Origin of the sequence: Actinomadura sp. (genome assembly GCF_044508335.1) — a bacterium.
Taxonomy (GTDB): Bacteria; Actinomycetota; Actinomycetes; order Streptosporangiales; family Streptosporangiaceae; genus Spirillospora.
This window is the reverse complement of record NZ_JBIQHY010000021.1, coordinates 21,680-79,350: the sequence shown is the minus strand read 5'-3', so window position 1 is coordinate 79,350 and position 57,671 is coordinate 21,680. Positions and strand designations below refer to the sequence as shown.

The window sequence follows — 57,671 nt, the reverse complement described above, 5'->3', positions numbered from 1 at the left end:
CTGTAGTAGTACGTGCGGCCCGGTTCCAGCCCGGTCAGCTCGACGTAGTGGTACGGGGTCCCCGGCGGCCCGTGCGCCACGGACGTCAGCCGGGAAGGGTGCGTGCCGTAGAGCACCTCGGCGTCGGACGGGGCGGGCACCATGCGGCCCAGCCCGTCGTCCGTCCCCGGCACGCCCGTGTACCAGGTCAGGACGGCGGTCGTCTCGGTGACGGTGACCAGTTCGAGGTTCACCGGTTGGACGTTCGCCGCGGCGTCGGCGGAAGCGGCCTCCGCCGCGGGAAGGGCCGCGGGAAGGAACGACCCGCCCGCGACGATGGCGCTCCAGCGCAGGAGGGCTCGGCGGCTCGGCCGGCAGCAGATCATGATCGCCACGGTGGCACCGCGGCGGCCGTCCGAACAGGCCCAAAGTGGCCCGCCGGCGGCTCAGCCGACGACGGCCTTCAGGCGCTCCTCGCGGAGGCGGCCGGCCCAGGAGTCGTCCAGCGGCTGCAGCTCGCTCCCGACCGCCCAGCGCAGCAGCAGGTCGGCGAGGCCCGGGTTGCGGACCAGCGCGGGCCCGTGCATGTAGGTGCCGAGGACGCGCCCGCTGTAGGCGCCCTCGAACCCGTCGCCGTTGCCGATGCCGTGCACGACCTTCGCGAACGGGCGCGCGTTCGGGCCGAGCCGCGTCACGCCCTGGTGGTTCTCGAAGCCGGTGATCCGGGGCACGTTCAGCTCGGCCGCCACGTCGCCGACGATCTCGCCGACGGCGCGCTGCTCGCCGCGTCCGGAGGTGATGTCGAGCAGGCCGAGGCCCGCGACCGGCTGGCCCTCCTCGCCGCCGAACTCGTGGCCGAGCAGCTGGTAGCCGGCGCAGACCGCGAACACGACCGCGCCCGACTGGACGGCGCGGGCGAGGCCCCCGTCGCCCCGCAGCCGCTGCGCCGCGAGGATCTGCGGCCGGTCCTCGCCGCCGCCGAGCAGGTAGATGTCGCCGTCGGCGGGGACGGGCTCGTCCGAGCGCAGGTGCACGGTCTCGGTCGGGATGCCGCGCAGCGACGCCCGCCGCTCCAGGACGATCGTGTTGCCCTGGTCGCCGTAGGTGCTGAGCAGGTCCGGGTAGATCCAGACGATCTTGATTCGGTCAGACGACACGGCCGTACCTCGTTCGGATGTTCTGGAAGGCGGTGTAGTTGGCGATCACGTCGAGGTGCCCGGGCGGGACGGCCATGACCGCCTGGTCGATGTCGTCCACGACGGTGAAGGTCACCTCGGCGGCCTCCAGCCGGGCCGCGAGGTCGATGCGGCGCTCGCCGGTCACCCAGACGGGGCGGCCCCGCAGGATGCGGTAGTCGACGTCCCACAGCCAGGACGTGTCGCGGCCGTCCGGCCCCTGCGCGTTGATCGACAGCGCGACCGGGCCCGGCGCGGGCCGCAGGACGTCGAACGCCTCCAGCCAGCCGGCCGGGTTCTTCGACAGCAGCAGCCGGATCGAGCGCCCCTCGTGCTCGACCGTCGTGTACCGGCCGGCCACGGACGTGACCTGCGACAGCAGCGGGAGGGCCTGCTCGGGCGGGACGCCGAACTGCGCGACGACCGCCAGCGCGATGAGCGCGTTCGAGCGGTTCGCGCGGCCCGGCAGGGACAGCCCGGTGAGCGGGAACGTCCGGCCGTCGGGGGCGGTGACCACCTCGCCCTTCAGCGTCCAGTCGGGGCGGGGGCGGCGGAAGTGGCACTGGCGGCAGGCCCAGTCGCTGTCCTCGTCGGTGTCCTGCCGGTCGAGGGGGCCGCCGCACTCGGGGCAGCACCAGGAGTCCTCGCGCCAGTGCTGCCCGGCGGCGACCCACGTGACGCTCTTGGCGGTGGACGCGCCCCAGGTGACGAGGGGGTCGTCGCAGTTGGCGACGACGTGGCTGGTGGGGGACGCCTCCAGGGCGCGGCGCCACTTGCCGGCCAGCAGCCAGATCTCGGCGGCGCGGTCCATCTGGTCGCGGCTCAGGTTCATCAGCGCGACGACGTTCGCCCCGGTCTCCTTCAGGACCATCGGGACGTACTTCTCGTCGCACTCCAGCACGCCGTAGCGGGCGGACGGCGCCGACGCGAGCGCGGACACGTGCCCGGTCGGCATGTTCGCGCCGAACGCGTTCGTGGCGACCTCCCCGAGCGGCGTCATCGCCGAGGTGATCAGCCGGGTCGTCGTCGTCTTGCCGTTGGTGGCGCTGACGAGGACGAGCTTGCGGTCCTTGGCGAGCCTGGTCAGCAGCTCGGGATCGAGCCGGAGGCCGACCCGCCCGCCGATCACCGAGCCGTCCCCGCGGCCCGCCATTCGGGACATCTTGGCGGCCGTACGACCGAGCGCGACGGCCAGCTGCGAACGCAGCGGAAGATCGCTCATGGACTCCGTCTTCTCTGGATGCGCCGGGAAACCGCTCCGAGCCTAGCCGCTGAGGGCACCGCTCCGGGCGCGTTGCGGGGCGCACCGGCGGGTTCGGGGACGTACCCGGCCGCGAGGGTGCACAATGTGAGCATCATCACAGCCGGTCAGGTAAACCGCCCGCGGCAATCTTGACCTGTACCGACATGTCGTGATTCGGTGCGACCTCCGACTGCGGTGTGCCAGATTTCCGTCCACGCATCCGAGAACGGCGGCACCCACTACTTTTGTCGGGAGCCCTGCTGGTTCGCGGGGAGGCGGTGCCCGTCCCGGCCGGCGGGCCAGGACCGCAAGGCGTGGCAAAGCGGCGATAAGGCGAGGTCTGAGCGATGCAGTGTCCGACGTGCGGTAATGACACGCCCGGGACGCTGGGCAAGTGTTCGCACTGCGCGGCGCCCATCGACGTGTACTCGGTCGGGCCCTCCGTCCCGCTGGCGGCGCCCGTCGCCGACTCCTCCCCGGGCTCCTCCCCGGGCACGGGGACCGCCGACGCCCTCGGCGACCGGACGATGATGGTGCCGCCGCCCACGCCCTCCTGGGCCTCGGGCGCGCAGCAGCCCGCGGCGCCGGACCTCGCGATGCCGCCCCGGCAGCCGGCGTCCCCGACCGCGCCCCAGCCGCCGGCGCAGGGCCCCTCGTCCACGGCGCCCGAGCCCCCGGCGCAGCCGCCGCTGCAGCTGTCGGCCGAGCCGCAGGCGGCGACGCCGGCGTCCCCGCTGCGGCCCGTCGACCCCGAGGACACCGCGGCCTGGACGTTCAACCCGGACGAGGACTCGGGCGCCTACGGCACCGTCCCGCCGCCGCCCGCCTGGGGCAACGCGCAGCCCGCGGACGAGAAGCCCGCGCTGCCCGCCGCCGGGGACGCCCCGGCCAACCCGTTCGGCCTCGCCGAGCAGCCCGCGCCGGCGGAGTCGATCGTCCCGGAGTCGTGGTTCGCGCAGCCGCGCAAGCCGGAGGGCGCGGACGCGGACGCCACCCAGGTGTGGGGGCAGCAGGGCGGCGCCGCCCAGCCGCCCGCCGTGCAGGGCGGGATGCCGCCGGCGCTGCCCGCCGCCGCGTCCGACATGGACGCGACGCAGCTCGCCCCCGGCCCGATGAACCCCGGTGCCCAGGGATTCGGCGGCGGTGCCCAGGGATTCGGCGGCGACTTCGACCAGACGCGCATGGACCCCGGCTCCCCCATGGGCGCCCCGCCGATGGGCACGCCGATGGGCACGCCGATGGGCGCGCCGATGGGGCAGCCCGGCATGGCGGCCCCCATGGGCGCGATGGGGCCCGGCGGCCCCGGGTACGGCGGCTTCCCGCCGCCGCAGCAGGGCCCGAAGGGCGGCGGGACGAGCAAGCCGCTCGTCGCCGCGGTCACCGCGCTCGTCACCGTCGCCGTCGGCGCCGTGGTGTTCGTCGCGTGGCCGTCCGGTGACGACTCGTCGGCTGGCACGCAGCCGACCGCGACGCCGTCCAGCAAGCAGGTCGCGCAGAAGAACGCGATCCCGCCGGAGACCAAGCAGCAGGCCGAGGTCCTGAACAAGATCCTCGACGACAGCGTCGACACCCGCCGGATCCTCGCCGGGGCGCTCGGCCGGGCCGGCAAGTGCAAGACGCTGCCGAAGGCGATCCAGGGGTTCCAGACGGTCGCGCAGCGCCGCCAGAACCAGCTGCGCCGCACCAAGGAGCTCAAGGTCGACAAGCTCGCGAAGGGCGAGCAGCTGCGCGGCACGCTGTCCGAGGCGCTGACGGCGTCGCTGCAGGTCGACATGGTGCTGCTGCGGTGGGCGCAGGCGAACCAGCGCAACTGCCACGGCAAGCCGAAGCCGAGCGCCGCCCAGGTGCCGGGCCGCGCGGCGCAGGAGCGGCGGGCGACGTCGGCGAAGAAGCAGTTCGTCGTCCTGTGGAACCCCGTCGCGAAGAAGACCGACCAGCCGCAGCGCAGCTGGAAGCGGGTGTAGCGGCGGGAGCAGAAGCGGGGGTGAAGGCCGAATACGGCCGGGTTTCCACCCTTGCGCACCACCCGTAGCCGCGCGGTCGCGCGTTATGTTGTGACCGTTCGAACTCACGGGGGCAGGGGGCCGTCATGCGGTGTCCGAACTGCGGGACCGACACGTCGTCGTCCTCGCCCGCATGCATGCGGTGCAACGCGCCGCTGCCGCCGGACGGCGACGCGACGGCCCGCGACCCGCAAGGCGCGGACGTGCCCGTCCCCCGCGAACCGCTGCCGCCGCCCTGGGCCGGGCAGGCCCCCACCCCGTGGGAGCCGGCGGCCGACTACACGACGCCGATGCCGCCGTCGGAGGAGAGGTCGATCCCGCTCTCCCCCGAGCCGTGGGCGGAGCCGGCGATCTGGCAGCCTCCGGCGCCGCCGCGCAAGAGCAGGCTCCCGTACTTCCTGGCCGCGGCCGGCGCCGTCCTGCTCATCGGGGTGGCGCTCGGGATCGTGTTCTGGCCGAGCGGGTCGGGAAGCCCGGAGGCGTCGCCGGCGGCGGTGCAGCCGTCCGCGGCGCCGAGCGGTGCGATGTCCGAGACCGGGGGCACCGAGGAGACCGGGGACACCGGCGACTTCGACGCGCAGGCCGGGGCGGTGAACACGCTGCTGGACGAGATGGGCGGCACCCGTTCGGCCCTCGGCGGGGTCGTCGAGGAGGGCTGCCCGGTCGACGGCCTGCAGCGCATCCTGGACCAGCGCCGCGGCCAGCTGGAGAAGGCGCGCGAGCTGGACGTGAGCGCGCTCGACAACGGCGCCGAGATGAAGGACGCGCTCGTCCGCGCGCTGGAGGCGTCGACCGAGTCGAACCAGCGCTACCTGGACGTCGCGCCCGGCTGCCCGTCCGACGAGGAGGTCTCGGACGTCAACTCGCGCGCCAGCAACGCCAAGGGCGAGTTCATCGGCTACTGGACGCCGATCGCCGAGCGGGCCGGCCTGCCGTCCCGCACCGAGAGCGACATCTGACGGCTCACCCGACCCCGAGGGCCGCGCCGAGCGCCCGGACGGCCTCGGCCAGCACCGCCACACCGGCGACGCGGCGGCCGAGCCGCGCGAGCGCGCCCTCCATGCGCTCGGTGTCGGGGTCGTCGGAGCCGGCCTCCTCGCGGACGTCGGCGAGGTCGCGGCGCGCCCGCGCGGGCTCGTCGAGGTCGCCGGCATGCGCCTCCAGCAGCCGCTCCAGACGGGCGAGGGCGTCCGCGACGTCACTCGGCGGCCCGGCGTCGATCTGCTGGTTCTGCGTCACGTTGTCGCCCGTCGCGATCTGCCCGGAGACGTTGGCGTTGCCGCCGATCCTGATGCCCCGGTCACCGTGCCCGCTCATTCGCGCCTCCGGATGGGTCATGGGTTGATGCGGCGTGAACCGCCCTGCTGCCGCTGCTCGACGCGCCGCCCCCCGGCGACCTGCCCGTTGACGGTGCCGCCGGTCATGATGACGCCCTCGTTCATGATGACGCCGGCCTGGGACCGGTACGCCGACACGTCCAGCCCGCACTCGTCGCCCAGGTAGTCGAGCAGCGCCTCGTTGACGCGCCACTCGATCAGCCGCGTGTACTTGTCGGCGTCCATCTCCTGGACGTAGGTGTCGAACTCGTCGGCGGCGCACAGCTCCCGGATGCTGATCCGCGCGCCGTAGTCGTGCACCAGCCGCTGCGCGGAGGTGTGCGCGGCCGCCGCCGCGAACAGGCTGCGCAGCACCGCCCAGCCGGTCGCGACCACCCGGACCTGCGGCAGCACCATGGCGCGCAGCAGGCCGCGCCGGCCGTGGACGAACGCGCGGAGTACCTGGCCTCCGGTGCCCCAGGTGGGCGCCAAGTCCACGACGCGGAACTCCCGCCGGACCGGCGGCAGGACGGTCGCGGCGAAGTGCCCGTACAGCATCCGGCCCTCGACCGCCAGGTACACGAAGGCGGTGAGGGAGATGTCCTGCTCCTCGGCGGGCGCGACGATCCGCCCGTCCCGTCCGATGGCGGCCCGGCCGTGGGCGCCGACGGTGACGCGCTGGAAGCAGCGGATGTGCGACTGCGGGTGCCGGATGAGCGCCTCGGCGGCGTCCGGGGAGGCCATGGAGAAGGGGTATCCGGTCGCCGGGTCGATCAGCGGGTGCGGCGGCATCGTGACGGCGTCCGCGGGGCCGGGCGGGCGGGTCCGCCGGACGCTCTCCCCGCGCGCGGCGATGTGCATGCCGGTGAGGAGCGCGGTGATCCGCTCGTTCGGCGGCAGCGGGTCGGCGGCGGGCTCGCCGGGCGGCCGCTCGTCCCGCATGGCGTGCAGCCGGTCGCGCACCCGAAGGTGCATCACCATCGGGTCGACCGAGGGCGGTTCGGCGTCGCCGCCCTTGCGGAGGTCGGCCGGCCCGGCGGCGGGACGGTCGAGTTCCAGCACGATCGACCAGGCGCGCGCCCAGGGGGAGGAGAGGTCGCCCGCGCCGATGAACGGGTTCGTCCCCGAGTGCAGGGTCACGTTGCCGCGCTGCGCGGACCGGATCCGGGCGAGCACCCGCGTCACGCGGTCGCTGAACGTGCGCGGCGGCGGCCCGGCGGCACCGGGCGCGAGGTCGCGCGCCAGGACGCCGTGGACGACGGCGAGGTGGGCGACGACCGTCAGCCCCAGCGCCATGGTGAGCAGGATGAGGCTGGGGAAGGCGAGGTCCGTCTGGAGCATCTCCAGCGGCCCCTTGCTCTCCTCCTGCTCGTAGGGGGTGTAGCCGGAGCTGTCGATCACCTGCGCGGTCCTGGTCGCGTACACGACGCCGAAGACCATCCAGGCGAACAGGACGGCCCCGGCCGACCCGGCGACCAGCCGCCACCCCCAGGTGAGCTGCCGCCACGGGACCGCGGTGAAGCCGGCCAGCACCGCCAGGAGGTAGAAGTAGGCGATGGTGAGGGCCGGCAGGAAAATGAGCGAACCCAGCCAGACGCCGCAGAGCACCAGGTCGCGGACGAGCCGGTAGCGGCGCGCCCGCAGCGCGTGCAGCAGCACCGGCTCCACGTCGAACCCGTAGGACGGGGCGACGGCGCGGTTCTCGTCGTCGAGGAACTCGGCGATGACGCGGTCGCCGATGCGCTTGTCCAGGTACACGGCGGCGCACAGGTACCGGGTGGTGTTCTGCATCGGCTGCCGGGACGTCTCGGCGACCGGCTGCGCGTGGTAGAAGAACGGCGCGGCGCCGGTCGTCGCCTGCTCCACGGTCATGGCGACGAAATTATCCTGATCATGTCGCCATTACGTGAATTAGCGCCGATCCGTGGCCGTATGGCCACAGCCGGTCACGTCACTCGGGGTCGCCGGGCCGGCCGAGGAAGGGGAGTCCCTTGGACGGGTCCTCGAAGGGTTCGACGAAGCGGTCGAACCAGCTCAGGACGGGTTCGAGCCATTCGGTGACGCGCATCGTCGCGGCGACGTGGTCGATCTGCTCGTCCTCCTCGAAGCCGAGCGCGACGACGGCGAGGTCCTGGTAGAAGCCGGACTGGTCGTCGTCGCCGTAGAGGGCGGTGAGCGCGATGGGGCGGTTGCGGGCCAGTTCCATCGACAGCGGGTGGCGGCGCAGGGCGCGCAGGCGGTGGCCGAGCTTGGCGTCCGGCGGCTGCTTGAGGCCGGGCAGCGGGTAGTCGAGCGGCGGCGCGACCGTGTGCTTGTCGGGGACGCCGCCGCCGTAGGGGAACAGGCGGTCGAGCTCGTGCAGCCATTTGACCTGCGGGATCATCCACTGCGGGCCGGGCGCGCCGCCGGGCGCCGCGCCGCCGAGCAGGCGCCCGGCGACGTCCGCGACCGCGGCGGTCAGGTCGGACGGCGGGTACGCGGCGCGCAGCGACCGGGACCGCCGCGTCACGGCCCGTTCGAGGACGGTCGCGAGCGCGCACTCGCGGAGCCGCGGCGCCAGCCGCGACCAGGCCCGCGCCAGCTCGGGCGGCACGGCGGGCAGCGGCCGGTTCACGACGTGCGCCAGGACCAGCGTGTCGGCCCACAGCCGCAGCCACGCCCAGTCGGGGCCGCCGGCGATGAGGTCGGCCTCGCGCAGCTCGAACAGCGTGCACGCGCGTCCCGACCGGCATTCGCAGCCGCAGGCGGCGGACCGGCGCCCGTCCACGGGCGGCGGCGGGCCGGGCAGCTCCGCCTCGCGCCCCTCCCCCAGCGGCACCCGGACCCGCAGCGGCCGGTCCATGCCGTCCGCGAACACGGCCGCGACGCCGGGGCGCAGCGACACCACCTCGCGGGACTGGTCGTCGTCCAGGTTCATCGCCGCGCCGACCTGGTGCCGGTCGTCGTAGGCGGGCAGCCGGTGCACGACCTTCAGCGCGGTGTTCTTGATGACGTCCGGGACGAGTTTCGTCGGGATCTGCTCGGCGACGATGATGCCCTCGCCGTACGCGCGGATCTCCGCGAGCAGCCCGGCGAACAGCTCGACCGCGTGCGAACTGCCGCGTTCGGGGCCGCGGTTGCGGAGCAGCCGGTGCGCCTCCTCGATGACGATGACGTGCCGCAGCGCGGACCCCGCCGCCCGGTCGCGCTTACGCTCGCGCATCCGCAGATGCTCGACGACGCGGATGATGAGCGTCCCCATGAGGAACGCCTTGTCCTCGTCGTTGGCGACGTCCTCGATGGCGAGCACGATGTTGTCGCGGAGCATCCCGCCGATGTCGGCCGGGTGCCCACCCTCGAAGAACCGTCCCGCGGACCCGATGCGCAGCGACCGCAGCCGGACGTCGACGAACCCTTGCACGTCGGCCATCAGCTCGCGCCCGTACCCGACGTCCTGGATGACTTGGAGCGCCGCGTTCTGGAGCTGCTCCAGCGTCGGAACCGCGGGCTCGATCAGCGACCCGGGCACGCCCGCGCCCGTCACCACGTCCCACCCGTTGTTCTCGTAGACCCGCTGGAGGGCCTGCGCCATGATCTGCGGGAACGGCTCCTCGGCGTCGAACGCGGCCTGGAACAGCGCCCGCACCATGTCGATATGCGCCTGCACCGGGTACCCGGGCTCGGGCGCCAGCGGATTCACCGACAGCGGCACCGAATCCGGATCAGACGGGTTCACCACAGTCACCGGGCCGCCCAGATCCCGGATGCGCCCCGCCATCGCCGCGTACTCCGACTTGGCGGGCTCGATCGCCAGCCACGGGATGCCCGCGCGGGTCAGCTGCTCCAGCAGATGCCGGACGGTCTGCGACTTGCCGGCGCCCGTCGCCCCGGTGACGAACACGTGCCGGTTGATGGTCGAGCGGGGCACGGTGAACCGCCCGACCTCCCGGTCCTGCCCGTCGAGGATGGCGCCCAGCTCGATCTGCGGTTCACCCGTCTGCGGTGTGGTCTCGGAGGTGACGTCGAAGTACCCGGCCTCCAGCACGCGCAGCCCCGGCACCTCTCTGCGCGGCAGCCCGGCCAGCGCCGCGAGCGCCCCCGCCGTCGCGACGAACGGGAACCGCTGCTCCGACTCCCCCATCGGCCGTACCGGCGCCGGCTCCGCCCCGGGGCTGAGCATCTCGCTGAACGACCCGCTCCCCTGCCCCGACCGCAGCCGATACGGATGGTGCCCCAGCTCCATCGACCCGACGAGCACAGGAGCGATCTGCCCAAGCTCATCCTGCGAGGCGGCACCGGCGACAACCCGGACCTGCCAAAGCCCCGCCTCACGGAACGCGTCCAACTCGGCAAGCCGCTGATCCGCCCGGGAGACGGCCAGCCTCGACTGCTCGTCCTCCCCCCGCCGCAGCATCCGAAGCTCGTGCTGCAGTTCCCGCACCTCGTCATCGATCAGCCGCTCATCACACGGATCCGCGACCACGAACCACCCGAAGGGCCGCTCCATCAACGTGACGAGCGTGGCCTCGAACAGCCCTGGCCCACCTCCGGCCCCCTGCGGCGCCAACCGCCCGGGACACCGCGTCCACACCATTCGCTCGGCGTGCCGCAACCACCCGTCCCCAATCGGCACCCCACGCCCACCACTGGGAAACAGCAACCCATGTGTCTCGGCGTTCGCCTCCGGCGTCCCGATGGGCCCAGCATTGGTGATCAGCTGCAGCGGCGCGCCGGAGCCCGCCGACAACCACCCCACAACGAACGGCCGCCGCAATCGCGCCGCCGACAACGCCGCAGGCAGCACGCTCACGAAGTCCCACTCGGCGGACGCCTCCCGCTGCGGCGCCGGCACGGCCTGGATCCGATACCAGGGCCCCGGCAGCACGAACCGCTCCCCACCACGGCCGACCCCTGGCGGAAACCCGGTCCCCCCTCGATAGGGCGGCACAGCAGGCGACGACGAACCAGGCGGCAAAGTCACCCCAGCATCCTGACGCGCCCCCGCGCCCCGCGCCAATGCACCGTCAAGAAGAGGCCGAAGTATCGACCGCGCGGCGGGGACGGGTGGCCGCCCCGGCCGCGCGGCGGTTTGAGGGTCAGCGACGGAAGCGGGCCTTGAAGATGGTCTGGATGAGGGTTTCCGGGTCGGGGCGTTGACGATCCTCCACCGCGTCCCGCCGGGGATGAGTGGCCCACCACTTCTCGGTGTGGGTGCCCCACCAGCAGATGACTCCGGAGCGGTCCTGCAAGTCGGCGACCGTCGCCGCGTAGGGCTGGTCGGGGTGAGGCCGGGGCGCGGGACGCGGTTCGCCCGCCGTCTCCCGCTGGTGGCTCTGCGCCGCAAGGGCGGCCGTCACGTACGGAACAAGAATGCGGGTGATCCGCTCGGCCGCGCGCATGGGCTTGGTGTGCGGAGCCAGGTCCTCGCCGGTGCTCGACCAGTACCACCAGATGTCGGACGTCGTTCCGGGGACGAGAGTGATGCTCTCACCGAAGTCCGGGACGGCCGGGTCGAACACGCGCAGAAGCGGGCACGAGCCGTCGTAGCGCGGGACGGCCTTCCAGCCTTCCCGGATGACTTCCTGCGCAAGTCGGTCAAGATGGACCGAAACGGAAGAAGTCGGGGCGCCGGCATTCAGATTCTTCGGTTCGAGCCACCGCATTACCAACGCACCCACTTTCGCGTTCTCGGCGGCCAAGCCCGCGCCAGAGCGATCGGCTCCTCACGCGACAACTCCTCCAGCCCCGACACACCAAGATCACATCATGATAAACAACCATGATCAAAGTGACGAACCGTCACTAACACCGACCCACCGCCACGCCCTGCGCCAGAGCTGAATGCCCACTCACACCTGATTCTCGGCTGTCTTACGCAAAGGCGTCGACAGCTACGAATACGATGATGCCAATTATCAGGACGGCCTGCCCGATGAAGCATCCCAGGAGTACACGCTGCGGCGCATCAGGCTCATCCATGAAAAGTGTTGAGAGCAGGATGCCGGGCCTTCCCGTGCCACATACGATCACCCGCATGAACAGTGCCGCAGTGGACCAGAGAGTCTTCTCGGCCGACCAGCCCTACCATTTGAGCTTGATCAGCAATACCACTGGGGCCGCCACCCACATCATGACGGCGGCGCCCGTACCGCCGGGGCCGAGCAGCTGGTTGTCCCTCAGCGTGAGGGCGATGACCAAGAACGTGAAAACCAGCCATTTCCATCACACGGCCCCATTGTAGGTCGCGTGAACAACGTCTAGAACAGCGAGCTTCAAAGCGGGAAATCGCACTTCCATGGCGCATCCAAATCGTCGGGATCGACACCCGAGCGCCTTACCGAGTCGTCAATATCGTCGATGGACGAGAGGATCTCGTCATGCACGATGGACATGTCGTCGTCATAAAAGCAGGCGTCGGCTTCTATGACGTCACGCCCCACCTCAAAGGCTCGGACCCGGAATCCGCCGGCCGGAAGTGGGATCACCCACACCCAGGAAAGGGCGTCACGCGAACTCGCTACCCTGCTGGCAGCGATGTCTGATTTCGACATCAGTAGCCTGTTCCTAGCCTGAATCCGCACGTCACGGCCTCCAGAATATTCTTACAATCGGACCCTCAAGCGTGTGGATTTGAATGTGTGGGAGGTCGCCGTGTCGGTTCCCTGCACCGTGTCCGGCCACGCGCCCGTCAGGCCCGATACTATCATCCCAGTGGTATGTTCCACGCTTCCCTTGCTCATACTCCCTTCTCACAGTGGCGCCACTCATTCCTGACGTGTTCCTATAACCGGCCCCCTGATACGTCCGGAGGAACAACTCTTCTGCCTCAGAGCGATTCTTCACTGTGATACTTGTAGCACCTCCGGCCAACTCCTTAGAAGCGCGCGCAAGCGCACCGCTGGACCACGGAATGCATCCGCCCGCATTGTGCACCAACGTGGGCGCACCGCCCGCGATCACATAATACGTGTGGGGGTTGGCAATGGTCAGATTGTGGACGCGCTGATGGTCGACGGGCTGGTGTTCTGCGGTGGTTACCTGGACGTAGGTGCCAGCGCTGGTGCGGAGCCACATTCCGGGCTTGAGGTCGGTGGCATCAACCCAGGCGTTGATGCCACCGGCGACCCAGAAGGGGTGGTTGCCGGTGGTGATGAGCAGCCCGCTCTTGGCTTTCTTGGGGTTGAGGAGCTTGAGGGCGCCGAGCTTGGGCTTTCCGCTGGTTATCCAGCCGAAGGCAGGCGCGTCGGTGTCCACGGTGATCCGGACCAGGTTCTTGTCGCCCTTGCTGGTGATCGTGCCAAGGACAGGTTGGACCTGGGTTTCACCTGTCTCAGGATCTGTGACGAGAACCTCGTCGCCGACCTCGATATCTTGGATTTGCTTCTTTGTTCCGTCTGCCATGAGCACTTCGGTGCCGGGCACGAAGCTGCTACACCTTGCGAGCGCCCGCGCTGCCTCAAGTGCCCTCGCTCCCTTGACTCCGACCTTTCCTGCTCCGGCGATGTCTCCAAGAACCGGTATCACGGATAGCAGAGAGAAGGATGCTTCACCTGGCTTGCCTTCTACTCCGTAGTAAATGGCGTTTACACCGTCTGCGGCCGGCCCTATGTACGGAGCCAGGCCGAAGATGTCCAGGAGGGTGTGCCAACTAGGGCTGTCCATCTCACCGCATATGCTGTCGGTCACGAACTCGGCGCAGAAGGCGTTCTTAGCCTGGTTATAGCGTTGGAGTTCGGGAACGGTTCGCGCTACGGGCAGCATTCGACTGATAACGGCGCGCAGTGCGATCTGCCGCTCGTCTCGTGGCATCCGTGCAGGCGGGAGCTTCATACCTGACGGATAGTCCGGGGTGCTGGTCCCGTAGCGGGTCAGCACACCCCACGGACTCGTCGAGGCGACCCATCGGCCCTTGCGGTCGTAGACGGAGTAGCCGTGTTTGGTGGGTCGACGATCCACTCCATCACCGTTGAAGCACTCTGTGTGCCTGTCGATGCGGCGACACATTTTCCCGTCTGAGTCGCTGTTGGTGATGGGGCTGTTGTTGGCGTAGGTGTAGCCGTTCATCTGCTGCGGGTCGGCCTGGTCCATGAGCGGATCGACGGAGATGAAGCGGCCTGTGTCGGGGTCATATTCGCGGGCGCCCAAGTGGGTCAGACCGGTGGGGTCTTGGGTGCCACCGACGAAGCCCTTGTCGTTCGGCCAAGTGGCGTCGTCGTCAAAGCCACGGATCGATCCGAAGGGGGTGAAGCGACGGATTGTGGCTGCTTGTGTGGAGGCATTGATGGCGACCTGGCCGCTTCCGGCATGGTCGGCGGTCAGGTACGTGATGGTGCCATCGGACGTGCGCATCGCGACGGTCTGGCCGGCGAAGGTGTAGTAGCGGGTGCCGGTGGCGGTGGATGCGCCGCCCAAGGCGCGTAGTTCGGTGCCGCCAGGCAGGTAGAGGGTTGAGCCGGCCGGGTCCTTGCGGATGAGGCGGTTGCCGTCGGCCGCCACGGGCCCTACGCCGGTCCGCGTCACATGCGACCATTGCCCCGCTGCCGACGCCGCTCGCCTTTACGCCCGTCCGGCTCCAGCCGCCGTGCACTGCGCCAGCCCTGCGATCCGCGCGGCCCCCCATTCCCGCGAGCGCCCCTGCCCCACCGCCCGTCCTGCCCCTCCACTCCTACGCACGAACGGATCGGACTCGCCGAAACCTGCACCGGACAATCGTCTTTGCCGGCACCGTGGTCAAAGTGAAAGTCGAACAACATATTTCCCGTTCGCTCCTCGAGCCCCGCCACATCCAACTCGAAGAAACGAGACCCAGCTACCTCGTCCAGCCCGGGGGTGATTGCTTCGCCGGCCATCACCGTTGCAAGTTCCGCGGCCGCCATCGGATGGCCTAGCGCGATGAACCCCGTGCTCATACCCGCGGCCATCGACAACCACCAGATCAGGCATCGAATTGGTGGCCAACAGCACCTTCAGCGCATCACGCTCGGCTTCCAGCACCTGGGCCAACGCGACTGGTTTCACGAACAGTTGCGATGAGATCCACAGACACAAGATCAGCCGAGACTGCAGCCGCGTCACACCAACCCGGCCTGCTTGACACATCAGATCAGGTTCCACACAAACGGCGGAAAGCCGGCAAGCAACTGCCGCCAGGCGCGACCGGGGCGCACCACAAACAGCACCGCGTCTACGATCCCGCGCCGCGAGTGCTCCAGCCCCCACTGCTGGCCGGGGGCAACGGCGGTTCCACCAGCGCGCACTCATCGTCGGGCAGCCAGAGGGACAGCACGATGTCCGAGCCACCGCGCCACCTACACGAAGCGGCACACGACATCGCACATACGCACCGACCGAGATCAACTTTCAAACACGCACTCAGTAGGACCGGACGGACTTCACCCGTAGAGTCGGCGGATTAGGTCGTCGACGTCAGAAGCAACTTGTACCCATGCGAAACCATCCGAGCTGGCGAGGTAAAGCACCCGCGGTACCATATCCGACTCCCGATAGTCCAAGACGAACGGCATGTCGGTTCCCAGGACGCCGATTAGAACCGAACGCCGGAGGTCGATACCGAGGCTACCACCTTCTTCCGGTTTCCAGAATATGTCAAATGGTTCGAGCTCCCGCCAAAGCTCGTTACAGCGCAGCAGTTCGGAAAGATCGAAAAAATGAACATCCTCAGGCCGTTCCCCGAAGATCTCCAAGAATACCTGATCACCCGCCGGAGGAATCCACCTATCCTCCCTGAGCAGCACCTCCAGCGCAGGCGGAATCCGAAGACCAAGAACTTGCAGGCCACCCGTTTTCATCACACAGGCCCATCGTAGGTCACGTGAACAACGTCTAGAACAGGAAGCTTCAAACCGGGAAACCGCACTTCCATGGCGCATCCAAATCGTCCGGATCTACACCCGAGCGCCTTATCGAGTCATCAATATCGTCGATGGACGGGATGATCTCGTCATGCACGATGGACATGTCATCGTCATAGAAGCAGGCGTCGGCGTCTATCAGATCACGCCCTACCTCAAAGGCCCGGACCCGGAACCCTCCAGCCGGAAGCGGGATCACCCACACCCAGGAAAGGGCGTCATGCGAACCCGCCACCCTGCTGGCAGCGATGTCCGATTTCGACATCAGTAACCTGTTCCTGGCCGGAACCCGCACGTCACCGCCTCCAGAATATTTTTACAACCCGACCCTCAGGCGTGTGGATCTGAATACGCGGGAGGTCTCCCGTGCCGGTTCCCTGCACCATGCCCGGAGAAGGCGGCCTCCTTGAAGTCTGCGATCGCCGTTTTGAACGACGCACCGGATGCGTGATCGCCCTGGCCCACTCATTACACCTCATCATTCAGCGTACGTGTGAGGTCAATTAGCGTGTCCCGCCCGTACGGACGCGATGCCGCCGACTCGACCGCCTCCGCGCGCCTGGACGACCTTGCCGCCGTCCCCAAGAAGCCGACCGCCCTTCCCTGGTTACCCCGCATTCCACTCGCGGGCATTCGCGGTGCGCATGAGCGGAACCACTTGGTCCGACTCGGGTGGAGAGGGGCGATGATGGCCACTGGCGCCTGATTCGCGTCCGATAGCGGGGTCCTGTCGTGTGCGCCGAAGGAGTCTCGACTTGAGTAGGGATGCGTTCGCCGGTGTAGTGCAGGCATTCGCTGATGAGGTCGTCGGGGCGTTTCGCACAGCCCTTGGCCCTCGAATACTTCAACTCGCGCTGATACCCGATCCGACACTATACAGTGGGGCATCCGGGTCGGTAAGGAGGCGAAATTGCCCCCAACCTCACCCAGATCATCCAGCCCCGACACACAAAGATCACATCATGGCGAACAACAATGATTAAAGTGACGAACCGTCGCTAACACCGACCCGCCGCCACGCCCTGCGCCAGAGCTGAAGGCCTACTCTCACATCTACGCAAAGGCGTCGACAGCTACGAATACGATGATGCCAATTATCAGGACGGCCTGCCCGATGAAGGATCTCAGGAGTACATTCTGCGGCACATCAGGCTCATCCATGAAGAGCGTTGAGAGCAAGATGCCGGGCCTTCCCGTGCCACATACGATCACCCACATGAGCAGTGCCGCAGTGGACCAGAGAGTCTTCTCGGCCGACCAGCCGTACCACTTGAGCTTGATCAGCAATGCCATCGGGGCCGCCACCCACATCATGACGGCGGCAGCCGTGCCGCCGTGGCCGAGCAGCTTGCGATCCCTCAGCGTGAGCGCGATGACGAGCGCGAGGGCCGAGATCGCCGCGATCAGTGCCATGCCGCCTCCAGTCCCGCGGGATCATACACCTTTCATGAAGTCGCCGCCATTCCCAATGCGGTGCCGGACCACTGGATTTTGGCTCCCCAGTATATTTGGAACGCCTTGCCTCGCCCGGCCCCTCGCGCGGCCTTCTGGAAACTGCCGACCGCACCTCCGTGATTCAGCATGGTCCGGCCGTATCCGTACGCGCGGCGGATCTTTGACGGCGACGACATGTACTTGTGCATCCTTCCGAACTTCCCGAAAGTTCGTATCATGCCAAGGCCGGTGCCGCCGGCGACCAATCCGATCGCGGTCGATCCTAGCTGTTTCGCGGCCATTCCCCAGTCACCGGTCACTGCGTACAACCCCGCCGAGGCGAGCCCGAGCCCGACCGAGACCGCCTGGCACGCCGTGCACAATGGAATGGCTCCGGCTATCGTGCTGACGACGCCGAGGACGCCGGCGGCCTTTTGGAATCCGCATTTCCAGCCATGACAGGAGTTTTGTTGTGCGCGCAGTGCGGCGGCCCTTGCCGCAAGCCGCTTGTGGATTTCCTTTTGCCAGGCGATTCGCTCAGCCATGCGTTGGGCGGAGAGCTGTTGGGCGAGTCTCGGGTGGCGTTTGAGGTAGTTCTGAGCTCGGTTATAATTCCGCCGGTCGTACCGGCCGTTCTGCCCGCTGTAAGGGTTGTTATCGGGGTCGGCCCACGCCGGTCCGTTGTAAGGTTCGCCCCTCTGGTGGCAGTTATGTGTTTCGCAGAAATTGGGCCCGTGGACGTTCTGCCAGGGGGTGGGGCAGGCGCCCACGTCGCATCTGGTCAGTCCATCGGGATCGCTGAAGGTGACCGGTGATCCCCCGGCGTAGCCGTATCCGTTCCACGATTGCGGGTCGGCGAAGTCGAAGACGGGATCGACGGTGAGGAACCGGCCGGTGTCGGGGTCGTATTCACGGGCGCCGAGGTGGGTGAGGCCCGTGGTGTCCTGAGTGCCGCCGACGAAGCCCTTGTCGTTCGGCCAGGTCGCGTTTTCGTCGAAGCCGCGGATCGCGCCGAACGGGGTGAAGCGGCGGGTCGTGCTCGCCATGGTGGCGGAGTTCACGGCGACTTGACCGGTGCCCTGGTGGTCGCTGGTCAGGTACGTGACGGGGCCGTTCGAGGCGCGCATTGCGACGGTCTTGCCGGCGAAGCTGTAGTAGCGGGTGCCGGTGGTGGTGGAGGCGCCGTTGAGGGCGCGCAGTTCGGTACCGTCCGGCAGATAGAGGGTGGCACCGGCGGGGTCCTTGCGGATCAGGCGGTTGCCGTCGGCGTCGTAGATGTAGGTTTCGTCGCTGCCGTTCTCGGTGACCTTGGTCAGTTCCCCTTCGGTGTCCCACTCGAAGGTCTGCGTCGAGGTGGTGGGGCTGCCGTCGGCGGTCTGGACGGCGGTGGTGTTGCCGATTGCGTCGTAGGCGTAGCTGTCGGTGCGCTGCCCGGCGGGTCCCGTCTGGCTGGTCTGCTGGAGGCGGTTGCCCTGCCCGGCGGGGGCGTAGGTGTAGGTGCGGGTGGTGTCGGCGGCGCCGTCGAGGCCATGGCGGGTTTCGCCGGTGCGGTTGCCGGCCTTGTCGTAGGTGAAGCTCTGCCAGTACGGCGCCGGGCCGCCGATCAGCGTGTCGGTGGGTTCGGCCGCGCAGGCGCTGGTGGTGCCCTGCGTCCATGCTTGGGTGAGGCGCTGCAGGTGGTCGTAGGTGAAGCACTGGTTGTCGACGCCGTCACGGGAATCATCAGTGATGGAGGTGATGGTGCCGGAATCGGTGTAATGGTAGGTGGCGTACCGATCGTTCCCGTTGATGCCTTCCCGCAGGGTTTTCGCGGTGGCCAGGCGCTGGGTGCCGTACTGGTAGGCGAAGGTCTCCCAGACGCGTCTGGGTTCGTCACCGAGTTCGAGGATGAGTGGCTTGCCGGTGGCGGTGTAGACGGTGTCGTTGACGTAGGTGCCCTTGGTGCTGGCCATGCGGATGGGCCGCTGCCAGGTGTCGTAGGTGTGAGCGACGGTCTCGTAGGGCAGTCCTCCGGCGACGACGGGAGTCTCGCTCTGGACGGTGCCGTCCAGGTTGTAGGCCTTCGTGTACAGGTAGGTGCCCGCCAGCACGCCCTGCTGCGCGGGGATGGTGACGCTGGCCGCCTCGACACGTCCGAGCTCGTCGTAGCCGCGCACCTGGTTGATGTACTGCGCGCCGTCGTGGTGGCGGATCGACTTGGCCAGCTCGCCCTTGCCGCCGACCGCGGTGTCGTAGGTGAACGACGTCAGCAGCGGTCCGTCGGCCGTCCCTTCGTGGGTGGCGGTCTCGCGGCCCAGCCCGTCGTAGTCGGTGAAGACCTTCTTGCCGCGGGCGTCGGTGGTGGAGGTGACCTGGTCCAGGTCGTTGTAGGTGAAGGTGGTGGTGCCCTTGTCGGGGTCGGTGGTCCTGGTCTTGCGTCCGCGGAGGTCGTAGGTGGTGGTGAAGGTGTTGCCGGACGGGTCGGTGACCGAGGCGATCTCCCCGGCCGGGGTGTAGGTGTAGGTCGCGGCGTCATAGTCGCCGGTGGGGGTGGCAGCCTTGTACTGGCGGCGTTCGATCACCTGCCCCCGGGCGTTGGTGATCTCGGCGGTGGGGGTGCCGCCGTCGGGCGGGGTGACCGAGACGCGGTTACCGCCGCCATAGGAATAGGTGGTACGCCACAGCTCCTGCTCGGGCTGCGACCCATTGCCCTTGGTGAGCTTCTCGACGGTCTTGCGGCCCAGCCCGTCGTACTCGGTGCGGGTCTGGGTCTCGACATTGCCGGGGGTGCCGACCCCGAACAGGGTGGTCTCCGGATCACCGGCCGCGGAGTAGGGGGCATAGGACTTGACGACCTGGCCGCGCTCGTCGTAGAAGGTGTCGCTGATCAGTCGGCCGTCCGGGCCCGGCGCCTGGGTCTGCCGTGGCCGCAGCCACCCGTCCAGCAGTTCGATCTTGGCGATCCGCTGCCCGCCGGTCGCGGTGACGGTCTTGGTGGTGACCGCGGCGATCTGGCCCCCGGCCACCTGGTACTCGAGCTCGTAGTTGGGGTGCGGGTTGCTGCCCTTGGATCGGTTGGGCAGCCACACCTGGGTCAGCCGGCCCAGCCCGTCATAGACCAGGTCGGTGTGCCGCCCGTTGGCGTCGGTGATGCGGGTCGGCACCCCCCAGGCCGGGTCCAGTACCTGGACGGTGGTCAGTGCCGTGGACGCGTCGCCCGGTGTGGCCGGCGGCGTGGTCGTCTGCGTGCCGGTGGTCAGGCCGCGGGTGTCGGTGTAGGCGGTCGTGGTGGCCTGCCCCAGCGCGTCCTCCACCCGCGTCTCTCGTCCGACGGAGTCGTAGGTGGTCTTGGACTTCGTCACGTACGTCGGGGTGCCGCCGTCGTACCCGGCCGCCTCTTCGAGCTTGGTGGCGCGGCCCATGGACGGGGCGTCCCCGAAGCCGCCGTTGTCGTAATAGGTGCGCAGGTCGGAGACGACCTGGGCGGGACGGTCGGGCGTCGCGGTGCAGGCGACCGAGACGGTCTCCACCCGGGACGGGAAGGCCACCATCCACTTGCCGGTGTTGTCGGCATAGGTGGTGCGGGTGCACTTGTCATCGGCCGCCGTGGCGACATCGCCCAGGTCGTTGACGGAAGTGACCCGCCCGACGCCCGCACCGGAACCGGCGTAGTCGGTGTCGGTCTTGGTCTCCGTCAAGCCGCCACCGTCCTTGGCCGTCCAGGTGCGGGACGTGTCGGTCCGGACGACGTTGGCAGTGGTGGTCCCCCACGAGCGGGTGCGTGAGGCGGTCTGCACCCGCCACGGGGTGTTGACGGTCTTGCTGTGGACGCTACCGCCGGGCGCGGTGTACTGGACGGTTTTGAGTGTGAACCCGGCCAGGGCGTCATGGTCGGTGTAGGTGCCGCCCTCGCCGTCGGAGACGGTGACGCTCTTCTCTCCACCGGACGTGGTCTTCCGGTCCCCGTCCATGCCCCGCATGTAGTAGGTGTCGGTCTGGGTGGCCGGATTATCGAAGTCGCCGGTGCGGGTGCGGACGTGGCCATAACCGCGCCACTGCGACCAGGTCTTCTCCTTCTCCTTGGTCAACCCGTCATCGTCGTCGAAATGCCAGGCCGCGCCGCCCAGGTACTCGTACCTGGTGGCCATGTCCGGCGCCAGCCCGGTGCGGTCGGTCTGGATCACGCTGGTGACCACGTACTTGTGGAACCAGTCGGTGATCGGGTCCTCGCGTCCAGGCGGCGTCCAGATCACCGGCATGCACCGGGTCGTGTTCGTCTCGGGCGTCGGCAGATCGCTCAGCGAGCAGTCGGGGTCGGAGTAGGAGATGTCGATCTGGCCGCCGGACTCGTCGTAGATGGCGCCGAGCCGGTAGCGGACGTAGGACAGGATGTCGTCGCCGGTCTTGTCCAGCCGGTTCGGCAACTGGATGTGGTTGAACGTGACCTTCGGCAGCGTCACCGGGTCGCTTCCGTCGGTCGAAGCCTGACCGGTGTGGGAGATCTCCTTCAGGACCAGGTCACGCTCGACGTCGGCCAGCTTCCACTCGTGGTCCAGCGACCACGAATCCACCGGACGGTAGCCCGAGCCATCGGGCTTGAGGATCTGCGTAGTGACGTTGGTCAGGCGCTTGCGGGACCAGAAGGTCGGCGACAGGGTGCCGTGGGTGTCCTTGCACTCCTGGCCGGAGTCGCAGTGCAGGTCCCACGGGACGTCCCACCACTTGTCGGGGTTGTCGCCGATCTTGGCCGGGTCGCAGTCGAAGGTCGCGTCCGGGATGCAGCGCTCGGAGGTGGTGAAGGTGACCTGGGCGGGCGGCTTGGCGAACAGCGCGTCCTTACGGAGCCCGTAGGAGATGGTCTTCAGATACCCGCCGCGCACGTAGGGGGTCTCGTCCTCGGCCTTGAGGTTGCGGCCGTAGTGGTTGATCTCCTGGCCGTAGGTGTAGTTGATCGCGTTGCCGGACGGGTCGACGACATAGTCCAGGTTCCAGCGGTACGCCTGCTGGCACCAGGAGGCGGCGAAGGTCGACTTGTGGCAGGGCTCCCCGGAGTCGTCGCCGAACACCGGGGACGTCCAGGTCGAGCCGGTTTCCGGTTTGCCGCTGGTCCAGCCTGGAAGGCGGTTCAATCCGAAGTAGTACTGGGTGCCGTCGCTGGTGGTGGCCCGCCAGTACTCGCCGTTGTCGTCACCGTTGCCATTGGACGAGTCGGTGAGCCTCTCGAACTTGGTGCCGTCGTCGTTCTTCGTCCGCCAAGAGCCGTCGGCGGTCTTGATCAGCTCTCCGCCCTTGCCGCCCCAGGTGACGGTGGCGTTGTCGTAGCCCCAGCACTGATCTGCCGGCGAGTTCCCCCACTCGTCCTCGGGTGCCCCGTCGTCCTCACACGCCTTGTAGCGCCGCTCGATATAGCCGGGCCACAGGGAGAACCCCTCACCGACCCACGACGGCTGACCATTGGTGTTGGCGGTCTTGCCGTCCACACTCGCCGAGGAGTAGGAGATCGCTACCTTCGGCGTCAACTCGCCGGGAACGGGCGGAACGCGCATCGGATACGACCAGGTGAAATCACCAGAGTCACCACCGGTCTTCCAGGTGGCCGACGCCTTCAGGGAGGTGGCCTTGTAGTCGCCCTGGGAACTGTCGGATTCGGCGGAGGCGACCAGCAATGTCGCATTTTGCCCGGCCGCCGCCGTCCGCGCACTGGCGGTGGCGGCCGGGGCTGCCTCCACCTCGGCGGTCAGAGTCTTGGCGGCCGCGTTGTTGTCGGTGGTCACCGGCTCGCCGGTACGGCATTCCGGCTTGTCCGGTGTGGTCAGGGCGCATTGCGGCAACTGCGTGAGGCGTAGCCGCGCGCCGTAGGCGCCGCCGAACGCCTGCGCGAACTTGGAATAGTCGAGCCGTACCTTCGCCCGGCCCGGTGTGGTGGCGTCGGTGCGTGCCACCGTGAAGGCCAGGCCGTCCACCCCGAGTCGCTGGGTAGTCTGCCGGTCAAGGAGCTGCACCCGCACCCGGCCCGCTGCGGGCACCGCTCGCGCCGCGCGCAGTGGCTTGCCGGGCGGCAGCACCTGAATCGGAAGCTTGCCCGCACGTGTCCCGTCGTTCTTGCCGCCGGAGGGGACGTCGACCTCGGCGGTACCGGGGCTCGGCCATGCCGCCTTGGCCGCGGGCGCCGGTTGTGCCGGATCCTTCTTGCGAGGCCGGACCTTCAGGTCATGGCCCGGCACCGGCTTCTCATGGGAGGCGACCTTGGGACGGTCGGAGTTGGGCGGGTCGGCGAGCGCCGGCGACGCCGACAGCAGCCCGGCCGTCAGCACCACCGCCGTCGCGGCGGCGACCGTGGTCACCGTCCGGTGCGATCCCAGCACCAGCCTCTTGCGGCCTGCGTTCACGACGTCCTCCATCGCCACCGCCCCCGCCGGGACGGGAAGCGCACGATCAGCAGAAGAGAAATCGGCAAAGGGGTCGGTTTGGTCCGCTGCCCCACGCGCGTGGGGCAGCGGACCTGAGCGATTGCTAGGGGCCGTCCTCGGTGGGCAGTTCGATACCGCCGGCCAGCATCTGCACCTGTTCGGTGGTCAGCGCACCCTGGTAGGCCCACAGATCATCGACCGCATCGGACCAGTACTCGGTGCCGTTGCCGTCGGTCGCGCCGAACTTGGTGCGGCCCACCTGGAGACCGCCGTGGTCCTTCGCTTCGAAGGCCACGACTCCCTTTTCCTGCGACACGCCGTCGGCGGTCTGCTCCAGCTGCCCGTCGACGTACAGGCTGACCCGGTCGCGCAGCGCGTCGTAGACCACCGCAACATGCGACCAGTCCTGCGGGGTGAACCCGGAATGCGACGCCGTGAACGCCGGAGCGCCGGCGTCGTCGGAGTTGTGCATCACGACCTGCCAGCCGCCCTGCTCCTCCGGATCCTCGCCCGGCACGTAACGCAGCGCGAAGGCGTTCGTGGCGGCGCCCGGCTGGGAGAACACGGTGGCCGGCTGCGGCGGCCGCCCGGCGTTGCGGACCCAACCGGCGATCGTGAAGCTCTCGTCCGTCTCCACCACCGGGTCGGTGGTTTCGGCGAACGCCTTCTGCGCCGGATCCAGCTTCAACCCGGCGACCGACCCCCATTCCTTGAATCCCGCCGTGGGGTCGATGAACGCGCCGTTGTGCAGCACGAGCGCGGGCGCCGCACCGTTCTTGGTCTCACCTGAACCGTCCGTGTTCAAGAGCCACCGAGCCTTGAGGACGGGATGCTGGGTGACCATCGCCTCGGATTCCTGGTCACTCACGATCCGGTCGTAGACCCTGACGTCGTCGATCTGGCCCGCCCAGTGGTCGACCGGATTGCCGCCCCACTGACCACGTCCGATCTCCAGTCCGCCAGTGGCGAGCCAGCGTGAGGACACCTCTGCGCTGTCGGTGCCCCGCTCACCGTTGACGTAGATCCGCAGCCGTTTGGAGATGTCGTCGTACACGCCGACCAGGTGCGTCCACTCATCGGTTTGCGCGGGATCCTTGGAGGTGGCCTGGTACCAGCCCGGGTCATCGCTGTCCTCTGCCGTCCGGGCGAACACCCATCGGCCGGTCGCCTCGACGTACTTGAGGTAGAAGCCGCTCTTGGACGCACCGCGCACGGACACGGCGGTGAAGTTCCTCGTGGGGGACGTCGCCGTCCCGTCCGCTCTCACCCACGCGGACACCGCGAAACTGCGCAGGGTGTTGATCACAGGCCGTTCGGTCGCCGCATATTGCTGGGAGGTGTTGTCCAGCTGCAGTGCCGTATTCACCTGCCCCGGCGCTCCGAGGGCGGCTCCATTGTGGAGGGTCGCCTTCCATGGCGCGACCGGGCTGAACACCCCGGGGTTGCCCGCGGGTTCGTCCATGTTCCAGTCCGCCACCAGGCCCGCTCCCGTGGGGATTGTTCCCCCTGCAAGCTGCTGGGCCTGCGCGTCCGACAGGGCCTGGCTGAAGACCCGCACGTCATCGATCGAGCCAGGCCAGTGGTTCACGACGAAGCCGTTGTAGAGGCTCCGGCCGATCTGCAGCGTGCCGTGGGCCTCCAGCGGCGTGACCCCGTTCCTGGTCGCCCGGAGCTCGCCGTTCACGTAGAGCCGCGTCTGACCGGCGCTCTTGTCGTACACACCGATCAGGTGGCTCCACTGCCCGAGGGGCAGCGGCGCGTCGTCCGTCGCCGTCTGCCAGACGCCGCCGCCGTCGTTCGTATCGGTGGTCGGCCACTTGAGCACGGCGTGCCCGTCGGGCTCCATGCCCAGGTAGAAGCCGGCCTGGTAGGTGCCGAGCTGCGCCAGCAGGTCACCGATCTTCGTCTGGTCCGGCTTCGCCCACGCCGAGACCGTGAAGCTCTGCGTGGTGTCCACGATCGGAAGCGTGCTCTCGGCGTACCCGGCGGCGCCGTCCAGTGTCAGCGCGGTGCCGCTCTTGCCCTCTCCGCCCAGCGTCGCGCCCCCGTGCAGCCAGGCCGGCCGTCCCGGGCCGGTCGAGGTCGCCTCGGCCGACCCGGCGCCTTCGTCCATCGTGAACGCGGCCACGGGGTCGCTGCCGCCGTTGGCGAGGAACTCGTAGGAGACCGTGGAGCCGTTCTGGTTGGACGGGGCGAACGCCTGCACGGTCAGGACGTTGGGGCCCGAACGGGTCGGGGCGACCAGCACCTCCCGCGGCGCACCGTTCGTGGTGGTCACCGTCCGGGGCGGCTCGTCGTTCATCGTGATGACGTACCTGTCGGCGACGCCCTCGGAGTCGGAGATGGTGAAGGCGCCCGGCCGTCCGACGCCGCCGTGCCAGGCGTCATCGGCCGGATAGTCGGTCGACGTGATGGTCGCGTCCGCCGGGACCGCGGGGTTGTAGTAGAAGTAGCAGCCGGTCTGGGCACCGTCGTAGCTCCACGGGCCCCACTGCTCGCCGTCCCAGGCGCGCACACCCCAACCGATCTTGGTGTTCTGCGGGATGGTCGAGGGCAGCTTGATGGAGAATTTGCTACCTGTGGTCTTGGCCGGGGTCAGCGAGGAGGTCCATTTGGGGCCCCAGTCCGACCCGTCGGCCTTGTTGGCCCAGTGCAGGGTGAACTGGCCCTGCACCTTGTTCTTGTCCTCGGCGTCGGGGTCCTTGAGGTAGGCGTAAACGGTGGAGATGTCGTTGACCGTCTTGGCCTGCCCCGACGGCAGGCACTTGGTGCCCGGGTCCGCGTACATGGTGTCGGTGTCGGGCTGCAGCGGCGGGTTGTTGTACTGCACCCGCAGATAGGCGTCATCGGCGAACCGCTTCCACCAGTCCATCGTGGACTCGCTGTAGGCCCTGAGCCCGAAGGTGATCGTGCTGTAGCCCTTGTTCACCGCGTCCTGCACATGCGACCGCAGCTTGGACCCGCCGAACTCCACCGGCGTCTTGGAGCAGTACGCCACATCGCGGGAGGTCAACTGATCCAGCCACACCGACGAGGAGTTGGTGTTGTTCCACGTCGCGTAGGACTGCAGCGCCGTGGTGCGCCACAACTGCACCGAGGTCGGGTTGTGGCAGTCATAGGCGCTGGTCTCGTACGCGGTGAACTCCACGTTCTGGATGTAGCGGCCCTTGATCGACGGCAGCGGCATCCTGAAGAACAGCCGCTTGGTCTGGTTCTTCACACAGTTGGGGTCCTTGGCCACCTCGCAGCGGCCCACCCCCTCGGTCGACTTGCCGTCGAACTTGTAGTACGACTCGCTCGGCCAGCCCGAGGACACCATTCCCCAACTGGTCGCCTTGCTGGTCGTCCATACCGGATCGATGTACACCGGGTACGTGGTGTCCGGCGCCGTCAGCAGCTCCTGGTCCGGGGTGAGCGTGAGGCTCCCCTTCTCGACCGCCACACCCAGCCGGGCCGTCTTGGCGCCCTCGGCCGGGCCACCGGCCGGATCGGTTTCCGGGGCCGCGGCACGCGCCTGGGTCTTGGTCGGCCGGGCCTGGGAGGAGTCCCACATGCGCGGGGCCGGCGCCTCGAAGACCCCCGCACCCGACCCCGCGTCAGACGCCGTCAGCACCCCGCCCTGCCCCTGCCGGACGGTGAGATCGGTGGTCGACAGCGCCAGCACCAGCTTGGCCACCCGCGGGTCACGGGCGGCTTCGGCGGTCTTGACCACCAGGACGTGCGCGAACCCGTCCGCTCGCGCCCGCAACCGCAGATCCACATCCGGGCCGGCCACTCCCGCATACACGGCGGTGTCGCCGTCCAAGGTCGGCTCGGGTAGCGGCCGCGGCCAGGACAGCGCCAGCTTGTGACCGGCCCGGGTCATCCGCACCATCGGGCCGTCCCCGCCGGCGGAGAACCGCAGTCCCACCGTGGTGGCGGCCGGCACGATCGCGCCGCCGGAACGATGCAATGAGGTGTCGATATCGACCCACTTGCCGTCCTGGCGGGTGCGGATCGGCTGGATGTGCTGCTCGACCTCGATCCGGCCGTTGGGCAGCGCCCGCACCGTGCGGGTCTCCCCCCGCCGCGAGGTGATCTCCACCGGATCCCCGGACTCGCGCGCCGCGGCGACCGCCCGCCGCTCGGTCGCCGCCGCCTTCACGGCGGGCTTGGGCCCATCGGCGCGGGCGGTCGTTTGTGGTAAGGCCGCTACCGCCGGCACCTGCACCAATCCCGCGACCATTGCCAGCGCCGCCACCCGGGCCGTCCGCATCGGACGCCGACACGGCAGCCGACCGACGGCGGATGCACCACGACTTGCCGCACGACGCCCCATATGGACCCCAAAGGGATAAAGGGTTGTTAAAACGGCCTCAAGGTAACCCGCTGATCAACTTTGTTGAAGAGGGCAAGATCAAGCTTTTGGAGTGATCTAGATCACATCGAATCCGGTAAACCATTGCCGCCGATCCGGACGTCATCCTCTAATCACCGAACCCGCAAAGATCACCCTGGGCGACGCGGTGCCTCCCCAGCGACTTCTTCGAGCCGAATCGCCGCGTCCTCTAATCGATCTGATCGGGCTTTTCAAGAGCCATTGGCGGCCGCAATTGCCCGTGTCTCCACGGCCAGATAAGTCGCCCTTGACCCGACGCGAAATCAGGTGTACGGGGGTGCTGGTCAGGGTGCGGAGGGCGGGTCGGCCTTGTGGCGGCCGTTGGGCTTCAGCGGCGGGACCAGGCGGACGGGGCGCGACGCGCCGCGCGGCAGCGCGTGGCGGGCGCGGCGCGGCGCCGGGACCTCCGGCGGGTCCGGCTCGGCGGGGGCCTCAGGGGCGTCCTCTTCCGGCTGGGCGTGCGGCTCCGGCTGTTCGCGAAGATGCTCCTCGAACTCCACCGAATGCGCGGTCGGCAGCGTGATGATGCCGGGGTTGGCGTCCACGAGCAGGGTGCGGCGGCCGGTGGCGCCGGAGTGGGTGAAGACCATCGCGGTCGGCGGGAGCTCCTGCAGCTGCGGCGGCTCGATGAGCAGTTCGCGGAACCGCTGCTTGTCGGTGCGGCGGTCGGCGACCGTCCGGCCCCACGCGGTCGCGGAGCTGATGCCCTCGACGAGGACGGAGTCGTCCGCGGCGGGGGCGGGCAGCGGCGACCAGACGGGGTCGGTGAGGCCGTCGCCGCGGGGGCGCGCGAACGCGACCGTGCTGGCGTAGGTCTCCCCGGCGACGTCGAACAGGGCCTCCCCCGCCGCGTCGGTGATCTCGGCGACGAGCAGCGGCTGCCCCGCGCCGATGTGCTCGGCGGCGACGCGGGCGTCCTCGGGGTTGCCGAGCCGCATGAACCCGACCGCGGCGTGGCCGCGGCGCCCGAGCCGCTCGCGCACGTGGTCGGGGATCGACCGGTACATCAGGACCAGGCCGGTTCCGGTCGCCTCGCAGGCGTCGATGAGGCGGTCGAGGACGTCCCCGCGCAGCTTCTCCGCGCCGCAGAGGAAGAGCGTGTGGTCCCAGCGCCCGCCGGGCGGGGCCTCGCGGATGCGGTGGGTCAGCGCCGTCGTCACGTAGGTGCCGAGGATGCGGTTGGTGAGGACGCCGGCGCGGCGGTCCATCGACACGACGTGCAGCCTGGACGGCGGCAGGCTGACCGGCTCCGTCGCGAGCTTCTCCAGCTTGCGGAGCTGCGCCTCCAGGGCCCAGGCGCGGCGGACGACGATCCGGTCGGTGGCGTCCCGTCCGAAGAGCGTGGCGATGCGTTCGAGCTGCGCGTCGTCGAGCAGGCCCTTGCGGAGGTCGTCGCGCGGGTCGCCGACCTGGGCGAGGACGCGCAGCGCCGCCGTGATCCGCGGGATCGTCGCCTCCGGCCCGAGCACCTCGATGAGCCGCTCCAGGATCGAGTTGTCGAACGACAGGTCCCGGGTGCCGCCCTCCTCCTCGCCCGCGCTGACGACGAGGGAGAGCACGTCCGCGAGAGCCTCGGGGTTCAGGCCGCGCGTGACGTCCAGCCGGGGCAGGTCGGCCGGGAGCACCCACACGAGCGGGTCGTCGCCCCGGTCGGCGGCCAGCCGCAGCAGGTCGTGCGCGACCGCGCCCTCGGACAGGTCGATGACGGTGAGCCGGGCGCCCACCGCGAGCCGGGCCGCCCCCATGGTGGTGACGGCCGCGGACCATCCCGCCAGCGTGCCGCCCACGACGTCCACCCGGTCGACTCCGGGCGGGACGGCGACCGGGTACCACTCGCGCTGGCTCTCGTACGCGGCCCGCCGGCGCTCCCAGTCGGCCCGCGCGTCGGCGTAGGCCCGCTCGGCGGCCTTGCGCTCCCGCTCGTGCGCGGCCCGGCGGCGCTCCGCCGCGTCGCGCTCCTGCGCGATCCTCGCCCGGACGCTCCGCTCGTCCCGCCACAGCCCGCCGCCCGTGATGCCGAGGATGAGCAGGAACGCGAGCAGCGCCACCCCGACGAACGCCCACGGGATGATCCCCAGCAGGCCGCAGAGCAGGAACAGGACGATGAACACGACGGTGCCGCCGACCACGATCCGCAGCGGCCGGCCGGCCATGTGCTCGGCGGGCCGCCGCGCCGGGGGCGGCAGCGGAGCCCGCTCGGGCTGCTCGGGCGGGGCCGGGGGCGGCCCCGGATCGGGGTGCACCTGCGCGTAGCGCCAGCCCACATGGACGCGGTCGGCCTGTGTGAGCCGCGCCATCGCGGACCCGCTCGCCATCTCCGTCACGTCGAGAGACCCCTGGGAGTCGCGGAATGTATGGAACGCCTCGGGGTTGCCGGGTTCTGTTTCCTACAATCGGTTACCTGCACGATCCAGGGTAAAGACCTTCTCGCCTCCCCGCGCCTCGTTCAACAGAACAGTCCCCCCAAAGACCGGCTACCGCCGACATTTCGGACACCGCGCCCACCTGCGACAAGATCAGGCGCCCGAGTCCCGCGCTCTGACCACACCCGGCCATGGCGATGGCGGCGGGCGGAGAGGTCAGCCCTTGCCGCCCGCCTGCACGGCGGCGCGGCGGCGGGCCTGGCGGTCCTGGCGCCATAGCCTGCCGGCCTCCGCAGGATCCCCGTCGAACACCACCCTGCCCTGGCGCAGGGTCACACCGCGGTCGCACAGCCGGGTGAGCATCTCGATGTCGTGCGCCACGATCACCATCGTGCGGCCTTCGCCGCGCAGTTCCCGGATGCGCTTGAGGCACTTCTCCCGGAACGGCGGGTCGCCCACCGCCAGCGCCTCGTCGACGAGGAACACGTCCGGCTCCGTGTGCGCCGCGATCGAGAACGCCAGGCGCATGAACATGCCGGAGGAGTAGAACCGCACCTGGTTGTCCAGGAACCGCTCGACACCGGAGAACTCCACGATCGCGTCGAACTTCCGCTTGATCTCCGCTTCGGACATGCCGAGGATCGCCGCGTTCAGATAGACGTTCTCGCGCCCGGTCAGGTCGGGATGCAGCCCGGCGCCGACATCGATCAGCCCGGCGATCCGGCCGCGCACGGCGACCGTGCCCTCGTCCGGGCGCATCACCCCGGAGATCAGTTTGAGCAGAGTGCTCTTGCCCGACCCGTTCAGGCCCATCAGCGCGACCGTCTCGCCCTGGTAGATCGTCAGGTTCACGTCGTCCAGCGCGTTGAACGTCTCCGACAGGGACTGCCGCCGGACAGCGCGGATCGTCATCTCACGGATCGACCTGGCGTGCCGGAGGGTGAACCGCTTGCTGACCGAGTCGATGACGATCGACTCGGGCGCCGCGGGAGGCTCGGGCGACGGGGGAACGGCCATGCCGCTACAACTCCTGGGCGAATCGCCGCTGGACGCGCGCGAACACGAGGCTGCCCGCGAGGAACACGAGCCCGGCGACCGCGAGGGCGATCGCGGCGCGGCCGTACAGGTCCGGGGGGAAGGTGAAGTCGCCGTGCGTCCCAGGGAACCAGAACGCCCGCTGGAACAGGCTCACCGCCGACACGAGCGGATTCGCCAGGTACAGGTCCAGCACCCAGGACGGCGCCTCATCGCGAACGTGCCACCACGGGTAGATCATCGGCACCGACCAGGTGATGACGATCATCATGATGTCCACGACCTGCTCCAGGTCGCGGAAGAAGACGTTGATCCCGGCGAACAGCAGCCCGATCCCGAGCCCGAGGACAACGATGATCGCGAACCCGAGCAGCGCCGCGGCCAGTCCCCCCGGCGACGGACGCCACCCGTACGTCAGCGCACCCGCCAGCATGATCCCGAAGCCGGGCAGGAAGTGCACCAGCGAGACCAGCAGCGACGCGACCGGGAACAGCTCGCGCGGCAGGAACACCTTCTTGATCAGCGGGCCGTTGCCGGTGACCGAGCGGGTGCACGAGTGGATGGTCTCGGTGAACAGGTTCACCAGCACCATGCCGGTGAACAGGTAGATCGGGAAGTGCTCGACGTGGCGGTCCATCCCGAGGAAGACGCCGACCACGAAGAAGTAGACGGAGAAGTGCACGGCCGGGCGCACATAGGACCAGCCGAGGCCGAGCAGGGAGCCCTTGTAGCGGGCCTTCAGCTCCCGCCGGACGAGCAGCCGCAGCAGGTAGCGGTCCTTGAGCACGCGCCGCAGCCCGCCGTCGGCGCCCGGTGGGACGAGCGGCGGCAACTCGCGGACCGGGACCGTGCGTTCGCTCATTCGCCCGCCGACCCCGCGGCGTCGAACGTCTTCCGCCATGCCTCCGGCGACGCCAGTTCGTCCGCCGCCGCCCGGTAGCGGACGGCGAGCGCGTCCCACTCGCGGGTGAGCCTGGCGTGCAGCAGGCCGCTGCGCTTGAGGATGGACCGGAAGCGCTTCGGGTCCCGCTGGTACCAGGTCACCTTCGTGCCGTCCGCGGACGAGACGAGTGCGCTGTCGAACTTCGACAGCATCCCCCAGTGCTGGTCGAGGTGCGGAATGGCCGCCTGCGGGTTGCGCAGGGCCTCTTCGCTGACGGGGCCGAGGTGCCGGACGGCACTGCTCAGCGCGGTCTTGATGATCTTCGACCGGCCGTTGGGGACCCCGGGGTTGCGACCGCGCTTCGGCGGCCGGGCGCGCCGCACCTCCGGGAACTCCTCGATGCGCTCGGCGGCTCGCGCATCCGCGAATTCCGCCCGAATCCGGCGGACCTCCTTCACCTTGGTGACCATGCCCGCATGCAGGTGCTCCGGTCCCGACAGCACGTCCCGCACCGCCATGATCATGAGTTCCGCGGTGGAGTACTGCATCGCGAGCGCGTGCTTCACCGAGATGATGAAGCTCTCCTTGAGCAGGTTGCCGCCGCGCTCGTACGGCGAGTGCAGCAGCGCCGTCACCAGCCGGTTGCGCCAGTGGAAGTACGCCTGCCAGTCGATGCCGTCGTCCTTGTCCTGCCACGGGACGTGCCAGGCCGCCACGCCCGGCAGCGAGACGGTGGGGAAGCCGGCGGCCCGCGCGCGGATCCCGTACTCCGCGTCGTCCCACTTGATGAACATCGGCATGGACAGCCCGATCTTGCCGATGGTCTCCACCGGGATCAGACACATCCACCAGCCGTTGTAGTCGGAGTCGACGCGCCGGTGCAGCCAGGGCGTGTCACGCAGCGCATTGCCCTTCTCCGCGAAGTCGTGCTCCGGCCAGGTGTGCGCGGCCGGGCCCCACCACCAGCGGTACCGCTCGATCGTCTCGGCGAACGCGTGCAGCTGGGACCGGGCGAACAGGTTGAACATGTGCCCGCCGACGATCGTCGGCGTCTTGGCGTGATCGGCGAACGCGACCGCGCGCAGGATGCCCTCGCTCTCGGTCACCACGTCGTCGTCGAGCAGCAGCACGTAGTCGCTGCGCCCGGCCCGGACCGTCTCGTCCATGGCCCGGGCGAAGCCGCCCGAGCCGCCGAGGTTCCCCTGGTCGATGACCCGGAGCCGGCCGCCCAGCGCGGCCTCGGCCGCCGCGAAGTCCGGATGGTCCTCGATCCGGTCGGTGCCCTGGTCGACCACGAAGACCTCGTCGATGACGTCGAGCACCTCGGGCGCCCGACCGAGCGCGACGAGCTGGTCCACGCAGAAGGCGGGACGGTTGAAGGTCGTGATGCCGATGCTCGCGGTGCCCTGCCGCGGCGCCTGCTCGGCGGCGGCGCACCACTCCGCCCGCTCCAGCACCGCGCTGCGCTCCCCCGCCAGGACGTCGAACCAGTACCAGCCGCCGTCGAGGAAGGGCTTCAGCGACAGGTCGAAGCAGCGGTCCTCCCCCGTGTCGGAGTCCACCGTCAGGGACGCGACTCGGTGCACGTGCCCCTTGGCGCTGGAGCGGTAGACGACGACGGTCGCATGGCCACGGAGCCGGACCCGCAGGACGGCCTCCTCCACGTGGGTCCAGCGCCGCCAATACCCGGCGGGGAAGGCGTTGAAGTACGTCGCGAACGACACACGGCCGCCGACCGGGACCACGACGGTGCGCCGGCCTGCCTCATCGACCCGGCCGCCCGCCTCGGGGAACCCGGGTGCGGCCCGCACCGCGGTCTCCGCCGCGAGGGCCTCCGCGCCGCGGACCATGCGGCCGTCGATGTACAGCGGCAGTACGTCCAGGTCCCGGCTGACCGGCAGCACGACCCGCTGCAGGGTGCGCAGCGGGACGTCCGCCCGCGGACCGGAGGGGTTCGTCCTCGTCACTCGTCCACTCCTCCGCTGACCAGGCGGGCGCCGCCGGTGAAATGCGGCCGCAACCGGTTGTCGACCATGCTGAGCGCGGAACCGATCGCCATGTGCATGTCGAGGTACTTGTAGGTGCCGAGCCTGCCGCCGAACAGGACACCGCTCTCGCGCCGGGCGAGGCTCCGGTAGCGCAGCAGCATGGCACGATCGTCCGGCGTGCCGACGGGGTAGTACGGCTCGTCGCCGCGCGCCGCCGTCCGGGAGTACTCCCGCATGATCACGGTCTTGTCGCGGGGGTACCAGTCCCGTTCCGGGTGGAAGTGCCGGAACTCGTGGATCCTGGTGTACGGGACGTCCTCGTCGGCGTAGTTCATGACGGGCGTGCCTTGGAAGTCGCCGGTCGGCCGGACCTCCATCTCGAAGTCGAGGGTCCGCCAGCCGAGTTCACCTTCGCGGTAGCCGAAGTAGCGGTCGAGCGGGCCGGTGTAGACGACGGGGACCCGCCCGACGAGGTCGTCCCGCCGGTCGAAGAAGTCGGTGCCGAGCCGTACCTCGATGTTCGGATGGTCGGCCATGCGTTCCAGCCACGCCGTGTAGCCGTCGACAGGAAGGCCTTCGTACGTGTCGTTGAAGTACCGGTTGTCGAAGGTGTACCGCACCGGCAGCCGGGTGATGATCTCCGGGGGGAGGTCCTTCGGGTCGGTCTGCCATTGCTTCGCGGTGTATCCCCGTACGAACGCCTCGTACAGCGGGCGCCCGATGAGCGAGATCGCCTTCTCCTCCAGGTTGCGCGGGCCGCCGTCCGCCGATCCCTCCTCAGCATGCCGGGCGATGAGGGCTCGGGCCTCGTCCGGGGACATCGCGCGGCCGAAGTATTCGCAGATCGTGCCGAGGTTGATGGGCATCGGGTAGACCCGGCCCTTGAACGTCGAGAAGACCCGGTGCTGGTAGGGCGTGAAGGCCGTGAACCTGTTGGCGTACTCCCACACCCGCTGGTTGGAGGTGTGGAACAGGTGCGCACCGTAGCGGTGGACTTCGATCCCGGTCTCCGGCTCCGGCTCGCTGTAGGCGTTGCCTCCGATGTGGTCGCGGCGTTCGAGCACGAGCACCCGCAGACCCAGTTCGGCGGCGCACCGTTCGGCGACGGTGAGGCCGAAGAACCCGGCACCCACGACGACAAGATCGATCTTCACTGGACGGCGTCCATCTCCATGCGGGGTGACCGGGAGCACGGAGCCCTGGGCCCCGTATCGATATGCGCCTTTCGGGCGGATACCCGGCTAAGATACCGGCTGATCGATCGGCAGCGCCCAGGATCCCGAGGAACACAGTGGCGGCACCACCTACCGGCACGCCCGGGCCCGGCGGACGTCCGGTCGTATACCTGCACATCGGCGCGGCCAAGAGCGGCACGACGTTTCTACAGAATGTGCTGTGGCACAACCGCGACCGGTTGCGGGAGCATGGGGTGCTGTATCCCGGTCGCGACGACGCTGCGCACGTCAGGGCCGCGTTCGACCTCCGCGAGACGTTCTTCCGCGGCGCGTCGGATCCGCTCGTCCCCGGCGCCTGGCCGGATCTGGTCGCGCAGGCCCGTGCCTGGCCCGGCACGACGCTCATCTCGCAGGAGCTGTTCGCCCCCGCGCTGCGCCGGCATGTGGCGCGCGCACTCGACGACCTCGGCTTCGCCGATGTCCATCTGATCTTCACTGTCCGCGATCTCGCCCGGCAGATCCCCGCGCACTGGCAGGAGGACGTCAAGAACCGGTTCACGACCTCGTTCTCCGACTTCACCGCGGCACTGCGCCGCAAGGACCGCAACTCCGTCAAGGTCGCGCGGCTTTTCTGGGGGCTCCAGGACCCCATCGACGTCCTCGGACGTTGGGGCGAGCATCTGCCGGCGGAGAACGTCCACCTCGTGACGCTGCCTCGGCCCGGCGCCCCGCGCGACCTGCTGTGGAAACGGTTCTGCCATGTGGTCGGCGTGCCCCCGGAGAGCTTCGACCTGGGGGCGCCGTTCGCGAACCCGTCGCTGGGGCTGCCGGAGGCACAGCTCCTGCGCCGGCTCAACGCCTCGCTCGACCAGGCGACCTCCGACTGGCACTTCTACAACGACGAGGTCAAGCATCATCTGGCCCAGGACGTCCTCGGCGGCCGGACAGACTCCCCCCGCATCCGGCTGCCGGCCGAGGACCGCGTGTGGGCCGCCGAGCAGGCGGCGGAGACGATCCGCGCGCTCCGCGAAGCCGGCTACGACGTCACCGGCGACCTGGAGGAGCTGCGCCCGTCGCCCAGCGCGGACGGCGGGCGGCATCCCGACGACCCCGACTGGGCGGGCATCGCCGACGCCGGCGGCGACGTGGTCGAGGCGCTGCTGCGGCGGATCGCCGACTCAGAAGCGGAACTGGCTCGCCTGCCCGCGGGCGTCGGGACGCGGAAGGCGGACCAGATCGAGCTCCTCCGCGCGGACATCACGCGCCTGCAGAACCGGATCGACCGGTTGCACGCGGGTACCGCCCCGCTCGTCAGACGGGCCGCCCGGGCGCTGAGCGAGCGTCATCCCGCAGCCGCCCGCCTGCGGGAGGCGTACTGGCGGCTCCAATCCGCCTCTCCGCGGGACGGCGCGCCCGGACCGCGGGACACCGCGCCGACCGCCGCTGAAGAGACGAAGACGAGGTGACCGACCGGATGGACGAGACCCGGCCCGCGAAGGCCGTGTACCTGCACGTCGGCGCGCCGACCGCGGGCGGCGCCTTCCTGCAGAAGGCGCTGTGGGCGAACCGGCGGCGCCTCGCCGGACAGGGGGTTTGCTACCCCGTCGCCGGGCCGCTGGAGCAGTTCGGCGCGGTGATGGACCTCCGCGAGATGACGTGGGGCGGCCATCGGGATCCCGCTTGGGAGGGCGCCTACGACCGGGTGGCGGCGCGGGTCCGTGACTGGCACGGGTCCACCGCCGTGCTGTCTCAGGAGCTTCTCGGCGGAGCCGACGAGCAGCAGATCGAACGGGCCGTCACCGCGTTCGGGGGCGCCGAGGTGCACGTGGTGTTCGCAACCCGCGACCTCGGTACACAGCTCGTCCTGGACTGGCAGGAACAGATCCGGCACACCCACACCGTCCCCTTCGAGCAGTTCGTCGCCGACCTCGTCGAACACGGCATCGACGCCGCCGAGCCGTTCGGGCAGATGTTCTGGGGCCTGCACGACCCGGTCCGGGTACTGAGCGCGTGGGAGACCGCCGTGCCCCGCGATCGCATCCACGTGATCACGCTTCCGCGGTCCGGGGACGCCCCCGAACTGCTGTGGCGCCGCTTCTGCGACCTGACCGGCATCGACACCGGGCGGTGCGCCACGGCGGGGATCCCCGACGACCGGCCGCTGTCGGTGGTCGAGGCCGAGTTGCTGCGGCGGCTGAACGACCGGCTCGGCCCGGCGCTCGGCGGCGCCTACGAGGACATCGTCCGCGGCCATCTCGTCGGGCGGGCGCTCGGCGCGGGCGCCGAACTCGTCGGCCGGACGGCCATGGCCCTGCCGCACGAGCACGCCGCCTGGGCGTCCCGGCGCGCGGCCGAGGTCGCGGACGGCATTCGGGCGGCGGGCTACCAGGTGCACGGCGACCTGGCCGAACTGGCCCCCGCGCCGCCTGACGAGCAGGCGGTCATGCCCGGGAGGCTGCCCGAGCGGGACGTGGCCACGGCGCTGGTCGCCGTCATCGCCGACCTGCTGACCCAGCTCGCCGACGTGCGCGAACGGGTGGGCCTCGCGCAGCTGCACGCCGACCTCGCCGGCGTGCAGGACGGCCTCGACCGGCTCATGGAGGCCGCGGCCGCGCCGAACCAGGCGCTGCGGCGCGCCGCCAGGCGCGCCGGCATGGGCCGGTGAGCCCGGTCGTCGCCGCGGTCGTCGTCACGTTCCGGCGGCGGGCGCTGCTGACCGAGGCGCTGGAGGCGCTGCGAGCACAGAGCCGAGGCCCGGACCGGGTCGTCGTCGTGGACAACGCCTCCGGCGACGGCACGCCGGAGCTGGTCCGCGCCCGGTTCCCCGAGGCCGAACTGCTGGAGCTCCCCGCCAACACGGGCGGCGCCGGCGGGTTCGCGGCGGGCATCGCGCACGCGCTCGACGGCGGCGCCGACCTGCTCTGGCTGCTGGACGACGACACCGTCCCCGAGCCGGGCGCCCTGGCGGCGCTGCTCACCGCCATGGAGCCGGGCGGGGGCACCGAGGCACCGGTTCTGGCCGCCAGCCGCGTCGTCTGGACGGACGGCCGCGACCATCCGATGAACACCCCGCGCCGCAAACCGCGGGCGTCCTCCGCCGAGCTGGCCCGCGCGGAGGCGGTGAACGGCTACCCGATCCGGTCCGCCTCCTTCGTGTCGGTGCTCGTGGACGCGGACCGGGTGCGGGCGCGAGGGCTGCCCATCGCGGACTACTTCCTGTGGAATGACGACTTCGAGTTCACCATGCGGATCCTGCGCGGCCGGTTCGGGCTGCTGTGCCGTGACAGCCTCGTCGTCCACAAGACCGCGACGTTCGGTTCGACGGACGCCGACCCCGGCCCGCGCTTCTACTACGAGGTGCGCAACAAGGTGTGGCTCTTCACCCGGAGTCGCGCCCTGTCCCCCGCCGAACGCCTCCTCTACGGCGGTTCCACTCTGCGGCGCTGGGTCCGCACCTTCACCGGGTCCCAGGACCGCGGGACGTTGCTCCGCTGCCTGGCACGCGGGCTCGGTGACGGCCTGCGCAAGCGGCCCCGTCCCACGGGCGAGGTGCTCCGCAGTCTCGGCGACCGGCACGGGCGGGGTCAGACGACCTCGATGTAGTCAAGTCGGCCCGCTCCCGCGACCTGGCGGACAGCGAAGCTGTTGCGGCCCGCGACAAGGTCCACCTCCACCTCGGCCGTCCCCCACTCATCCGGCCCGGTCGCATGCAGCTCCACCGGCACGGCGGCGCGCCCGTTCACCGTCAGCCGCTGCGCGGCCGCCCGCCCGGACCGGTTCGCGTACCGGATCCGCACGGTGTACCGGCCGGTCTCGGGCGCGACGACGTCCAGAGCGACCTGGCAGCCGTCCTGCCCGAGCGGCGTGAGGGCCCTCCCCCCGGAGGCGCCCGGGATGCCTACAGCGCCGGCGCAGCCGCCGAGGCGCGCGTTCTCGGCCTCGTAGCGGACGGGGACACCGCGCAGGACGGGACGGGAGCCTTCCCAGCCGAGGCTCGCGACGTACATTCCCCGGGTCACCTTCGAGCCGCCATGGAACTCGAGGATCCCGTGGAAGACCAGATGGTCGCCGGCGGCATCCGTGACGACGCTCGCACCGCCCGGCCCTTTGACCTTCCCGCCGTAGGCGCCGGTGGACTGCACCGGCGCCGGCGCCTTCACGTACGGGCCGTTCAGCGACGACGCCACCGCGTACCTGGTCTGGTAGTTGGTCTGGAAGTACCACCCGGCGGAGTACATCAGGACGTACTTGCCGCCCCGGTACAGCAGGGCGGGCGACTCCACCAGGACGGGGTCGTCCGCGCCCCTGCCGATGAGCTTGCGGGGCGGCCCGGCCAGGTACAAGCCGTCCGGGCTCAGCCTCACCAGGTAGATCGCCGCCTTGCTGCGAGCGTCGGTCTTGTAGAGCAGGTAGCGGGCACCGTCGCGATCGATGAAGGACGACGCGTCGATGGCACCGCCGAGTTCCGCCGGGCACACCAGCGGGCCGCCCTCCAGGGGGATGAACGGTCCGGCCGGTGACGTCGACGTCGCGACGCCGATGCACTGGAGCTCTCGATTCTTCACCCGCGCGGAGAAGTACAGCAGGTAGCGGCCGTTGCCGGACCGGGGAGGCACCACCTCGGGCGCCCATGTCCGACCGGCGGCGGCCCACGCCGGCAGTTGCGCGAACCCGTCACCGGGCAGCCGCTCCCAGGGACCGGTGACCGTGGGCGCGATCTCGACCGGCATGTTGACACCGGCGTTGGTGCCGTAGGCGTAGTAGGAGTCCCCGGCCTTGATGACGGCGGGGTCGGCGAAGGAGCGGCGGATCACCGGCTCGACCGGGGAGTAGCCCGGCGCGGTCACCGGGGTCGCCGCTCCCGCCGGAGTCGGCGTCACCGGGCCGCCGGACTGGCCCGCACCGCCGGCCGAACCCGCCGCCCGCAGCCCGGGGACCAGGCTGACGGCGAGCATGATCAGTAGCGCGATGCAGCCCGTGATCGCCGCACCCGCGGCCAGCGGAACCACCGGACCGGTCGGTCGAAAGCTCACGGTCCTCCTCCCGGGACATCCCGCATGATGCCAATAGTCGGCAGCCGCCGCGAACCACCAGGGTCGCGGCAAGCCGGGCGTACACCTCGGTACGCTGCAACCCGGCGTATCTGATCAAGGAGAGGCGGAGTGGTCCGAAACCGGCGGCATCGACCGCCCTTCCCCCTTCTCCTCGCCGCTCTCGCCGCGGTGCTGCTCGGCGCCTGTTCCGGGGGTACGGGCAAAGACCGCGGCGACGGGACGCCCGCGAAGAAGAAGCCGAACATCGTGTTCGTGCTCACCGACGACCTGTCGTGGGACCTGATCCCCTACATGCCACAGGTGCGGCGCATGCAGGCGGAGGGGGTGACCTTCCAGAACTTCCTCATGGCCGACTCCCTCTGCTGCACGTCCCGGGCGACGATCTTCACGGGCATGTATCCGCACAACACCAAGGTGCGCACCAACTTCCCGCCGGACGGCGGCTACGAGGTCTTCCGGCGCAACGGCGGCGAGCAGGCGTCGTTCGCGCTCGCCCTGCGGAACGCCGGCTACCGCACCGCCATGCTCGGCAAGTACATGAACGGGTACAAGCCCCGGGACGGGAACGGCCGCACGCGCAACACGCCGCCGGGCTGGAGCGAGTGGTACGTCGCCGGGAACGGCTACCCGGAGTTCGGCTACGAGTTGAACGAGAACGGTCGCCCCGTCCGGTACGGGCACCGACCGCGGGACTACATGACCGACGTCCTCGCCGACAAGGGCACCGACTTCATCCAGCGCGCCGGCGGCTCCGGGCAGCCGTTCCTCCTGGAGATCGCGACCTTCGCGCCGCACGGGCCGTTCGTCCCCGCACCCCGGCACGCCAAGGTCTTCCCGGACGTGAAGGCGCCCCGGCCGGCGTCGTTCAATGAGGCCGACGTCAGCGACAAGCCGTCCTGGCTCCGGACGCATCGCAAACTGGGGCGCTACTGGCTCGACCGCATCGACGACTCCTTCCGCGACCGGGTCCGGATGGTGCAGTCGGTGGACGAGATGATCGGCCGGATCCGGTCCGCGCTGAAGACTCTCGGCCTGGACAGGGACACCTACGTGGTGTTCGGCTCCGACAACGGCTTCCACCTGGGCGAGCACCGGCTCGCCGGCGGCAAGATGACCCCGTACACCAGCGACATCCGCGTCCCGTTCGTCTTCACCGGGCCCGGGATCCGCGCGGGCGGGCGCGTGGACGCCATCACGCAGAACACCGACCTGGCCCCCACCTTCCTCGACCTGGCCCGGCTCCGGGTCCCCGGCACCGCCGACGGTCGGTCACTCGTCCCGTTCCTGCGCGGCACCGCTCCGCGGGACTGGCGTGAGATGGCGCTGATCGAGCACGTCAAGCCGCCGTTCTCCGCCGCGGACCCCGACCGCCAGGACTCCCTGCCGGGCTCGCCGGCGACGTACAACGCGCTGCGCACCGCCGACATGCTGTACGTCGAGTACGCCGACGGCGAGCTGGAGTACTACGACCTCACGCGAGACCCGGACCATCTCGACAACCTGGCCGCGACGATGCCGGCCGAGCTGCGGCGGCGACTGTCCGCACTGCTGTACTCCCTGACCCACTGCTCGGGCGTGAGCTGCGCGTCCGCGGGCCGGAGCCGGTAGCGGGAGGGACGGCACATGCAGCTCACCAGCCCGGCGTTCGTCGGTCTCGTCTGCCTCTTGGCGGCCGCGGCCCTGGCGGGCACGCTGTGGGCGCTGCCCAAGGTGGGCGGCACCGGCCCGCGGCCCCTCGGCTTGCGGGCGGCGCTCCTCCTCGGCTGCCAGCTCGTCATCACGCTGGCCCTCCTCACCGGGATGAACGCCTACTTCGTCTTCTACAACAGCTGGAACGACCTCCTCGGCAGGCTCGGCAGTCCCGTCGGCGTGCGGAGCGCGCAACCGGGCAAGGGCGCGGCGGCGAATCGGGCGCTCACCACAAAGGTCTCGCCGCTTTCCGCGGGGCAGGGGCTCCGCACCCCGAGCCGCGACGGCCGACTCGACGAAACGACGATCCCGGGCCTGCGGACGGGCCTGCGAGCGCCGGCGTTCGTGTACCTGCCGCCGCAGTACTTCCAGCAGCGGTACGCGAACCGCCGCTTCCCGGTGGTGCTCGTCCTCGCCGGGTATCCGGGGGACCCCCGCGGCATCATCGAACGCCAGCAGATGGTGAAGTCGGCGGCCCGGGACATGCGCGCGGGCAAGATCCAGCCGACGATCTACGTGATCACTCGCACGATGGTCGCCCCTCCGCGCGACACCGAGTGCACCGACGTGCCCGGCGGGCCCCAGGCCGAGACGTACTTCGCGCAGGACGTCCCGGCGGCGCTGGAAGCGACCTACCGGCTGACACCCGACGAGCATGGCTGGGGCGTGATGGGACAGTCCGCCGGGGGCTACTGCGCGGTCAAGCTCGCCATGCTGCATTCCGACCGGTTCGCGGCGGGCGCCTCGCTCGGCGGCCACTTGCACGCGCTCAAGGACGCGACCACCGGGGACCTGTACGCGAACAACCGGAAGGTACGCGAGCAGAACAACCTGCTGTGGCGGCTGCAGCACCTCCCGCCGCCGCCCACCTCGGTGCTCCTCGCGTCCAGCAAGGTGGAGCGGGGATACCAGCAGGCGCAGCGCTTCGTCCGGCTCGCGAAACCGCCGCTGCGCGTGGACACGCTGTTCCCCGACGAGGGCGGGCACAACTTCGGGACGTTCCGCCGGCTCACCCCGGAGATGATGCGCTGGATGGACGGGCAGCTCAGCGCACGCTAGCGGCTTGCGTCCTGTTTGCGCCGCTATCATCGCTGGCATCGCGTTGACGAGCGGGCGGACGGCCTGCGGCGAGCCGGGCGCACGACATGACTTCGACCCTCATGCTGGGAGAGCGGGTGTGACTGGAACCGGAAAGCCGGATGACGACCAGGCGGGTGAGCGTCCCGCCCCCGAGCGGCCGGACCAGGCACCGCCCCCGCCCCAGTGGCTGAACAGCGACGCGCGGGCATCCGGCCCCGTCCCGCTCCTCCCCGAGGACGAGCCGGAGCCGCAGGTGCCCGAGTCCGACGACGCGCACCGGACCGCGGTCATGGGCGCCACGCCCCCCGCCGACACCGAGGAGCCGAAGGCGGAGGCGGCGCGGCCCTCCCCTCCACCCGCCCAGGCCGCGCCGCCGGCGAGCACTCCACCGGCGGCCGCTCCGGTCACGTCCACCGACATCCCCGCGCCTCCGCCGTTCCCGTACGCGCAGGAGATCCCGGGGCGGCCCGCCGCTCCACCGGCCCAGAACCTGCCCGCGCCGCCGGCTCCGCCCGCACCCGCGCAGAGTCCCTCGGCGCCCGAGCCGTTCCCCTACGCCCAGGAGATCCCGGGACAGCCTGCCGCTCCACCGGCTCAGAACCCGCCTGCGCCGGCTCCACCCGCGCAAAGCTCCCCGGCGGCCGAGCCGTTCCCCTACGCGCAGGAGATCCCCTCCTCACCCGCGCTCCCCGCACCCCGTGCGCCGGAGCCGTTCCCCTACGCACAGCAGGTCCCGGACAGGCCCGCCGCCCCACCGTCCGCCGAGCCGTTCCCGCACGCGCAGCAGGTCCCAGGGCGGCCGGGGCCGGAGGCAGCCGGCCCGGCGCTGCCACCGCCGTTGATCGATGAACCCTGGCGGACGCCGCAGACCAGCGCCAACAGGCCCCGAAGAAGCGTCAAGAAGCCGCTGCTCATCGGCATCGCCGGGCTGGCCGCCGCCGCGCTCGTCGCGGCGGGCGGGTTCTTCCTGCTGACCGGCGGCGGTGACGGCGCCGCCGGCACCGCCGGCGGCGAGGTCGAGCTGGCGGGCGCGCTGTTCGGCGCGAACTCGGCCGGGACCACCGACGGCCGCGACCAGCGCCTCACCGCCGTGGCCGCGGCCGGCTCCACCGTGGTCGCGGCCGGCGGCGAGTCCGACGCCTCGGGGTCGCGCGGACAGTTCCTCGTCTCCACCGACGGTGGCCGCACCTTCTCGTCCGGCAGGGTGACCGGTCCCGGCGGCGGGGAGCCGCCGCCGAACGAGGTACCCCGGACGGTGGCCGGCTCCGCCAAGGGCTGGGTCGCGCTCGGCGGCCCCGACGGCAACGCCGTACTGTGGACGAGCCGGGACGGCCGGACCTGGGAGCGGCTCCCCGCCGGCGCCGCGCAGCCCTTCGGCAAGGGCACCCGCGTGAAGGCGGTCCAGGCCGCGCCGGACGGCTTCATCGCCATCGGATCCACCTCGCGCAAGGGCGACTTCAGCGACGCCGAACCCGCGGTCTGGACCTCCGCGGACGGCCGGACCTGGCAGATCAGGTCGGGTGGCAGGCTCGACCTCCCGGTGCGGAAGGGCGAGGTGACGCTGGTCACCGCCGCCGCTTCGGGCGGCGTCCTGCTGTTGGAGGGCGTGCACCGCCCGGACCCGAAGAAGCCCGCGCGCTCCCGGAAGGTGTGGCGCTCCGAGGACGGCGGCGGTACCTGGACCGAGTCGATCATCCCGGTGCCCAAGGGCGGCAGCCGAGGCATGATGATCGGCGGCGGCGCGAACGGCTTCCTCGCGGTCCGCGAGGTCAAGGGCGGCGGCCAGTTCTTCTCCTCGACCGACGGCAAGAAGTGGACGAAGGTCGCCAAGCTAGACGTCTCCGGCTACAAACGGGTCGAGGCGGTGCTGAGCGACGACCAGGGCTTCGCGGCCATCGTCGTCCGCGGGCGGGACAGGCTCGTCTCACGGAGCGCGGACGGCCGCTCCTGGAAGGACGCGGGGACCGTCCCGCTACAGCGCGGCACGACCGTGCGCGGCGCGGCGCTCGCCGGCGGGCAGAGCATCATGGTCGGCACGCAGGACGGCGACGGCGACACCGACGCCCTGCTGGCCGTGCACGATGGCAGCGGCGGAGACGTCCCCATCGACCTGTCCAAGGTGCCCGGCGCGGTCCGGCCCGATCTGGCGGTCACCTCGCTGGCGGCGAGCGACGGCAAGGCGGTGGCGGTCGGCAGCGCGAACGGCGAGGCGGCCGCCTGGACCTCGGCGGACGGCAGGACGTGGAACCGCGCCCAAGGCACTGGCGCCGCCCTGTCCCGGCCCGGCCCGCAGCGGCTGCTCAGCGTCACCAGCGGGCCCCAGGGCTGGCTCGCCGTCGGGTTCGACCAGGCCAAGCCGCGCCGGCCGCTCGTGGTGACGTCCGCCGACGGGACGAGCTGGCAGGCCGCCGACGAGTCGGAGGTGTTCAAGGCCGGCGAGCACGAGCTCGTTACCTACAGCGCGGCGTCGGGCCCCGCCGGGTACGTCATCGTGGGCGATGACGGTCTGTCCGCGGCCACCTGGTTCTCCCCGGACCTGAAGAACTGGACGCGCGGGACGGGCGTCGGCGGCAGCGGGTTGAAGGCGCTCCCGAACTCCAACCGGTGGCTGCGGTCCGTGGCGGGCGGGCAGTTCGGCTTCGCTGCGGCCGGGGGCCTGCGCGACCCCGCCGCCCCCAGGCAGTCGAGTTACCGGCCCGCCGTGTGGACCTCGTCCGACGGCAAGCAGTGGACGCTCAAGCAGCTTCCCCTGCCTCCCGGGGTCCAGGAGGGTGTGCTGACACAGATCAGCGCGAAGGGCGGCACGCTCGTGGCGACCGGCAACGCCCGGAAGGCGGCGGGCCGGATCGCGATCGGATACCTGTCGGGCGACGGCGGCCGCACCTGGAAGCCGGTCGATCTCCCGTCCCCGGAGGGCACGAAGAACCTTGAAGTGCTCAGCCTGACCGCGACCCCCGACGGGTTCGCGGCGGCCGGGACGAGCGGCTCGCCCGGGGCCGGCGACGTCGTGTCCTGGACGTCCGCGGACGGGGCGTCCTGGAAGGGTGCGCTGCTCGACGCCAAGGGCCTCTCCGGCGCGGGCGACCAGCAGATCACCGGCCTGGCCGCCTTCAAGAACACCGTGCTGGGCGTGGGGAGAACTTCCGGCCAGTCCGGCGAGCAGCCCGTCCTATGGAGCAGGCCCGGCTGATCGCGGCGCCGGGGACGCCGCATCGGCTCTGGCGGCATCGGCCTCTAGCTGCCAGGTGACGTCGGCGGCTCGGGCTGCGGCGTGAGAGACGAGGCCGTCTGGTCAGGGCGGCGGGCGTGGCGGGGGATGTAGGAGAGGGCGCCTGCCGGGGCGGTGCCGCCGGCGCGGTCGCGGGAGCGGTTGCGGCGGGCGCCGTAGGGGGCGACGACGGCGCGGTAGAACGGTTTGCGGATCATCGTGGGGACGAGGCGGTAGCCGCCGCGGACCATGACGTTGCGCCAGTACTGCGGCTGGGAGATGAAGCCCTCGCGGAGCATCTCGCGCTGCAGGCGCAGCTCGGAGCGGAGCAGTTCGCGGCCGCCGCGGCGCTCGTAGGCGCCCTCGCCGACGCGGTAGTAGACGAGGGGCTCGGCGACGTTCACCATCCGGGCGCCGTTCGCGATCATGCGGACGAACAGCCAGTAGTCCTCCATGAGGGGCAGGTCGCCGTAGCCGCCCGCGGCGGCGACGGCGCTGCGCCGGTAGACGACCGTGGGGTGGTTGAACGGGTCGTGGAGGCGCGAGTAGCGGGCGATGTCGGCGGGGTCGCTCGGCGGGATGCGGCGGCCGACGACGTCGGTGATGTCGGTGCCGAACTCCAGCAGGCCGGCGCCGACGAGGTCGGCGCCGGCGCGGACGAGCGGGACCTGCGTCTGGAAGCGGTGCGGCATGGCGACGTCGTCGGCGTCCATGCGGGCGACGATGTCGTGCCGGGACGCGTGCAGGCCGGCGTCGAGGGCGGGGCCGAGGCCGCGGTTCCGCTCCAGGCGGACGAGCTCGACCTCGACGGGGCTGCCGGCGACGAGGTCGCGCAGGCAGTCCAGCAGCGCGGGCGGGAGGGGGCCGTCCTGGACGAGGACCACCTGGTCGGGGCGCAGGGTCTGCAACTGGACGGCGCTGCGGAACGCGTCGCGCACATGGTCCGCCTGGTCGCCGCCGTAAACGGTCATCAACAGGGTGAAGGGCTCGGGCTGCATGCGTCCGTTCCAGGGGGAGCGTAGGCGGCCTGCGGAGCCCTGCGCGGGGGGCGGCTCGTCGGGCCGAGGTCGGGGGGATACATCTAGGCCGTCCTACTGAGGACGCTTTGAGGCGGTTGACGGTTGGCGCGGGTCAAGATACCGGTGTCGTGGGGCCGCATCAGGTCTGGGCGCAGATGTCACGGTCGGCCCGGATCTCGCCGGCCAGTTTGGGCATGGTCGGTTTCACCCCCCGCAGCCGGGCGCCGTCCGCGCCGATGACGAGGTACACGTGGCCGGGCTTGGCGGACCGCCAGGGCCGCGGCGGATGCCCCGGCACCGCGACCGCCAGGCGCGCGGCCTGCCGTTCGGCGCCCGCGCCGTACAGGATCGCGGTGCGGTCGTACTTCTTCTTGCTCGTGCCGACCTTGACGACCTGGAAGCCCCGCTCGCCGAGCTGCTCGGCGGTGCGCCCGGCGAGGCCCTCCATGGTGGAGGCGTTGTAGACGCCGACCCTCACCTGTTCGGGCGGGACGGGCTTCACCTTGTTCTGCGCGGGCACGGGGGCGGGCGCCGGCTCTGGGAGCTTGTCGTCCTCCCGGACGGCCTTGAACAGCGGCTCGGCGAGGGCCCGGTCGAACTGGACGCGGTACTTGTCCTGCGGGTACGGCTGCACCGGGACGGTGACGAAGCGGACCTTGCCGGCGCTCATCCCCCGCAGGGAAGCGGCGAGCTTCTGCATCACCGACAGCGTGAGCCTGTCGTCGGCCTTGATGGACTTGGTCGCGGCGGAGAGGAAGGCGTAGGTGCGTCCCGGGTCGGTGAGCATCCCCTTGTCGGTCGCCTTCTTGACGACCGAGGCCATGAACGCCTGCTGCCGCTTGATGCGCCCCAGGTCGGAGCCGTCGCCGAGGACGTACCGGGTGCGGACGTAGCCGAGCGCCTGGTCGCCGCGGACGGTCTGCCTGCCGGCGCGCAGGTGCAGCTCGGCCTTGGGGTCGTCGATGCGCTTCGGCACGCAGATCTCGACGCCGCCGAGCGCGTCCACGACCCGTTTGAAGCCGGCGAAGTCGACCTCGACGTAGTGGTCGATGTGGATCTTGGTGAGCCACTCGATGGTGTGCCAGGTGCAGGCCGGGCCGCCGTTGGAGAACGCCGCGTTGATCATCCCGAACTGGGCCGGGACGGTCGTGCCGTTCTTCCGCTTGCACGCCGGCATCTGCACCATCGAGTCGCGCGGGAAGCTGATGCCGATGGCGCTCTCCCCGCCGGGCGAGATGTGCAGCAGGATCGTGGTGTCGGAGCGCTGCCCGGCCTCGGCGCCGTATCGGGCGTTCTCGCCGGCGCGGCTGTCGGACCCTATCAGCAGGATGTTCAGCGAGCTGTTGAGCTTGGGCGGGCGGTTCTGGCCGAGCCTGCCGTCGACGTCCTCGCGGTCGATCTGGCCGTCCAGCCGCCGCCAGAACCCGTAGGCGGTGAGGCAGCCCGCGACCAGCACGACCGACAGGACGACCGACACGACACCGAGCACGCGCCACAGACGCCCCCGCACCGGCGGCTCCGGTGGCGGCGGGGCGTTGTCCGCGTAATAGACGCCGGAGGACGCACCAGTTCGCTGCATCCGTAACATTTCAGCACAGATTCGACACAGGCCACGCGGACCCCGGGAATCTCCCCGGCCCCCTCCCCGGCGCCCGGCCGCGGGGCCCTCCCCGGTGACTAGACTCCCGGACGAGATGAGCACCGTAGACGCGCTGACCGACCAAGCGATGGTCGTCCTCCAGGACCGGCCGGTCGTGCCGCTGAGCGCCTGGCTGAACAGGGCCCTCGGCGACTGCACCGACACCGGACGCACCCTGCAGCTCGTCACGCCGCTGGAGTCCCGGCTGACGCTGCCGCTGCGCACCGCCGCGGCCGGCGACTCACTGCAGTGGATCGTGCGCAACGGCGACGGCTACTACGAGGGCCTGACCGGGCGGCCGATGAAGTGGGGCGGGCGGACGTTCGTCCCCGTCCCGGAGGCCCGCGACTACGCGCCCGGGTTCACCACCCGCCCGACCGCGCCGATCGGCTCGCAGCTCACCCTCGTCTACCGGATCAGGCACGGCGCGGACGGCGACCCCGCCGGGCCGGTCGAGCGCCTCCTGCAGCTGCTCACCGGCAAGTACCCGGCCGGGCTCGGCCCCGCCGAACCGCTGGAGCACCCGTGGCGCCGCGACCGGCTCACCGAGTACGCGCGCGGGCGGCCCACCGGGCGGCTCGTCGTCGGCGGGGACGGGCCGCGCCCCGCCCAGGCCATCTGCGACTACGCGGCGGGCGAGGGCGGCGCCGTCGCCGAGACCACCACCGTCACGGTCGGCTACGCGCCGGAGGACCCGCCGCCCCTGCAGCACCTGCCGACGCTCGTCGGCGCGTTCGCCGCCGACCAGCCGATCGCGTCGCTGTTCGTGCAGCTCACCCCCGGCCGCGCCGACCTCACCACCGAGCCGCGCTGGACCGGCGCCCCCGCCCCGGTCGCGCTGGCCGTCGCGGGCACCGTGACCGGCCCGCCGGGCGTCCCCGGCCAGCAGGTCGGGCCGCCGCGCGCCCCGCTGACGTTCTTCCCGCTCGGCGACGGCCGCTCCCCGGACGGCTGGCAGCGGCACAGCATGCTCATGCAGCACCTCCAGTCGTGACCCGGCCGGTCGTGACCCGGCGGGCGGCCCCCGGCGACCCGGCCTGATCCGGACACGCGGGACGACCCGCCGCACACGGCCACTCCGGCGGATGATCTACCCGGAACGGATGATGTACGGTCCTGCCCATGGGGACGGCCGGGCAGCTCGACGCGCTTGAGCGGGCCGTCCGGGGGACGCTCGCCGAGGGGTCGTTCGAGTTCGACGGCGACGCCGCCGTCCTGCGGATCGAGGGGTCGCTCGTCCACACCGCCGGCTGCTTCCTCGGGTTCGGTGCGGGCGGCGTGGTGCTGCTGCTCGCCGGGGCCGTGCTGTCCCTCGCCGGGCTGCCGGACGAGGCGCGGTGGGCGCTCGCGCCCGGCGCCGGCCTGCTCGCCGCGGTGGCGTGCTTCCTGCTGCTGTGGCGCTTCACCCCGCTCGCCCGGCTGTGGCCGGACCTGGAGCTGCGGTTCGCCGAGCGGGCCATCGTGCACCGCCGCACCCGGATACCGTTCGGCGACCTGCGCCCCGAGCACCTGGTGTGGCGCACCGGGCCGTTCTTCCGCCGGCTCTGCGTCCGGCACCCGTCGCTCCGCAAGCAGCTCGCCGGGTTCTCCGGCGGCGAGAAGCAGCAGGCCGAGGAGTTCCGCAGGCGGCTCTGGGAGCTGATCTCCGCGCCCGACCTGCCGGGGGTCCTCGCCCACGGCGGCGGCCTCACCCCGGTGCAGCGCTGGATCATCGGGGCGGCCGCCCCCTACGGCGCCGTCAACGGGTTCCGGGTGGACCGGCTCGGCGCCGCGCCGGGCGAGTCCGCCGCGGCCGCCGACCGCCGCACCGCGCACGACCTGCTGCGCGACCCGTGGGGAGCCTACGACCTCGAACAGCTGCTCGCCGCCGCCAACTGGCTCGTCCAGGACGGGCACCGCGCCGACTTCGCCCGCGACGCCCGACTCGCCGCCCGGCCCCCGGCCGCGCGGGAGGAGTACGGGAGGCTGCTGCGCGAGGTCGACGGCCTCATCGCCGCCGACCGGCTCGAACCGCCGTTCGTGGAGCGGCTGATCGAGCTGGTCCGGGTCCGGTACGGGGACGAGGGCGGCGCGTACGCGCGGCTCGTCCCGGCGCTGCTGCGGGACGAGCCCGGCGCGGACGCGAGCGAGGAGGGCGCCGAGCTGGCGCACTTCCTCCACCGGCTGTTCAACGACCGCGGCCACGCGGCGGCGGAGCTGCACCGGCTGAAGGTCCTCGCCGACCCGGCGCTGCGCGCCGGCGTGGGGCGCTTGCTCATCTGGGACTACGGGCGCGCGCTGATGCTCTACCGGTGGGGCCACATGGTCGGGTGGCTGACCGAGGAGTACTGCTGGGAGCGGATGCTGCCGCTGGCGATCGACATCCAGCGGCGGTACTCGTCGTGGCGGGACATGTCCGCCTGCTACCTGCAGGGGCGGCTGCTCGGGTCGGGCGGCGGCGGGAAGGCGCAGGCCGAGTACGAGCGGCTCGTCGAGGAGCTCCACCACGAGCCGCGCAGCCCGTGGAACCTCGTCCCCTGGGACCTGGACCTCACCCGCGACTGGCCCTGACGGCTCAGCCGATCACACCGCCCTGGTAGGCGGCGCCGCCCGCGTCGCCGGCCGGGCCCGGGAAGCCGCCCGATCCGCCGCCGGCCCGGCCCGCGCCCTCGCCGCCCTGGTCGTACGCCCGCCAGCTGCGGGCCGGGGCGTCGGCGGCGCCCTCCGGGTACACCATCCCGCCGAGCCAGCGGACGAGGGAGTCGGCGAACTTGCGCGCGACGCGCATCGCGTCCGGCAGGTCGGCGGACGCCCGGACGTCCACCCACCAGACCGGCTCGGCGACCCGGGCCGCGAACTCCGCGCCGAGCAGCCGGCCGATCTCGCCCTCCACCGACACCTGCACCGGGTCCTCGATGGAGACGAGCAGGCGGCCCTCGCCGTCGTGCAGCCGCGTCGGCTCGGGCTCGCCGCCGCGCAGCTCCAGCGGCTCGCCCATCGCGATCATGCCGTCGGCGATGGCGTGCACGTCGGGGCGGCGGCGCACCAGCGCGACCAGGTCGCTGCTCATCGCGCCACCCCCGCGGCCAGCGAGCGGGAGAACACCTCGTGGACGACGCGGGTCACGGCCGCCCGCGCGGCGGCGGAGATGCGGGACATGTCGAGCGAGCTGCCGGTCGCGAGCTGCCGGTCGTACGGGACGAGCACCACGGGCAGCCCCCACGCGGAGAGCATCTGGTGGGCGCGCTGCAGGTCGGCGCCCACCTGCGGCGCGTGCGACACCATCGCGATGACCGTGCGCGGCAGGAGCGTCTGCTGGTTGCTCGCCGCGAACCACTCCAGCGCCCCGCGCGCGCTCAGCGCGCCGTCGACCGTGCCCGGGGTGACCAGCACCAGGCCGTGCGAGTCGGCGATGACGCCGCGGTTGACCTCGGTGAGGATGCCCGCGCCGCAGTCGACGACCGTCGCGGCGACGTACCGGCTGACCGCGCCGAGCGCGGTCTGGAACGTCTCCAGCGTGAACTCCCCCGCGATGCGCCCGCCGCGCGTGGACGACAGCACGTACAGGCCGTCGGGGGTGCGGGTCAGGAAGCGCTCCGCCTCCTCGAACGTGTGCGGGTTCTGCGCCGCGAGGTCGAACAGCGACAGCTGCGAGTGGACGCCGAGGCGCAGCGGCAGCGACCCGAGCTCGGCGTCGGCGTCGGCGGCCAGCACCCGGTCGGCGCGGTGCCGGGCCAGCTCCGTCGCGAGCAGCGCCGCCATCGTGGTCTTGCCGGCGCCGCCGCGCACGCTCGCCACCGCGATCTGCCGCGAACTCGGCACCGGGCGCTGCATCAGCTCGGCGAACGCGGCCCGCTCCCGGGCCTCCCGCGCGCCGCCGCCCATCGCGTTGCGGACGCCGCGCCCCACGCGGCGGGCGAGGGGGTCGCCGTGCTGGTTCCGGCGGACGAGGTCGTGCGCCGGGATCTGGTGGCCGCCGGGGGTCTGCTCCTGCGGGACGGGCTGCGCGGGCGCCTGCTGCTGCGCGGCGGCGCTCGCGTCCGCTCCCTGGGCGGCGCCTTCGCCGGACGACGGCACGGCGCCGAGGACGGGGTTGACCGCGGACTCCCAGTCGAAGTCGGAGTGGACCAGGGGCTCGGCCTGGTTGGGCTGGGCCTGGTTCGGCTGGGGCTGGGCGTCGTGCTGGGGCTGGGCGTCGTGCTGGGCGGGGTCCTGGGCCGCCTGCTGCTGGACCGCCGCCTGCTGCTGGGCCTCGTGCTGCGCCGCCTGCTGCTGCGCCGGCTGCTGGGCGAACACCTGCTGGGCGGCGGCCTGCTGCGCGGCCGCGTGCTCGGCGGCGGCCCGCTCCGCGGCGGCCTGCTCGGCGGCGTGCCGTGCCGCCGCGTGCCGCCCGGCGGCGTCCGGGGCCGGGTGCGGGGACGTCTCGGCCTGCGGCTGCGCGTCGGGCAGCAGCGGGGCCGGGGCGTCGGACGCGGCGGGCGCCTGCTCGGCGGGCCGGGCGAACGGCGGCGCCTCGGGGGCCGCCGGCGAGGCGGCCGCGACGGGCTGCGGGACGGGCTGCTGCGCGGGCTGCGGGGCCGGCACCGCGGACGGCTGCCGTTCCGGCGCGGACCGGGGCGGCGCCTCAGCGCCCCAGGACGCCTCGGCCTTGCCGTGCGGTGCGGCGTCGAGCCGCTCTAGCCCCCGCCGCGACACACCGATCTCGCGCAGCACCGCCTGCTGCCAGCTGGAGTCGGACACCTGCCTCCCCTCTCACCGGCCAGCCTACGAGACACTCGTCGCCGCACGCACCGGGACGGGTGCGCGACCCGTCCCCCACAGATTAGAAGTCCTACGGTCCAAGGGTTTCACCGGCACGGGGGCCTGCACAGGGAAATCCACCATGAATTCCCCTGAACCGTCCGCGGGTTCCGCGGGTCTTAGTTCACACCCCGCCTGTGACACCACCCGGGAGTGACCATGAACCCCCCACCCTGGCCCGGTCAGCCGCCCGGCGGGCCCGGATTCCCGCCGCCCCCCGGCCCGCCGCCGCTGCCCGGCGGCCCCGGCTTCCCGCCGCCGAATCCCCGGCGCGGCGGTGCGCTGGTGCCGCTGCTCATCATCGGCACGGTGCTGGTCCTGGCCGTGATCGGCACGGGCGCCTTCCTCGTCCTCGGCGGCGATGACGACGACCCGGCCCGCACGGCGTCGCTGCCGTCTGCGTCGCTGCCGGCCGCGTCGCAGTCCCCGGCCGGGGGTCCCACCGACGAGCCCACGGCGGAGCCGACGCCGACCAGTTCCAGCGGCGGCGCGGTCGACCCGGCCGGCGTCCTCACCCGGACGATCCGGACCGCGAAGGGCAACACGTTCACCAGGGCGGGGACCCGCACCGAGTCGTGCGAGACCCGCGCGAACTCCGTGCTGCTGCCGGCGCTGCGGCGGCACCCGTGCGTGGGGGACATGTACTCGGCCGTCTACGCCAACCCGTCCAAGCAGATCATCACGGCGGTCTCGATCCTGAAGTTCGCGAGCCCGTCGGACGCGGCCCTCGTCAAGGGCTACACGAGCCGGGAGGGCTGGCCGAAGCTGCTGACGCCGTCGGTCGCCAGCGGGCTGCCGCAGCCGAAGGCCGACCCGGCGTACTGGACGCGGACGTGGACGCAGGGGTCCACGGTCGTGTACGCCCAGTCGTACTGGTCCAGCGGCGGCCCGACCGGCGACCGCACCGGCAGCGTCTTCGCGACGGCGGGCGAGCTCGGCGTCGAGGTCGTCAACACCCTGCTGTGGAGCGGGTGAGCGCCGGCGAGCGGCGGGCCCGCGGGGCCCGCCGCGCTTCCCGCCGCGCTCCCGGCCGGTTCGTCAGCCGTCCTCGCCCGGCTGCCGCCCGGCGTCCCGCCGGCGCGCCTCCTTGCGGGCCATCGCCGACTCGTACGCCGCCAGGGCGCGCTCCCCGCCGGGACGCAGCTCGAACCGGATGCCCCGGTCGCCCTCGTACGGGTTCCGGTGGTCGAACCCGCCGCGGTAGATCTCGTCCGGTATCCGCTCGGGGAAGGCTTCGCAGTAGGGGATCCAGCGGTCGAGCGATGTCTCCGCGCCAGGGTTGGACCTCTTCTGCAACCGCACGCAGGCGTCACAGATGTTCGGTCTCCTGCGCATCGTCCGCCACCCTCCAAGGTCGAACCACCGGTCGCCGCAGTACTGCAACCCGAAGTGTTCCATACGCCCGGCCCGGCGCGGCGTCCGCCGCCCATCCCGGCCTTACCTATCGTGCGATACCGGTTGCAAAATCGGTCTTGAAAGCCGTATAAAATGATCAATCCCTGTGTGTCTGTGATCGTGCGCGGTCGCGGGCTCTTGCAAGCTCCCGACGAACAGAGGGGTGCCTGTGCGCGCTGAATGGCAGGCGCATATCGACGAACTCCTGCAGACCTACCAGGAGAAGCGCCGGCAGATCGCAGACATGCAGTCCCGGCTGGAGGCCATCGAGGCCGAGGCGGAGGCCGCCGACGGCATGGTGCGGGTGAAGGTCGACCGGCAGGGCCGGCTGACCTCGCTCGAACTCGACCCCCGCGTGCAGCGCAAGCTCGGCTCCGAGCAGCTCGCCGAGTCGATCCTTGAGGCCGCGAAGGACGCGCAGGCCCAGGTCGCCGACCAGATGCGCGCGGCGATGCAGGGCCTGGTGCCCGAGGGCGCGGACGAGGGCGGCGGCTTCGACATCACCAAGGTGCTGCCGGAGCGTCCCGACGACTTCGAGGCGATCCGCGAGCGCCTGGGGATCCCGCCGCGATGACCTACGAATACCTGGAAGTCGACACAGAAGAGCTGAAGCGCGCGGGCAAGGGCTTCCACGACGGCGCCAACCAGCTCAAGGCCATCTACGACCGCCTCAACTCGGCGCTCATGGCCGAGGGCGAGTGCTGGGGCACCGACGAGACCGGCAAGACGTTCGCCGAGGGCTACAAGGAGCCGAGCACGCAGGTCCTGGAGTCCTTCCCCAAGCTCCAGAAGGGCCTGGACGGCATCAAAAAGGGCGTCGACCAGATGGCCAAGACCTACAAGCAGGCAGAGGACGCCTCCAGGCTGAAGTGAGCTGATCCGTGGGTCTTGAAATCCCAGAACCGGTCCAGTGGCTGTCCTGGATCATCGGTGCCGACTGGCCCGAGGGCGACGAGACGGCGATGCGCCGGTGCGCCGAGGCGTGGCGCACCGCCGGCACCGAGATCAACGAGCTGATCGAGGACCTCAACCAGACGGCGTCCGACGTCCGCGCCGCGCTGGACAGCGGCGCCGCCGACGAGTTCGGCAAAAGATGGGACCAGTGGGTCTCCACCGACCCGCAGATCCTGACGAAACTCGTCGAGTCGTGCGGCCAGCTCGGCGAGACACTGGACGGCGGCGCGCTCGACATCGAGTACGCGAAGTACATGTTCATCGCGCTGCTGATCGTCACGGCGATCGAGATCGCCTATCTGATCGCGGCGGCCTTCGCGACCTTCGGCGCGTCCACCGCGGCCATCCCCGCCGTGGAGGCGGGGGCCCAGGTCGCGTCCAGAACGATCTTCCAGCGGCTGCTTGAGTGGCTGAGCCGGCGGTTCCTCGGCGCCGTCCTGAAGGGCGCCCTGGTCGGCGCCCTGGAGGGCGGCGGGCTCGACCTGCTCGTCCAGGGCGTGCAGATCGCGCAGGGCAACCGGGACGGCGTCGACTGGAAGAAGACCGGCTCGGCCACCCTGGACGGCGCGATAGGCGGCGCCATCTCCGGCGGCATCGGGCACGGCATCGGCAAGATCCCCGGCGTGAGCGAGACCGCCGACACCGCGCTGGGCAACATGGCCAAGGGCATGGTGCGCGACGGCGTGTCCGAGGCCATCAGCGGCGTGGCCGGCACGGTCGCCACCGCCGCGATCCACGGCGACCCGCTGACCTGGGACGCCATCGCCAAGGGCGCCACGTCGGGCGCGTTCGGCGGCGCAGTCGGCGGCGGCAAGGACGGGCTCAACGACTTCAACTCGCACGTGCCCGGCACCAACACCCCGACCCCGGACACTCCCCCGGCTCCGACGCCCACGCCGACGCCGGACCCGAGCCCTTCACCCTCGCCTTCCCCGTCCCCCTCGCCGTCAGGCGGGGGCGGTGACGGCGGCGGAGGCGGCGGCTCCAACTACGGCGGCGGAGGCGGCAGCGGGGGCGGCGGTGGCGGCTCCCACTCCGGCGGCGGAGGCGGCGGAGGCTCCTACTCCGGCGGAGGAGAAGGCGGCGGAGGCGGCGGCTCGCACACCGGCGGAGGCGGCGGAGGCGGCGGCAACCGCATCGCGACGCTGCTCGGAGACACCGGCGGCGGTGGAGGCGGAGGCGGCGGCGCCTCCCTGGCCTCCGCGACCCCCGACGGCGGATCGCCCTCGGGCGGATCGAGCGGCGGCGGCCTCGGCGGGAACCCGGCCGCGTTCGGCGGCTCGTCCCCGTCCGGCGGCGGTTCCGCGGGCGGCGGCCCCGGCGCCGGCGGCCCGGTCGGCGGCGGCCCGACGGGCGGCGCGGCCCCCGGCGGCGTAGCCCCCATGGGCGGCGGCCCGGCTCCCGGAGCCACCGCCCCCGCGGGAGGCTCCACCGCGTCCGGCGGCTCTTCCGCGTCCGGCGGCTCCCCGTCGTCCGGTGGCAGCTCCTCGTCGTCGGGCGGGTCCTCATCCGGCAGCGGCTCGTCCTCGGCGCCCGGCCGCGGCGGAACACCGTCCTCGGCCCCGTCTTCGGCCGGCGGCGGCTCTTCGTCCGGGGGCGGCTCGTCTCCGGGCGGCACCAGCGCCGGCGGCGGCTCCGGAAC

General features: G+C 71.1%; 40 protein-coding genes (1 of these 40 cut by a window edge). 15 read left to right on the top strand and 25 right to left on the bottom strand.

Annotated features, from left to right (window positions below; genetic code table 11):
- The 3 genes in view from ACIWVC_RS11000 to ACIWVC_RS10990 are tightly spaced (at most 60 nt apart) and all read right to left on the bottom strand, a layout consistent with a single transcriptional unit that may run on beyond the window.
- Nucleotides 1–365 carry the beginning of a metallophosphoesterase gene (locus ACIWVC_RS11000; protein ID WP_396446058.1) on the bottom strand. 1,084 nt of this gene lie to the left of the window's left edge, so 365 of the gene's 1,449 nt are visible here — the first part of the coding sequence; the start codon lies at nucleotides 363–365; the stop codon falls past the left edge of the window.
- A 60-nt stretch (nucleotides 366–425) separates the two neighbouring features.
- The gene (locus ACIWVC_RS10995) at nucleotides 426–1,136 is read right to left on the bottom strand and encodes a type 1 glutamine amidotransferase (RefSeq protein WP_396446016.1); all 711 of its coding nucleotides are present in this window, start codon (nucleotides 1,134–1,136) and stop codon (nucleotides 426–428) included.
- Entirely contained in the window at nucleotides 1,126–2,376 is a 1,251-nt protein-coding gene (locus ACIWVC_RS10990) for a MurT ligase domain-containing protein (RefSeq protein WP_396446015.1), read from the bottom strand. Before ACIWVC_RS10990 ends, ACIWVC_RS10995 begins: the two co-directional genes overlap by 11 nt.
- Before the next feature lie 368 nt (nucleotides 2,377–2,744).
- Here ACIWVC_RS10990 and ACIWVC_RS10985 point away from each other — a divergent pair, with 368 nt between their 5' ends.
- The gene (locus ACIWVC_RS10985; protein WP_396446014.1) at nucleotides 2,745–4,361 is read left to right on the top strand and encodes a hypothetical protein; all 1,617 of its coding nucleotides are present in this window, start codon (nucleotides 2,745–2,747) and stop codon (nucleotides 4,359–4,361) included.
- A 176-nt stretch (nucleotides 4,362–4,537) separates the two neighbouring features.
- Nucleotides 4,538–5,359: a hypothetical protein gene (locus ACIWVC_RS10980; protein ID WP_396446013.1), complete on the top strand. Its 822-nt coding sequence runs from the start codon at nucleotides 4,538–4,540 to the stop codon at nucleotides 5,357–5,359.
- A gap of 4 nt (nucleotides 5,360–5,363) precedes the next feature.
- On the opposite strand, the gene ACIWVC_RS10975 is transcribed toward ACIWVC_RS10980, so the two are convergent.
- The 6 genes from ACIWVC_RS10975 to ACIWVC_RS10950 all read right to left on the bottom strand — a co-directional run bounded on the left by ACIWVC_RS10975 (nucleotide 5,364) and on the right by ACIWVC_RS10950 (nucleotide 14,191).
- Nucleotides 5,364–5,717, bottom strand: coding sequence for a DUF5955 family protein (locus ACIWVC_RS10975; RefSeq protein WP_396446011.1), 354 nt, complete (start codon nucleotides 5,715–5,717; stop codon nucleotides 5,364–5,366).
- Between the two features lie 17 nt (nucleotides 5,718–5,734).
- The gene (locus ACIWVC_RS10970) at nucleotides 5,735–7,588 is read right to left on the bottom strand and encodes a hypothetical protein (protein ID WP_396446010.1); all 1,854 of its coding nucleotides are present in this window, start codon (nucleotides 7,586–7,588) and stop codon (nucleotides 5,735–5,737) included.
- A 79-nt stretch (nucleotides 7,589–7,667) separates the two neighbouring features.
- Entirely contained in the window at nucleotides 7,668–10,202 is a 2,535-nt protein-coding gene (locus ACIWVC_RS10965; protein WP_396446057.1) for an ATP-binding protein, read from the bottom strand.
- Between the two features lie 589 nt (nucleotides 10,203–10,791).
- Nucleotides 10,792–11,394 carry a hypothetical protein gene (locus ACIWVC_RS10960; RefSeq protein WP_396446009.1) on the bottom strand — a complete coding sequence of 201 codons (603 nt, stop codon included), beginning with the start codon at nucleotides 11,392–11,394 and terminating at the stop codon, nucleotides 10,792–10,794.
- Nucleotides 11,395–11,967: 573 nt separating this feature from the next.
- The gene (locus ACIWVC_RS10955) at nucleotides 11,968–12,246 is read right to left on the bottom strand and encodes a hypothetical protein (protein ID WP_396446008.1); all 279 of its coding nucleotides are present in this window, start codon (nucleotides 12,244–12,246) and stop codon (nucleotides 11,968–11,970) included.
- 31 nt (nucleotides 12,247–12,277) lie between these two features.
- Nucleotides 12,278–14,191 (bottom strand): RHS repeat-associated core domain-containing protein, encoded by a 1,914-nt coding sequence (locus ACIWVC_RS10950; RefSeq protein WP_396446007.1) that lies wholly within the window; start codon nucleotides 14,189–14,191, stop codon nucleotides 12,278–12,280.
- Nucleotides 14,192–14,587: 396 nt separating this feature from the next.
- Here ACIWVC_RS10950 and ACIWVC_RS10945 point away from each other — a divergent pair, with 396 nt between their 5' ends.
- Nucleotides 14,588–14,728, top strand: coding sequence for a hypothetical protein (locus tag ACIWVC_RS10945; RefSeq protein WP_396446005.1), 141 nt, complete (start codon nucleotides 14,588–14,590; stop codon nucleotides 14,726–14,728).
- Between the two features lie 359 nt (nucleotides 14,729–15,087).
- On the opposite strand, the gene ACIWVC_RS10940 is transcribed toward ACIWVC_RS10945, so the two are convergent.
- From ACIWVC_RS10940 to glf, 10 genes are all read right to left on the bottom strand, one after another.
- Nucleotides 15,088–15,507 (bottom strand): hypothetical protein, encoded by a 420-nt coding sequence (locus tag ACIWVC_RS10940; protein ID WP_396446004.1) that lies wholly within the window; start codon nucleotides 15,505–15,507, stop codon nucleotides 15,088–15,090.
- A gap of 46 nt (nucleotides 15,508–15,553) precedes the next feature.
- Nucleotides 15,554–15,832: a hypothetical protein gene (locus ACIWVC_RS10935; protein WP_396446003.1), complete on the bottom strand. Its 279-nt coding sequence runs from the start codon at nucleotides 15,830–15,832 to the stop codon at nucleotides 15,554–15,556.
- A 788-nt stretch (nucleotides 15,833–16,620) separates the two neighbouring features.
- On the bottom strand, nucleotides 16,621–16,980 hold the full coding sequence (locus ACIWVC_RS10930; protein ID WP_396446002.1) for a hypothetical protein: 360 nt from the start codon (nucleotides 16,978–16,980) through the stop codon (nucleotides 16,621–16,623).
- A gap of 32 nt (nucleotides 16,981–17,012) precedes the next feature.
- Nucleotides 17,013–23,381 carry an RHS repeat domain-containing protein gene (locus tag ACIWVC_RS10925; RefSeq protein WP_396446001.1) on the bottom strand — a complete coding sequence of 2,123 codons (6,369 nt, stop codon included), beginning with the start codon at nucleotides 23,379–23,381 and terminating at the stop codon, nucleotides 17,013–17,015.
- Between the two features lie 112 nt (nucleotides 23,382–23,493).
- Nucleotides 23,494–27,630, bottom strand: a complete 4,137-nt coding sequence (locus ACIWVC_RS10920) for a LamG-like jellyroll fold domain-containing protein (protein ID WP_396454090.1) — start codon at nucleotides 27,628–27,630, stop codon at nucleotides 23,494–23,496.
- A gap of 422 nt (nucleotides 27,631–28,052) precedes the next feature.
- Complete coding sequence (locus ACIWVC_RS10915) at nucleotides 28,053–30,083, bottom strand: hypothetical protein (RefSeq protein WP_396445999.1); 2,031 nt, start codon at nucleotides 30,081–30,083, stop codon at nucleotides 28,053–28,055.
- 264 nt (nucleotides 30,084–30,347) lie between these two features.
- Nucleotides 30,348–31,148 (bottom strand): ABC transporter ATP-binding protein, encoded by an 801-nt coding sequence (locus tag ACIWVC_RS10910; protein ID WP_396445998.1) that lies wholly within the window; start codon nucleotides 31,146–31,148, stop codon nucleotides 30,348–30,350.
- A 4-nt stretch (nucleotides 31,149–31,152) separates the two neighbouring features.
- Nucleotides 31,153–32,028 carry an ABC transporter permease gene (locus ACIWVC_RS10905; protein WP_396445997.1) on the bottom strand — a complete coding sequence of 292 codons (876 nt, stop codon included), beginning with the start codon at nucleotides 32,026–32,028 and terminating at the stop codon, nucleotides 31,153–31,155.
- Nucleotides 32,025–34,016 (bottom strand): glycosyltransferase, encoded by a 1,992-nt coding sequence (locus tag ACIWVC_RS10900; protein WP_396445996.1) that lies wholly within the window; start codon nucleotides 34,014–34,016, stop codon nucleotides 32,025–32,027. Before ACIWVC_RS10900 ends, ACIWVC_RS10905 begins: the two co-directional genes overlap by 4 nt.
- A complete protein-coding gene (gene glf, locus ACIWVC_RS10895; protein ID WP_396445994.1) occupies nucleotides 34,013–35,191 on the bottom strand; it encodes a UDP-galactopyranose mutase in 1,179 nt (392 codons plus the stop codon). The genes ACIWVC_RS10900 and glf overlap by 4 nt, the downstream gene beginning before the upstream one ends.
- Before the next feature lie 275 nt (nucleotides 35,192–35,466).
- Between glf and ACIWVC_RS10890 the strand changes: the two genes are divergently transcribed.
- The 3 genes from ACIWVC_RS10890 to ACIWVC_RS10880 are packed head-to-tail and all read left to right on the top strand — an operon-like array spanning nucleotide 35,467 to nucleotide 38,815.
- Nucleotides 35,467–36,678 carry a hypothetical protein gene (locus ACIWVC_RS10890; RefSeq protein WP_396445993.1) on the top strand — a complete coding sequence of 404 codons (1,212 nt, stop codon included), beginning with the start codon at nucleotides 35,467–35,469 and terminating at the stop codon, nucleotides 36,676–36,678.
- A complete protein-coding gene (locus ACIWVC_RS10885) occupies nucleotides 36,675–37,877 on the top strand; it encodes a hypothetical protein (RefSeq protein WP_396454089.1) in 1,203 nt (400 codons plus the stop codon). Before ACIWVC_RS10890 ends, ACIWVC_RS10885 begins: the two co-directional genes overlap by 4 nt.
- On the top strand, nucleotides 37,874–38,815 hold the full coding sequence (locus tag ACIWVC_RS10880) for a glycosyltransferase (RefSeq protein WP_396445991.1): 942 nt from the start codon (nucleotides 37,874–37,876) through the stop codon (nucleotides 38,813–38,815). The genes ACIWVC_RS10885 and ACIWVC_RS10880 overlap by 4 nt, the downstream gene beginning before the upstream one ends.
- On the opposite strand, the gene ACIWVC_RS10875 is transcribed toward ACIWVC_RS10880, so the two are convergent.
- Nucleotides 38,797–40,245: a family 43 glycosylhydrolase gene (locus ACIWVC_RS10875; protein WP_396445990.1), complete on the bottom strand. Its 1,449-nt coding sequence runs from the start codon at nucleotides 40,243–40,245 to the stop codon at nucleotides 38,797–38,799. The genes ACIWVC_RS10880 and ACIWVC_RS10875 overlap by 19 nt on opposite strands.
- A 129-nt stretch (nucleotides 40,246–40,374) precedes the next feature.
- On the opposite strand from ACIWVC_RS10875, the gene ACIWVC_RS10870 reads away from it, so the two are divergent.
- The 3 genes from ACIWVC_RS10870 to ACIWVC_RS10860 all read left to right on the top strand — a co-directional run bounded on the left by ACIWVC_RS10870 (nucleotide 40,375) and on the right by ACIWVC_RS10860 (nucleotide 46,225).
- The gene (locus tag ACIWVC_RS10870; protein WP_396445989.1) at nucleotides 40,375–41,874 is read left to right on the top strand and encodes a sulfatase; all 1,500 of its coding nucleotides are present in this window, start codon (nucleotides 40,375–40,377) and stop codon (nucleotides 41,872–41,874) included.
- Between the two features lie 15 nt (nucleotides 41,875–41,889).
- Entirely contained in the window at nucleotides 41,890–43,014 is a 1,125-nt protein-coding gene (locus ACIWVC_RS10865; protein WP_396445988.1) for an alpha/beta hydrolase, read from the top strand.
- 118 nt (nucleotides 43,015–43,132) lie between these two features.
- On the top strand, nucleotides 43,133–46,225 hold the full coding sequence (locus ACIWVC_RS10860) for a hypothetical protein (RefSeq protein ID WP_396445987.1): 3,093 nt from the start codon (nucleotides 43,133–43,135) through the stop codon (nucleotides 46,223–46,225).
- A 44-nt stretch (nucleotides 46,226–46,269) separates the two neighbouring features.
- On the opposite strand, the gene ACIWVC_RS10855 is transcribed toward ACIWVC_RS10860, so the two are convergent.
- Together ACIWVC_RS10855 and ACIWVC_RS10850 are read right to left on the bottom strand one after the other, a co-directional pair.
- Nucleotides 46,270–47,241 carry a glycosyltransferase gene (locus ACIWVC_RS10855; RefSeq protein ID WP_396445986.1) on the bottom strand — a complete coding sequence of 324 codons (972 nt, stop codon included), beginning with the start codon at nucleotides 47,239–47,241 and terminating at the stop codon, nucleotides 46,270–46,272.
- 160 nt (nucleotides 47,242–47,401) lie between these two features.
- Nucleotides 47,402–48,841 carry an LCP family protein gene (locus ACIWVC_RS10850; protein ID WP_396454088.1) on the bottom strand — a complete coding sequence of 480 codons (1,440 nt, stop codon included), beginning with the start codon at nucleotides 48,839–48,841 and terminating at the stop codon, nucleotides 47,402–47,404.
- Nucleotides 48,842–48,956: 115 nt separating this feature from the next.
- Here ACIWVC_RS10850 and ACIWVC_RS10845 point away from each other — a divergent pair, with 115 nt between their 5' ends.
- Complete coding sequence (locus ACIWVC_RS10845) at nucleotides 48,957–49,895, top strand: DUF6177 family protein (RefSeq protein WP_396445984.1); 939 nt, start codon at nucleotides 48,957–48,959, stop codon at nucleotides 49,893–49,895.
- 128 nt (nucleotides 49,896–50,023) lie between these two features.
- Complete coding sequence (locus tag ACIWVC_RS10840) at nucleotides 50,024–51,451, top strand: DUF1266 domain-containing protein (protein ID WP_396445983.1); 1,428 nt, start codon at nucleotides 50,024–50,026, stop codon at nucleotides 51,449–51,451.
- A gap of 4 nt (nucleotides 51,452–51,455) precedes the next feature.
- Here ACIWVC_RS10840 and ACIWVC_RS10835 read toward each other — a convergent pair whose 3' ends face one another.
- Together ACIWVC_RS10835 and ACIWVC_RS10830 are read right to left on the bottom strand one after the other, a co-directional pair.
- Nucleotides 51,456–51,950, bottom strand: a complete 495-nt coding sequence (locus ACIWVC_RS10835; protein ID WP_396445982.1) for a hypothetical protein — start codon at nucleotides 51,948–51,950, stop codon at nucleotides 51,456–51,458.
- Nucleotides 51,947–53,620, bottom strand: a complete 1,674-nt coding sequence (locus ACIWVC_RS10830) for a CpaE family protein (protein WP_396445981.1) — start codon at nucleotides 53,618–53,620, stop codon at nucleotides 51,947–51,949. Before ACIWVC_RS10830 ends, ACIWVC_RS10835 begins: the two co-directional genes overlap by 4 nt.
- Before the next feature lie 219 nt (nucleotides 53,621–53,839).
- Between ACIWVC_RS10830 and ACIWVC_RS10825 the strand changes: the two genes are divergently transcribed.
- Nucleotides 53,840–54,655 (top strand): hypothetical protein, encoded by an 816-nt coding sequence (locus tag ACIWVC_RS10825; RefSeq protein WP_396454087.1) that lies wholly within the window; start codon nucleotides 53,840–53,842, stop codon nucleotides 54,653–54,655.
- Between the two features lie 63 nt (nucleotides 54,656–54,718).
- Here the strand turns inward: ACIWVC_RS10825 and ACIWVC_RS10820 are convergent, their stop codons facing one another.
- Entirely contained in the window at nucleotides 54,719–55,015 is a 297-nt protein-coding gene (locus ACIWVC_RS10820) for a hypothetical protein (protein WP_396445980.1), read from the bottom strand.
- A 229-nt stretch (nucleotides 55,016–55,244) separates the two neighbouring features.
- Here ACIWVC_RS10820 and ACIWVC_RS10815 point away from each other — a divergent pair, with 229 nt between their 5' ends.
- The 3 genes from ACIWVC_RS10815 to ACIWVC_RS10805 form a co-directional block, all read left to right on the top strand.
- Nucleotides 55,245–55,649 (top strand): YbaB/EbfC family nucleoid-associated protein, encoded by a 405-nt coding sequence (locus tag ACIWVC_RS10815; RefSeq protein WP_396445979.1) that lies wholly within the window; start codon nucleotides 55,245–55,247, stop codon nucleotides 55,647–55,649.
- Nucleotides 55,646–55,948 carry a WXG100 family type VII secretion target gene (locus ACIWVC_RS10810; RefSeq protein ID WP_396445978.1) on the top strand — a complete coding sequence of 101 codons (303 nt, stop codon included), beginning with the start codon at nucleotides 55,646–55,648 and terminating at the stop codon, nucleotides 55,946–55,948. The genes ACIWVC_RS10815 and ACIWVC_RS10810 overlap by 4 nt, the downstream gene beginning before the upstream one ends.
- 8 nt (nucleotides 55,949–55,956) lie before the next feature.
- Nucleotides 55,957–57,671: WXG100 family type VII secretion target (locus ACIWVC_RS10805; protein ID WP_396454085.1), on the top strand; the 1,715-nt coding region annotated here is incomplete at its 3' end.

What these genes read in the sequence shown, in the direction of transcription:
- ACIWVC_RS10990 (WP_396446015.1), bottom strand. Translation starts at nt 2,376, where the DNA reads ATGAGCGATCTTCCGCTGCGTTCGCAGCTGGCCGTCGCGCTCGGTCGT.
- ACIWVC_RS10985 (WP_396446014.1), top strand. Translation starts at nt 2,745, where the DNA reads ATGCAGTGTCCGACGTGCGGTAATGACACGCCCGGGACGCTGGGCAAG.
- ACIWVC_RS10980 (WP_396446013.1), top strand. Translation starts at nt 4,538, where the DNA reads ATGCGGTGCAACGCGCCGCTGCCGCCGGACGGCGACGCGACGGCCCGC.
- ACIWVC_RS10975 (WP_396446011.1), bottom strand. Translation starts at nt 5,717, where the DNA reads ATGAGCGGGCACGGTGACCGGGGCATCAGGATCGGCGGCAACGCCAAC.
- ACIWVC_RS10970 (WP_396446010.1), bottom strand. Translation starts at nt 7,588, where the DNA reads ATGACCGTGGAGCAGGCGACGACCGGCGCCGCGCCGTTCTTCTACCAC.
- ACIWVC_RS10965 (WP_396446057.1), bottom strand. Translation starts at nt 10,202, where the DNA reads ATGGAGCGGCCCTTCGGGTGGTTCGTGGTCGCGGATCCGTGTGATGAG.
- ACIWVC_RS10955 (WP_396446008.1), bottom strand. Translation starts at nt 12,246, where the DNA reads ATGTCGAAATCAGACATCGCTGCCAGCAGGGTAGCGAGTTCGCGTGAC.
- ACIWVC_RS10945 (WP_396446005.1), top strand. Translation starts at nt 14,588, where the DNA reads ATGAACCCCGTGCTCATACCCGCGGCCATCGACAACCACCAGATCAGG.
- ACIWVC_RS10935 (WP_396446003.1), bottom strand. Translation starts at nt 15,832, where the DNA reads ATGTCGAAATCGGACATCGCTGCCAGCAGGGTGGCGGGTTCGCATGAC.
- ACIWVC_RS10930 (WP_396446002.1), bottom strand. Translation starts at nt 16,980, where the DNA reads ATGGCACTGATCGCGGCGATCTCGGCCCTCGCGCTCGTCATCGCGCTC.
- ACIWVC_RS10925 (WP_396446001.1), bottom strand. Translation starts at nt 23,381, where the DNA reads ATGGAGGACGTCGTGAACGCAGGCCGCAAGAGGCTGGTGCTGGGATCG.
- ACIWVC_RS10915 (WP_396445999.1), bottom strand. Translation starts at nt 30,083, where the DNA reads ATGGCGAGCGGGTCCGCGATGGCGCGGCTCACACAGGCCGACCGCGTC.
- ACIWVC_RS10910 (WP_396445998.1), bottom strand. Translation starts at nt 31,148, where the DNA reads ATGGCCGTTCCCCCGTCGCCCGAGCCTCCCGCGGCGCCCGAGTCGATC.
- ACIWVC_RS10905 (WP_396445997.1), bottom strand. Translation starts at nt 32,028, where the DNA reads ATGAGCGAACGCACGGTCCCGGTCCGCGAGTTGCCGCCGCTCGTCCCA.
- ACIWVC_RS10865 (WP_396445988.1), top strand. Translation starts at nt 41,890, where the DNA reads ATGCAGCTCACCAGCCCGGCGTTCGTCGGTCTCGTCTGCCTCTTGGCG.
- ACIWVC_RS10855 (WP_396445986.1), bottom strand. Translation starts at nt 47,241, where the DNA reads ATGCAGCCCGAGCCCTTCACCCTGTTGATGACCGTTTACGGCGGCGAC.
- ACIWVC_RS10850 (WP_396454088.1), bottom strand. Translation starts at nt 48,841, where the DNA reads ATGCAGCGAACTGGTGCGTCCTCCGGCGTCTATTACGCGGACAACGCC.
- ACIWVC_RS10845 (WP_396445984.1), top strand. Translation starts at nt 48,957, where the DNA reads ATGAGCACCGTAGACGCGCTGACCGACCAAGCGATGGTCGTCCTCCAG.
- ACIWVC_RS10840 (WP_396445983.1), top strand. Translation starts at nt 50,024, where the DNA reads ATGGGGACGGCCGGGCAGCTCGACGCGCTTGAGCGGGCCGTCCGGGGG.
- ACIWVC_RS10835 (WP_396445982.1), bottom strand. Translation starts at nt 51,950, where the DNA reads ATGAGCAGCGACCTGGTCGCGCTGGTGCGCCGCCGCCCCGACGTGCAC.
- ACIWVC_RS10825 (WP_396454087.1), top strand. Translation starts at nt 53,840, where the DNA reads ATGAACCCCCCACCCTGGCCCGGTCAGCCGCCCGGCGGGCCCGGATTC.
- ACIWVC_RS10820 (WP_396445980.1), bottom strand. Translation starts at nt 55,015, where the DNA reads ATGCGCAGGAGACCGAACATCTGTGACGCCTGCGTGCGGTTGCAGAAG.
- ACIWVC_RS10810 (WP_396445978.1), top strand. Translation starts at nt 55,646, where the DNA reads ATGACCTACGAATACCTGGAAGTCGACACAGAAGAGCTGAAGCGCGCG.